This window comes from Legionella waltersii (genome assembly GCF_001468085.1).
In the GTDB taxonomy this organism is placed as follows: domain Bacteria; phylum Pseudomonadota; class Gammaproteobacteria; order Legionellales; family Legionellaceae; genus Legionella; species Legionella waltersii.
This window is the reverse complement of the sequence record NZ_LNZB01000051.1, coordinates 355,319-412,989: the sequence shown is the minus strand read 5'-3', so window position 1 is coordinate 412,989 and position 57,671 is coordinate 355,319. Positions and strand designations below refer to the sequence as shown.

Below are 57,671 nucleotides of genomic sequence, written 5' to 3'. Positions count from 1 at the left end.
TGCAATGTATCCTTTATTGGAAGAGCCGCTCCGTCGAGTATTGCGAGAAATCGAAGTACCGCTTCTTACAGTTCTAGCTGACATGGAAATGCAGGGTGTCTTAATTGATCCGGTTGCTTTAAAAACTCATGGTGACCGTTTAAAACTACAAATGTCTTCATTGGAACAAGAGGCCTTAGCCTTAGCTGGAAAACCATTTAATCTCAACTCTCCAAAACAATTGCAAGAAATTCTTTTTGAAGAGCAAAAGCTACCAATAATTGCGAAAACACCAACGGGTCAACCCTCTACTGCTGAATCTGTTTTACAAGAGTTGGCTTATGACTTTCGTTTAGCTGCGGTTATTTTAGAGTACCGAAGTTTAAGTAAACTTGTCTCTACCTATATCGATGCCCTGCCAAAGAAAATGAACCCAAAAACGAATCGTGTACATACTTCTTATAACCAAGCAGTGGCAGCAACAGGCCGATTATCATCAAGTGATCCTAACTTACAAAATATACCTACTCGAAGTGAGGAAGGCCGTTTGATTCGAACCGCTTTTATTGCTCCTCCTGGCAAACTCATTCTGGCAGCAGACTACTCGCAGATTGAACTGCGCATCATGGCACATCTCTCTCAGGATGATAATCTACTCAAAGCATTTGCGAATGGTTGGGATATTCATGCTGCAACAGCCAGTGAAATCTTTCAAACTCCATTGGATCAAGTTTCAAAAGAGCAACGAAGACGTGCTAAAGCCGTTAACTTTGGTTTGATTTATGGTATGTCTGCATTTGGTTTAGCGAAACAAATTGGAGTGGAGCGACAAGATGCTCAGCATTACATCAGTACTTACTTTCATCGCTATCCCAAAGTTTTAGACTACATGGAGCGTACAAGAGCCCATGCTCATCAACTGGGCTATGTAGAAACCTTATTTGGCCGCCGGCTGTATTTACCTGAAATTAATTCACGCAATTTAATGAGACAAAAAGCTGCGGAAAGAACAGCCATTAATGCGCCCATGCAAGGAACAGCCGCTGATATCATTAAAAAAACCATGTTGGCAATCGCCCATTGGCAATGCTCGCAAGCAAAGCCAAAGGCGATCATGATAATGCAAGTGCACGATGAATTAGTATTTGAAGTCAATCAAGATGCAGTGGAAGAAGTCAGTGCTATTGTTCATCACTTAATGGAAAACACAGTCAAACTTTCTGTACCTCTAGAAGTTGCTGTTGGAGTTGGGCCAAATTGGGATGCTGCTCATTAGTCAATGAACACTATCCAACCACGTCTAACTAACGAGCGCCAGCAGAGGCGGTACTTAAAAATGCTGAATTCTGGCTTGCCATAAACTCACCAAAATAATAGGCCCAAGTTTTACAAATTCTTTCTAATTGGATGGATTTAGTCCATGAATTGTATTCGTTCAATGGGCTCCCATTTCTAATGAATACAGATGAAAATGCTTCACGCATTGAATCAGAGTCAGTCCAGGCTACGATAGGTAAATTTGGGTAAGTGTTTAATAAAATTTCTGCTAGCTCAGGTCCATTGCAATGATTTGCGTCCTTATCAGGCCCAAGGTCACCGTCCATAATGACGACATCAGTGCCTTGATTTTCAATAAATGCCAATGCTGCCTGACTATTATTCACAATGGTCACCGAAATTGGCTCAACTAGGGATTCCAACAATCGGCGCAAACAAAATGCATTAAATGCATTGTCTTCGACAATTAAAACATGCATCGCTACTCCTTTTTCTATAGAAAAGTATACCGATCGAACCTTAAGAGAAGCTTAAGACATTTAATTTTTGTAAGTCTTTAATATCCACTTAATAAACACCCGCTATAATGACACAATAATAAACTTAATGATCAATTTATATCTTGTTGTTTGGGAATTATTTAACTGATGACTTATGTACAAGAACAATTTACATTCTCTTGCCAAATAAAGCGCGAAGTCATTGTTGCATTCAAACGATCCAGATACCCTAGCCATAAACTTCTTTCAAACTAATCCCCACATTTATAACACTCTCTTTCTGCCCTACAAACATTAGTGCATTAACCCCTAAAAAATGGTTGCACTAAATCTGTTGCCGAATTTTAAGTGTTGTTACTCATGGCTATATAACCTGAATGCACCATTAACCTTATGAACAATGAAGCTAAGTTCAGGTATTAAAAAATAAATGATTTTAATGCGAGTTAATTATGAAAAAACGTATTTTAGATAAAACAATGCTAAAAGATGCACTCAAGTCCGATAAGCCCAATGAATTTCAAAAATTGATCAGCCAAATTATCAATGGGACCACCGAATTACCCAAAGATGTTTTCCAGTGGTTACAAACACTAGAAATCTCTCAACAAGAAAAATTTTTAAGCGCTAGCAAAAGTAGTTCCAACAATAAAAACATGAGCATCATCGAGTTTATATCTGAGTCAACAGACTTTGATTCTGAACTATTTAACTACATAGATACCTTAATTGAATTCAAAAGCGAAGGCATTCATTTCAAAGTCCCCCTAGATGTGTTTTTACAAGTTCCTAAAACTCGAGATCATGTATTTAAAAAAACGGTCCATTTCTTAGAAAAAATTGCTCCTTTGTTAACAATCAAACATTTGATTGAGTTCGAGAAGATCGAGTGTAGTTTACTAGCTAAACTTCTGAATGCCCTCGATGGTGATAGCAAGTCTGAAAAACATATCCTTTTGAAAACCCTTCTTAGCAAGGTACTGAATACCGAGTCATGCCAAAGAATTCTAGAAACTTCTTTGTTACAGAAATTATGTTTTGAAAACAATGACATGGCATTGCTTTTAATTCTTGAAATTCTCCACGAAAAATTAGGAAAAGACGTGTTATTTCAAAAATTAAATACCCGTGATAACAATGCTACCCCTCTTTTGCACTCGTTATTTTTAGTTAAAGCTTTTTTCAGTAAAGATTATTTTTTCAAAATAATCGATTATGTTTTTCTGCAGGATGATAAGGTTATTATCGATTTGTTTCAAAATAGCCGCAGTAAAAACTCTTTTGTTAAAAGTTTAAGCCAAGGTTGCTCAGATAAGGTGTGGTATTTTTATGATTCCCTTCTTAAACGCACTGATTTAAGACCTCTCATAGCGACCCCTACATTACTTTCCCCAACTATTAAGTACCATGTGGTTACGAAAGAACAGCAAGTTAAAATGACGGCTTTAATCCTGAAGCACAAAGAAATTCAAGATCAATTAAAAAGATCACGCCAAGATTTAAAAAACGTTTTGGATTGCCTCTCTACAAATAAGGAGTGCCTCAAAAAAGTATTTGCATTTTTTGTTTATACAAACGATGGATTAGCTCTTCAAAAGTCCTTCCTTCAACAACCCTACTCAAAACAAATTATTGAGTACCTAACCAACAGCGATACAAATACACTATTTCATTTTCTTGAAGTGCTTTGTTCATCTAGCGAAGAGAGCTCCTCTAGGACAATAGAGGATATTCTTAATTTAGATGTTCCCAACAAGATAAATTTTTATGAGCATTTAATAAAAAGGTACCGTTCTTACGGTAATACTTACGATTATATCCGTCGTTTAAGTCAAGAAAGTTTAGAAGAGAGAACAGAACTATCCTTGCTAATAATAGGACTTCTAGAAAAAATAACGATTGGAAACTTATCGCAAAGCGCCATCAAAATACAAGAGGTGTTCGATGTCATAATACCTTATAGCAGTATTAAGACATTAGAAAAAATCCTCGGCTTTATCTTACAGAAAAAACTCGTACCAGAATTTTTAGCTAGGGTTAAAACTAGCGATGGCGAGTTATTAATGAATTTTTTTAGAAACAAACCTGATACTCAAACACAGGTAATCTCCAACAATATAAAATCCATGATGCTCGATCTTGTCATTGAGTATCTAGACGATAATTTACATATAGCTTTGTTTCGGCCACGCAATAATCTTAAACATTTCTTTGACTATTTGTTTTCCGAACCAAATAGTCTTCTTTTCAGCAAATTAAGCAATTTTCCATATCATAAAATTCAAGATGAAAAAATTCGTACCACTGTAATTACTCAGCAAATAAGAGTCTCATTACAATGTAGAGATAAGTATCGACTAAGTCATCCTCAAGGTGCAGATGAGTATACGCCACTATTAGATCAATTAATACTCAACTTGTTTAATCACTTTAAAAAGAATCTAATATTCACTAGTTTAAGCTGGAAATTTTCCCCTAATGACACTCCTAACTGGTTTAGACTTTCCTCACAGAATAATCAAGAAGCATGGGAAGCAGATCCCATATTAAAATACCTCTATGATACGTTCAACGATCAACCTAAATTTATTATCGAGTTTCTTCATAACTTTGTCCCAGACAGTTTTAACTCCCAAAACACGCCCCCAAAACTTATACGTTTTTACAATCAACTATTCTCAATTGCTAGTGAAAAAAATTTAGTCATTACGAATGCAGATAAATTCGCTAATAAAGGAATAGATCAGGCAGATTGGTATTATTCAAAGCTTTTGAGAGCGCAAAATAACTCATGGCAAAAGAAAATTAATAATACTGATGAGAAAGCAACTCCTATTGAGCTTATACAAGAACATGGTAAATCCATCAGACAACTGTGGGACTGTCATAGACCAATTGTTGAAAATTACATTGAACAAATGGTGAATAATAGTATGCAGGAGATGTTCGATTTTTCTTCCATTGATCCTAATAAAAAAGCGTTACCTTCCCTAGATCATCGAATTAAAATTCTTGAGCAATCTATTAAAAACATAGAGGAGTACCTCAGTAATTTTAGATGTTTATTTCCTAATAGCTATCTATTATCAAAAGCTTACACTGCTTTAATTGATTGGTATAAAATGTTAATGGCTCTCGATCCTGAAAACTTGATGTGTGAAAAAGGATCCGAAAAAGTGGATCTTTTGTATAGTAAATTAATTAAAATTGATTTAGAGAAAAATCCAGGGGTTCAGAGTAAGATTCTATATCTTCCAGACGAATTTTTAAAATACCTTGCTGACAAATTGCTGACCATAAAGAAAGAGCCACATACCTCTAAAAGATCACTATTATTAAACACATTTAGATTCATTTCAGCCTTTAATTTGATTGAATCCGCAAGAAAAGGCCATTACTCAATTAAGCCTTTGAAAAGCTCATACAATGAAGAGTTCATCGTTGATGAATGGGATACTCAATTTTATAATCAATTGCTTTTGGATTTGAATATCCCGGCCAATTCTGAATACAACGTAGCAGCAACTTTTCCAGACAACATTGAGAGATCAGACGTTGAAGTTATCAAATCAGGAAAACAGGAGGTGGATCCGTACCCAGGTCCATCGACTGGTGCAGAAGCAGAGCAAGACAACTCTGGTATAAATAGAAATGCTTTTTTTAGTTCTAATCCTCCACAACGTGTGAAAAAAGCAAAATTAGAGGAGCAGGCAAATTCAACGCTTAATAACGATATTGAGAGATCAGCCGATGAAGTTATCAAATCAGGAAAACAGGAGGTAGATCCATACCCAGGTCCATCGATTGGTGCAAAAGATCAGCAAGACGACTCTGATATGAATAGAAACGCTTTTTTCGATTCTAAACCTCCAGAACTTCTGAAAAAAGTAAAATTAGAGGAGCAGGCAAATTCAACGCTTAATAAAGAAATATAACTATGTTTTTTTATTGTCGGGTGCAATCGCATCAGCAAAGATAGCCGATGCTATGAATAATCAAAATACAATAGTTACTGGGACAGAGGAAAAAGGCCTGCACACCATTAAGACAAGTGTTTTCACACTTGGGCATCTTATTGAAATAGAAAGGAAGTGTCGTTTAGAGGGGTTCGATACCCGCTTGCTGACGCGCGCGGCTCAGTCCACTCCCTACTGTGACTAAGATTTGATTCACATAGCAAAGAAGGAACCGAGCCGCGCGCGTCAGCAAGCGGACCGATGCGGGCAGGATAGAGGAACCTAATGACACCACTTAAGGCAGCGCCATTAGGCGAAGCACCCGACCATTGGTATAAATGCCCCTTTTTTAAAAAATGAGTCGATTCCTCAGCCATAAGGCAGCGGATATCTTTCAATTTAGAAGAGTTAACGCTGTTTAGAAACTAATGGTGCTCCCTCAGATAGGTCAGGGCTTTCCGGCAACGTTCTTTTATTCGCTCCATCGGCCTCCATTGCAAACATCGAAGCATATTGGCCTGGTTCAGTAGGCTCGATCTTTTCTTGGGTTGAAGGTGAAAACAGATGTAACGCGATTGCATGACTACCAATAACAGTGGAATGTTCATGAAGCTGCGCATCATCAATGTCTGCTTCGCTTGAATTGGCGATATCATATCCAATTTGTGCAGAGACTACTGCAAACCCAGAACCTGTTGCGAGACCTAAACCAAGAGCTCCTAAAAAACTAAGGCCAAAGGGAGCAAAAACACCAGAAGCAACACTGGCTATACCCAACGCAAAACCAAACACAAATGAAAGCATAGCAAATAGGCCCTTTAGTTTGGGAGGTTGATTTTTCTTTACTACGGTCTCAGCGGACAAATTAGGTTCATCTTTCATTGGATTGGGTAATGACTCATTTCTTGAACTCTCTCCTTCACTTGAAGTCTCAGAATCGCATGAAGAAATACGTCTAACCACTCTCCCTTCCTCACCTGATACACTGGTTGTACTTGATGCATTTGATTCCGTTTGTGGGTTTTCGGAATGTTTTTTTAAACTAGTAAGATGTTCAATATCGACTAAGTAGGTAGCCCAATCAAAAGCACCTGGACTTAAATTGTACTTTCTTATCTGCTGATCAAGATACCCTGAATTTTGAGCTCCCTCACACATGGAAGCAAAATCAACTTCATCATCATCTAGAATATAGATCCAATCCGCTTTTTCCGGTAATGCTGATAGCTGACTCTGAACTTCAAAGCCTTTGTTATACAAATACTTATCGATAATATGCAGATTCTTTATTTCTTCCTCGTTAAACCCTTGATATTTGAATAGAGCGTTGGTGTATTCAATTCTATTCTTAGTAATTACAGAGACTTTGACATGTGGGTTTTTTAATACTCGATGAAAAAACTCAACGGCGCTGTTGCTTATGAGAATATCGCAATCTACTTTCGAATAAACGATATGGGGATTGTATGGGCCAAATTTCTCCGTAAATCGCGCGAGGAGTTGTTCCTCTGATATCATTGGGGTGTCTTTATACTCCCAATTTATCTCACCATCTTTATAACCAATTAATAGCGATTGATAAAAAGGAGTGAATACTAGCTTTTTGCCAGCTCGCCCGGTAATTGTGCCGTCAAAATCAGAAAAAACCACAACTTGATCAAACATAAGGCTTCTCCGCCCCTTAAAAATCAATTTGTGCGCATGTTATTCTAATTAACTGAAAATGTCATATAAAACTTAATCCATGGCGAGCTCACCTACAAAGGCCAAACCTAGTTTCGTAAAGTTAGTCATATGCTCAAGATTTAGAATATCCAATTTATCATTTTCAGTGTGAACATAGGGATTGTCATCGTCCAAAGTTGTCGCAGAAGGATATACCGCCTTATATCCAAAATTTGTCCAGTTTGCATGATCGCTGCAAGCATAAGCACATTCCGTGTAGCCAACAGGAACGTCAAGGTAGTGAGTGAGTAGTTTCGCCATAAAATCCGTTAAGTCTTGATCAACATAGTCTTTTAATAACCAAATCATTTGGCTTTTAGGATTCGCTCTATACCCAGCCTGATCCAATTGCAACACTGCTTTGACAGGGATTTTCTTGCCAACAAACTCTTTCACGACGTAGGAAGAACCCACTAAACCCCTCTCTTCTGCCGCATAGGCAATGACGTAAACAGGTCGATTTAACTGAAGTCCTGAGGCCAGAAGAACTCTAGCAACTTCCAATTCAACTGCAATGCCACTCGCATCATCATCTGCACCAGGTTTATTTCCATCCAGAGTATCAATGTGTGCCCCAATAACAATGGCTTCACCTGGTTTATCCTTGCCAATTAACGTCACGACTGATGGCTGTACATATCGGTTACCTGTTGCAACAAGATAACTAGTCACATCCTCTCTTTTGTAGAACTTAGCTAGATTTGTTACTTCTTCTTGAAACCAAAGTGCTGCCTGGACACCCGTTTTAGTTTTCGCTGAACGATTTATATAATTCGTTAGATGTTGACTGTTTTGCCAAATTTGAGTTGGATCCACTTGTTTGATTAATTCCTGAACCTCTTTTTCATGACGTATTTGATAATGAACCGAAGCTGTGTTGCTTTTTTTCGCTGTCAATAATTTTAAAAGTTGCTTTTGGTTAAGCCCTTTATAAGACTGATCCTCTAAATACGGCTCTGCATTAAGATAAAATCCACATCTGGATTTTAAATCATGTAACTTTCTAGTCATTTCATCAGTCATTTTTAGAGAAATCAAATTAAATTGACCTGATTGTTCAAGCAATTGAGCGTCTTCTTTAATTTGCTCTAATAAGCAATCTGGGACAATAATCCTTTCTTCTTGAGAGAGCGGGGAAGAGTAGACATATTGGATGCTACCCATTGAAAACACCATTCCAGCCAAGAACTTTTTTATTCTCATATCAAACTCCCCGTTCCTTTATTGCTCTATTTCCTTTTAAGTTGAAATCAAAGTAATATAGATTAATCCATATTTCAATCATTTAGTGCATCATACAAGGACTGTTTATGATGGAAGAAATCAGCAGATTTCGGGGCATGTCAGGGGAAGTTGTTCGAGGATTTTTAAAAATTAATTCCTTTTTAACCATCATACCCGTCGTACTATTTTGGCTATTGCTCTTGTTTCTATTAAGCTTTGTTGATAAGCGAATGCCTGGTTTTGTATCCACATTTATCATACTTGCAGCCAGCTCACTATTCGTTGCACGTTTTGCTATCCCAGCAAGTCAAGGAAATCTCCATGCAGGTCTATTTAATCCAGAATCTAATGGTGAAACGCTAGGTTTCATGGGGCGGTACTGCATATATACCTTAATATGGATGGTTCCCGCTACTTTCCTTGAAAACTATTTACTGGAATCAAACTCCTTAGCTCACCTGATTTTTTCTACAAGTTTTTCATTTTCTGCTGCTACGTTTGATGATTTGCTTTATGCATTACTAGTTCTTGTTTCTGTTTTTGCCCCAACTCTTTGTTATATTTTAGCAACGACTACCTCATCGATTACTGACCTATTTAGTTTTGAACCTATTCAGTGGTTACTCCAAGACAGGAGGCAGGATTTAGGAACCTACTACGCATCGATTATAGGCGGGCTTGTTATTTTTTATATCAAATACTTAGTACCATTACTAATCATTAACCAAATTGCATATAAAATTTCGGTTCCATTCGGCCTTAAATTTTCTCTATTTATTTACATGTTACCATTCTTCGCTTCACCCATTTTAATTGGTCGCTTAACTGGAGGGTTTATTGCTGGAGAGTCGACACTTGATGAAGACGTGACTACAGAAACGAATAAAATCATCTCACAAGTCATTCATGGAGCGAATAATCAATCAACAAATACTGATGCGAGCCCCTCACCAGGTGATTTGGCGAGTTTAGTGAAAAGTAAAAAAGGCTTTGAACAATTACTCAATACCATCGATGAACTAAGCCCAGAAGAAATTACCCAAAACATCCTAGAAGCAGAAAAAGCCGGGAACAATATTTATACCTTATTGCAATTGAGTTTCTTATACAAAAAAGCCAATCGCAAGCAAGAAGCTTTAGTGAAGGCAAGTGTTGCCATAAACAAGTGCTTAAGTGATGGAATGGGGTTTGAAGCTTTGCAATTATTCAAATATTTTTCAAAAGACAGGTCCCAATTGCAGTTACAGAGTCAACAGCTCCAGATTTTAGCCTCTCACCTGATTAAACATAAACTCTATATGGATGCTGCTTGGTGCTATATGCTGGTTTTAGCCGAAGAATTATCACTTGATGAACAATTAGGGGTTCATAAGAAATTTGTGAGCTTAGCCACTGAGGCAAATCAGAACAATGAGCCTGAAATTGCTTTAAATCTGTATCAATTGTTTCTGCAACGCTATCCGGAATCCACTTTAGTGGATTTCGTCAAAAGCGCCATGCAAGGAATAAAAGAAAAACAACAAAAAAGTTAATTACGCTAAACTTTTGTATTCTTTGTGTTCCATTTCGGGCACCCTTTTATCACGTTCAAGCCTGACTTTATTCGCGAAAAATCCACCCGCTTTCCAAGCACCGAATGCAAGCACACCAGAAGCAAGACCAAGCGCAACCCGTTTATCATTGCTTGGTTTAATCACAGCCCCTCCACCATATTTTACGGATGTCATAGCAGTGGCATTAATCGCTTCATTAACATGAAGCGTAAGGAATTTTTCTAAATTAAGAGTAATATTTTTTGATGTGGCGAAATCCAATGGAAAATCCTTTTCGCCAACAGGCCCTTTGTAATCTTTAGAGTCCGTAGTCTCATTACTTTGTGCGGGGTAGCTAAATAGTTTACCCTCTAAAAACCACAATACAGTGTCGATTGTTACTTTAGAGAACAACGAACTAAATGAAGCGAATGCAATTGAATTCGCCAGAGACTCTGCAGTTGTGTATAAATGTTCTGTCCTACTGGGTTTCGCGATCTCGATGCCATCCTTGTTTTTATAGTGTTCAAAATCAGTATTCCCCTCTTTCCATTTGCTTAGATTTGCACCCATCAATCGAAGAGAAGTACCGCCCAAAACGATAGCATAGCTATACCACATCACTTTACTAGGGTCAGCCCAGTCTTGAAGCGAAAAGGTTTTTCCGTCTGAGGTGCTAATTAGATTTTGTTTAAATGGCATGGTTTCTTGGAAACTGTATTGCATTTCCAGTACAGTTGTATTGAGACTGACATCTCCAAGAATATTAACTCCCCCAAAATAACCTGTGGATAGAGTTTCCTGCATGTAATTTGAAATTGAAACCCCAGCTCCACCTACTATACATGCAGCTGAACCAACTACATTTAATGCAGTAGCTACTGCATCAATTGCCGTTGATGTAACAAAGTTATAAGAGCCCCATAGTACGTCGGTCCATTTCATAATTCGCATCTCAACTCTGGTTGAATAAACTATTTGATACTGTGCTAACTAACACAGGACTTACGACCTCCCCCAAGGTCGAGGCAAAAAGTATTTTTAATGAGGGAGTTTAGATACACTAAATGACCGAATTAAAACCACTTTTTAACGAAGAGATTGGGTGTTTTTCGTAAGTCCTGTAACAATCAAATTTCCTGGGAATGAGAATACCACAAGTTTTTTAAAACCTAGTTTTAATGCAGAAATTGATCGAATTGATCTTTTCTTAATAATTCCTTAAGCATAATTGATTACAATGTGTACAGATTTAATCGATTAATACCAGATTAATGGCTGTGTAACTGTTTAGAAGGAAGAAAAATATGTTCAAGTGGTCTGGATTACTTACTTTTGTATTCATTAGCGCGTTCTGTTCCAGCGCCTTCGCCCAAAAAACCATAAAATTAAATCCCAATGAAAACAAAACGCTTACAAACAGCGCTTTTTGGACTTTAAATGCAACTTGCAATATTCAAAGCAATAAGCCGATACGTAGCAAAATAAAAATCATGGTATTAAAACACACTGGGTCAATTAATGGTAAAAATCTATCCAGCGGTCAATCAACCTCCCTCAAGGTAACGAATAACAGCAGTATTTCTGTGAGCGCCGAGTCTGGAACACAAATTAATTTAATCAATGTTGGTGACCAGGCGGTTGAAGCGGTTTGCAGTACCTAATTACAACGGTAAACTTTGTTGCTGACCTTATAAATCCTCCTCATAAAAAGCATGAGAGGCCCAGTTGTAGGTAACTGGGCGGCACTTGTCTTATTTGCGTGTCAATTAAAACCATTTGGGTCAAATAATAAACGAATAGGGACTAATATTAAACTCTAATCAATTACTTAGGCCCGTGATAATGAGTATTGGGAGCATAATGCGGATGCATGCTTGGATGTTGTGCCTGGCCATGCTGATGCTGATGCTGATGCTGATGCTGATGCTGATGCTGATGCTGATGCTGATGCTGATGCTGATGCTGATGCTGATGCTGATGCTGATTGTAAAAAGCGTAAGGACAATATCCTGGGGTAAATCGAGGAATGGGATTAGGAACTACCGTCTGTACACCTTGGTGTTGGTGAACATTATTAGAAGGATGACCGTGTACGTTTCTATCTTGTTTACCTTGCATAATTTACTCCCTAATGAATGAATCAAAACCAGATTTCTTTACACATATGTAATGTATGTAACAAATCATGGACCGAGTATAGTACAAACAGATTAATTAGTGCAATGGGGTCCTCCACCTTTGCGGAGGATTAGGGTTTATGATCTTGGGTTGGGCGTGTTTTGGTTTTGAGAAGTTTTTTCGTCAAGCAGAGAATTAACCCAGTTATGAAAGAAACAATATAAGTTATAGATTGGAGGGGCGCTAGAAATAAACTGTAAATCTTCACGTCTGGGTCTACGCTCTGATTTGTTTGCTATTGTGACATCGTTTATTTTAGTTTTTCCATGTGTTTTATCTTGCATAATTATCTCCTTACTTTTCACTTAGAACACAGATTAATGTACAACTAACCAATTTAGCAAATAAATACACGAAAATAGTTCGGTTTTTGTTAATCTAAACGCTTGATGCTCAAAGTTTGTGCTAAACTCAATAGTATAATTGTGTTCAAGGAAGATAATTCATAGAGACAAACAATAAGTAAGGAACTATGGTTTAAATTTGGTTGAAGAGGGGTACATATTGGATTTAAGGTTTAACACCTTAACCTAGGGTTATCTGAAATGAAAAGCACAGGCAATAAGCAAGATGCATCACTCAATAAGTTAAGTTCCAACCAAACAACTCCCGGTTTTCTTCATTTTAAGTATTCATTAATCATTATCGGAATTATCGTACTTTTCTGGGGAACGACCTTAGCATTCCCAACGATAACTCATGGTCTCATCGGCAGTAATTTTTTCTATTGTCTACTCTATTTAGTGCTAACCTTACACATTACATTAGTGACTATATCTGTTTATCTGCATCGAAGTGAAACTCATCGCGCAGTGACCTTTCATCCCGCTGTCAGGCATTTCTTTAGGTTTTGGCTTTGGCTATTTACTGGAACTAATCGTGGTGGCTGGGTAGCTGTCCACAGGCTACATCACCAGAACCCCGACACAGAGAAAGATCCACACAGCCCAGTAGTATATGGTCTGAAAAAGATCTTCACCCATGGGATTGAACTTTATTCTAATGCAAAAACACCTGAAGCCATTGCAAAATTTGGCTGTGTTACGGATGATGATGTTCTTGAAAAGAAATTGTATGCAAAACTACCAGTACGTGGACCCTTGTCCTTATTTCTTATCCAATTAGTATTGCTGGGAATTTGGGCGATTCCTTTATGGACAATCCAAATGATCCTACAAATTCTAATGCAAGCGTCTGTCATTAATGGTCTAGGGCACGCAATAGGCTATAGAAATTTCAATACCCAGGATAATTCTCATAATTTAACTCGCTGGGGCATCATTGTTGGTGGAGAAGAACTGCATAATAACCACCATCTAAATCCTGCATCGGCAAAATTTTCTTTTCGCACCGATGAATACGACATCGGTTGGTTTTATATCTGCGTGCTGAGACGATTAGGACTTGCCACCATTAAGCTAAAACCGGTGGCCTCAATTGACCTAAAATACACGAAAGGATTGTTCAAAGATCTAAAAAATAGATCGAGTCATGTTGGTCAGATGCTATTTCTTGCGTTATTTGTGTGTGTCGTTTTATAGCAAACAAGGCTCATCATTTTTATACAGTTCATCTATAGGTTAGGACATGAAGCTTGGGCGTCTTTTGTTGAGGTTAACTGCTTCTCCTCTTGCCTCTCCTTAGGAGTAAACCATAATAAGGAACATTTGTCTTTGTATTGGATATAACTGGCTTCATTCAATCTCGTTAAGTATTTTGTATTGGCATAACTTTGATAGCTTTTCTCAGCGCTTGCCGCTTTATTAAATTTTTCTTCGAAAGAGCTTAGTTTTGACGCCAACAAAGTCGCTGCTTCGGAATTATCCCACTTGCTGGATAGAACTGCAGTAATGCTATCTGGGCAAGTGAAAAGAGCTGCATCAAAGGAGTCAAACAACAAACTCCATAAACTTAATGAATCAAACTGACCTTTAATTTGTGAAATCGTCTGCACAAATTGACATACAGTTCTCGCATTAAGCTTTAACAGCCCCTCTTTTCTTGCTTCTTCTAAAAGAAACAATTGAATTGAATGAGCCCATTTCCCATGCTTAGGTCCAGCCCCCAAATCAGCGGATAAATAACCATTTTTGAGTAAAACATTATTAAATAAATCAGCGGTTAATTCACCGCATAACAAAGGAGTATGGTCTGGGTAGTGGAAATCACGACTGGTTTGTACTTCAGGAGGCAGATCATCATTAGCAGGTGCATTAAAATGATTTTTACTCCCCCAATCATCAAAAAACTGACGTAAAGTTCCGGGTTTCTCTTGGTTGAACCGAAAGTATTGCTCTGTAAATGTTTTTAATCCTCGCAAAACCAGCTCTTCATTGCAAAAGAAGGACCAAACTGCAACCACGTCGTTTTTTATGCCGTCATCCAATTGTTCATGACCACAGTTTATTAACTCCCCAACATAATCATTCGTATCCTTTTGACCAGTGGTAATTAGCTCTACTGCCATGGTGACTACTCCCAAAGGGTTGGACTAAATTAAAAGCAATGACGCCTTTTATTTGCATTGTCTGATCAATTTCAAACACACGCAATAGGAAAAAAGATTTACTCAATGAGGCAGATGCTTATCAACCAGTTAGGATTGGCTGTCATTATGCTCGGTTGGAACAGCTGGATACCGCTATGACATTGCACTAATCCAGGCTACTTTTTACATTGACTAAAAAATGACTTGCCTTTAGAATTCCATGCAAAATCACCAGGGGTGCTTTGTTGATTCAAGGCTGAGAAAAACCCTAATAACCTGCTCAGGATAATGCCTGCGGAGGGAGTGTGAGTTGTGCTTGTATTCAGACCTCATGATCTGCTCAATCATTGCTCTATCTCCTTTTGGGTATGGAGGAAAGCAATGAACCTAAGTCATCTTCGCTTGTGTTTAGTTACCCAATTTAATGATCAACGCTTAGGTCACTATCTCCGTTTTTTAGCACTTGCCATTGAAGGTGGTGTGACGTCTGTTCAATTAAGAGACAAATCAAGATCATTAGCTAACTTGCGTCGTCTTGCACTGGCTATTCAATCTTTTCTTACTCCCTTGCAAATACCATTGATCATCAATGACCATGTTCAACTGGCCAAAGAGATTAATGCTGATGGAGTACATATTGGTCAAACTGATTTATCCCCTCACGAAACTCGAACAATTTTAGGACCTAACAAAATAATTGGTTACTCCGTTGAAACTTTAAAGGATCTAAAAAAAGCCAACGAACTCTCCTGCATTGATTACGTAGCAGCAAGCGCAGTATTTGCAAGCCCATCGAAACCCGATTGTAAAACGATTTGGGGGCTTGATGGGTTAAAACGAGTCTCTAAACTCTCCAAACACCCTGTAGTTGCCATCGGTGGCATTACTCATCACAACACTGCGGAAGTCATTAGGCATGGGGCTTATGGGATAGCTGTAATTAGCGCTATTCATGGTTCTCCAGACCCACTTATGGCCGCGAAAGAATTATCTGAAAAAATCAAAGAAGGAAAAAAAGATGTACCAGACCATCACTAAGCTTGTGCAAGCAATCAAAGAACAAAGACCGTTGATTTTAAATATAACCAATTTGGTAACCATGGACTTTATTGCCAATGGTCTATTAAGCCTCGGCGCCTCGCCAATGATGGCCAATAGCACGACTGAAATGGATGATTTAGTAAAAATCTCCAATTCCGTGGTTATTAATTTGGGAACACTCCATGAGGAGTTTATAGCGCTTTGTCACAAAGCAGGCATTGCTGCCAATGGCTTCGGAAAACCGCTGATTCTTGATCCTGTAGGCGCTGGAGCAAGCCATTATCGAACAGCAACGTGTTTAGATTTACTTGAACAACATCAATTCTCAATCATTCGTGGTAACGCCAGTGAAATAATGGCCCTATGTGGCTCGTTGGACAATACAAAAGGAGTTGATGCCACTATTTCTCCCGAACTAGCTATTGAACAGGCTAAACAGTTTTCTTTGGATAAAAATATCGTTATCGCCATTAGTGGCAAGACTGATGTCATCATAGCCGGAAATCAAATGGCCATTTGCGACAGAGGATCCAGCTTGATGCCTTTGATTACTGGATCAGGGTGTTTATTAACCGCTGTCATTGCAGCTTTTCATGCAGTGCACACCAATTTGTTTGAAGCGACTGCAGCTGCAATAACTTTTTATGGCGTTTGCGGGGAAACTGCCGCGGCTAAAGCGACTGGACCAGGAACATTTAAAATTCATTTTTTAGATGCATTGTCTCAATTACCTCAGCGAGAAAACGATGATAAATAACAATCTCGCCTGTGTACTAAGTATTGCAGGAACGGATCCTTCTGGAGGGGCTGGAATAAGTGCAGACATTAAAGCCATCTCTGCTACCGGAGGTTATGCTGCTGCTGTTATCACTGCTTTAGTTGCCCAAAATACTCAAGGCGTTCAGTGCATTGAAAGAGTATCCCCAGAATTTGTTCACAAACAATTGAACTCGGTATTTCTAGATTTACCAATTAGTGCCGTTAAAATTGGCATGCTTCATGATGAAAGGATCATTGCTGTGGTCTCTAAAACGTTAGACAAAACAAGACCTCCAAACATCGTATTTGATCCCGTCATGGTAGCAAAAGATGGTTCTCTCTTACTGGAGTTGGATAGTATTTCACTGCTAAAAGAAAAGCTATTGCCGTTAACTGACCTAATTACTCCTAACTTATTTGAAGCAGAATATTTAATTGGAGGAGGGATCAGAAATTTCCAAGAAATGGAAGCTGCTGCATTAGCAATTGGTCAACAATTTAGGATCAATGTCCTTATTAAGGGGGGGCATTTAGAAACCAATGAGTCTTCGGATGTCCTTTTCAACTTCACAAAAAATACTATCGATTGGTTTTCATCCCCACGAGTGAAGTCCTCTAACACTCACGGCACCGGTTGCACGTTGTCATCAGCAATTTCCTCGTATTTGGCACAAGGCTTGGCTCTTTACGACGCAGTTGCATCTGCTAAAAATTACATCAGTCATGCCATTCAATCAGGAAAAAACTATCGACTAGGCAAAGGAAACGGTCCTGTGGACCACTTTTATTTTTTAGAGAACCGAACTCGTGAATGCTAAAATGCATTGTGGTTGCTGCTGACGAAAGGGGCACTGATATTTATTAAACTAGGCAATGAAGATTAGCGAAGTGCCTGGGCCATGGCCCAGCTCTATCTATGCATCCCTAAGCTTTCTTAACAAACTCCGATTTTAATTTCATTGCGCCTATTCCATCGATTTTACAATCGATATCATGGTCACCCTCAACCAAGCGTATATTTTTCACTCGAGTCCCTACTTTAACAACTTGAGAAGAGCCTTTGATTTTCAAATCCTTGATGACTGTAATCGTATCGCCGTCTTGCAAGGTATTGCCGTAGGCATCTTTCACAACCTTGGTTTCTTGAGAGTCTATGCTTTCAGGAGTCCACTCATGTGCACATTGAGGACAAATGAATAATTCAGCATCTTGGTAAGTATAATCAGCATGGCATTTTGGGCAAGGAGGAAATAAGATCAATATCATTCTCTATAGGTGATCGATTGGTCATTATACCTTTTTCATGCTCAATTTGCACTTGTGCCCTAATATTTTGGGGACGGCCCCATCCGCTTAAATGTTTTACGGTATGAAAATAAATGTATTCCAAATTGACGCAGGGTTTGCATATATCATCGATGTCATTTGCCATTGCTAGAAATGGGTGTCTATCAGTAATCATTTTTTAACTCCTCGTGCATCCATTAGGAGGTTTTTCTTGCTACAAATACAAATCTCGAGAGTCCTGAAAAGTACTCTCTGGTGAGCGCACTTCAGGGCTGTTAAATCGCACTCGAGCTCTTATTTTACCTTTTAAGTTCTTTGGGAGCTCCCAACTTGTTTTACCATTCAGTTCAGGTATCTCTCGTTCTATATCATGGTCTGAAACGGTATACCATGAGATTTCAAGGTGATTAAGCTGCGGTGTTTTTAAATGGACTTGTGTACCGGTTGATTGAGTATTGATTTCCAAAGAATCGATCAAATGAATCCTGGAGAGAAAGCGAATCCACATATTTTCGAGATCAACAGCACAAAAATGTGGGATTGACATATCACGCATCAAGCAGGACCTATGAGTAGGTCGATACCCTGCCTTTTGTCCAGCATAGTCATAAGTTGCAAACGCCTGAACATTATCTTGCGTCCAGTCCAAATCCCCAGGATGCGCATAGATCTCAGCAAAAGCCAGCACGTGTTCAGAATCGTGATTGTTAGCAATGATCTCTAGTTGATGATTGCCAGGAGCAAGTGATTCATTGAGATGAAAAGTGAAAAAGCTTCGATCCGCAGTATAGTGACCTTCCAATTGTCCAATGTGCCCGTCCAGTAGAATTGAAACGTCCTCTGGACTCTTCCAACCCACTGAACTGATAAGAATTTCAAACTGATACGGTCCCTTTTCGCTAGGATAGGGAAAATCAAACTGTGTGGAATAGGGTTGAATGTTCAGATCATGCCAAACGTAATTATCACTGAGAAAAAGCGATTCATAGGTCCTAATATCACTTTGCACCCAATGAGTCCAAGGCACCTGGTTTGTAGGAGAGGAGTTCGCTCCGCTATAGACATACCCACCATCATATTCCTCACCCACTTCACCAAAATTATGCCCAAGTTCATGCCTAAGAACCACAATTCCGCTTTCTAAAGAACGCGTTGTAATGGCGTATTCACCACCTAAACCTCCATAGAACTCATCATTTGCTATCAAAATAGGGTAATCTGTTTTTGGAGCAAGTGCTAAAGCGGCGTCAATTGTTTCCATATTTCCAGGCATGATCGCCCGTTTTGAACCTGGTGGGTCTCGATAAAGACCAAGAGCTGTGTCCTTGTGAATACGGTCAGAAAGCCCTGATTCATTAGAAGGAACAAACACCGCATGCACGTTAAACAGTGGAAGATAACTCGCAAAAGTCGAGCCTGTAAAAAGCTCCTGGGTTAAACGGTTAGCATCCTCAAAGAACCTTTCTTTTTCAGCTAATGTGTACCCATCCCCTACGATGGTGAGATTGATTCGATTGCTCGTTGGGCCTTGAGAAACAATGGAGCGAACCTCGTAATCATCAAAAACAAGCTTCGGAACCAATGTCTTTGGCTCCCGGCCTGGGATCTGTTTTTCTTGGTAAAATGCTTTAGAGGGATGGCCGTCCTCTCTCAAAATCTGCGGGATAAAACGTAAGATTTTTTCATCTGAATTCGTATTGGTGATGTCTTTACCCGGATGAACAATGGATTTCTTGACCCAATCAGCCTGGACATCGCACATAAAACTTGTCCATAAGCCTAGAACAACAGCAAAATAACATCCTGTCTTCATGATACTTCCCTATAACTCACCAAAAGTGCATTCTGTCAGGATTTAAAAAGGGTGTCTATAAAACATCAGAACTAGAAATCGTTGACCTCAATGAAAACGCCTTCTAAAACCATCATCACCCAGTGGGGTGTATTCCATTTTCTCCTTTTCTAAGCAATCCAATTCATCTAAATACGATGGTAAAAGATCATTGTTATTGTCTTCCATTAACTGCTCAACTCTTGCTAGATCTTCTTGAGATAAATCAGGTAAGTTAATCGTATGCTCACAACTGGGAAGACTGGGATCCGCAGTGAAAAATGCAGATTGCTCTCCAAACAACAGATTTGGACCTTCGGTCACGCTAATCTCGAATTTTCTGTTGACTACTCGGATAAGAAGGCTCCAGGAGTCCTTTTTTTCATTGGTTACATGGATAAGGAGTACATTATCCTGTTGTTTTTTTGGGAATTCATGAATCGTAATCATTGCTGATCTTGTTCTAGTAGGGATAAAGCCCAGAATCATATCATCAAATGGACTTGATAGACATTTAAGGAGCAGATGATCATCTCTATCTCAACTACTTCAGTGCGATTTTTGAGTCGCTGTTCGCAGCAGAGATGGTTTAAATTTGCTACTATTCAATAAAGGATGCTTATTTTTCAATGGTCTATCAATATACTATTAACTCAAATTAGACAATGATCATGAATAAATTTGATAAACTAAGTACTTTTATTACTGTTGTGGAAGAAAATGGATTCGCAGCCGCCGCTAAAAAAAAGGGGGTAACGACTGGGACCATCAGCAAACAAATCGCTTTGCTTGAATCAGAACTGGGCGTTCAATTATTAAATAGAACTACAAGACAACTATCTCTTACTGAAATTGGCAAAACGTATTACGAATATTGTAAAAATCCACTGCAAGAGTTAGAACTGGCCGACAGAGTCATTGCAGAAAGCAAAAAGGAGGCCACTGGCACTTTAAACATTCTAGCAAGTCGATATTTTGCCATTACTCATATTATTCCTAAATTATCTGCATTTATGCGCCTTAATCCCCGATTACAAATCAATCTTCAACTCGATGAGCGCTTTCCCGATCTTGAAAAGGAAGACATTGATGTATTATTTGGTATTTCAATTGAAGGAACAGATGATTTAGTGCGTCGACGTGTCGCTAAAACACGCTATACTCTTTGTGCTTCACCTCAATATCTAAAAAAATTCGGCACTCCCTTACTACCAGCTGATTTACAAAAGCATCATTTGATTTCGCACATGATGCGAAAACCAAATAATATTATTCACTTTATTAATGATGAGAGTATCAAGGTTGAACCTGCTCTTTTTCTGAATGATACTTTTGCCATGCGCGAATGTGCGCTGTTGGGAAATGGAATTGTAAATTTGCATGATTTTTTGGTCGCCGATGCACTGAAAGAAGGTAAGTTAGTTGAATTATTAAGTGATTTCCAATTACCTGAAATGAATGTCTATCTTTACTACAAACAAAGTCGTTATAAAGTACTCAAAATTAGAAAATTTATTGATTATTTTGTTGGAATATAATCATTGAGTGCTCAATTTAAAAACTAGATTTTATTTTTCTTTCTAAAGCGACTGACCAAAACATAAAATATCGGTGTAAATACCAAGCCAAAAAAGGTTACCCCTAACATTCCGCTAAATACAGCAACTCCAAGAGCTCGTCTCATTTCAGCACCTGCTCCGGTTGCAATAACCAGAGGGAATACCCCCAGAATAAAAGCGAAGGAAGTCATCAAAATTGGACGCAAACGAAGCTTAGCGGCTTGTATTGCAGCTTTCCAACGATTGTAACCCCTATTTTCCAACTGTCTGGCAAACTCGACGATCAAAATGGCATTTTTAGAGGCCAAACCAACTAAGACTAGAAAACCAATTTGAGTCATGATGTTGTTTTCCATCCCCCAAATTTTAACGCCAAGCAAGGAGGAGAAGAGACACATAGGGACAATTAAAATAACGGCTAAGGGCAAAGTCCAACTTTCATATTGAGCAGCCAGCACAAGAAATACAAAGATAACACCCAAGGCAAACGCAATGGTTGCTGTATTCCCTGCCATCTTCTGTTGATAAGCAATTTCGGTCCACTCATAATCAATCCCTTCTGGAAGATTATCAGCAGCCAATTTTTCCATGGTTGCAAGTGCGTCGTCAGAACTATACCCAGGAGCAACATCACCTTGTATCTCAATGGCTGGGTAGAGATTGAAACGTGGCATGCGTGAAGGGCCAACAACATTACTTACACTGGCTATAGACCCAATAGGAACCATAAGGCCATTATTACTTCGAACTTTGACCCGCAGAAGATCATCTTCCGTGTGACGAAATTCAGCGTCTGCCTGTGCAATAACCCGGAAAGTACGACCTAGGTAATTGAACTCGTTAACAAATTTCGATCCGAGAAATACTTCGAGGGCATCGATTACTCGGGCATAAGACACATTAAGACGCTCCGCTTTTTCTTTATCCAATTTTAAATAGATACGCGGTGTTGAATTTTCAAAGAAGGTAAAGACAGAGGTCGTTGCTTGAGATTGATTGGCTGCATTGGTCATGGTTTCCGCTGCTTCGGTTAATACTTTCAGTCCCCTTCCTTCTCTGTCTTGAAGCATCATTTTAAAACCACCTGCATTACCTATGCCTCGAACCGGAGGCGGAGGAATAACCACAATAATGGCTTCTTTTATGGCACTAAGCTCTTGTCTTAGCTGATTAAGAATGGTGTTATAACTTATTCCCTTATTCTTTCGTTCCTCAAAAGAAAGAAGAGGAGTAAAAATGGCACCAGCATTCGATGAATTAGTGAATGTGGCTCCTGAAAATCCAGTAAAACTAACGGTATGGGCAATACCGGGAATTGCCAAAATTTTTTTAACCGCTTTTTTAATGACTTTATCCGTTCGATCCAATGAAGCTGCAGGCGGCAATTGCACTGCCACAATAAAGTACCCCTGATCTTGTCTGGGAATGAACCCTCTTGGTACATAAGTAAAGAGCAGTATGGTCGCACTGATCAGAATACAATAAGCTATCAGCATGAGTAGTGTTTTACGAGTGAGATTAGCAACTAATTTTCCATATTGATGGGCTCCCCATTCAACGAAATGATTGAATCCATCTAAAAAAGAATAAGCCCATTTTTTCCACCAATTTATACTGTCTTTAGCTTCCGCTTTATGATGTGATCTTAATAGCAACACTGCCATAGTAGGACTAAGGGTCAATGAAACAAAAACTGAAATCGCAGTGGCAACGGCTAGAGTTACACCAAATTGTTGGTAGAAACGACCTGATATTCCACCTAAGAAAATAGTGGGCAAAAATACAGCGATGAGGACTAATCCCATTGCCACTAAAGCGGAGCCAACCTCAGTCATGGTTTTTCGAGCTGCTTCTCGAACATTCATGCCACTTTGAATATTGCGCTCCATATTTTCAATCACGACAATCGCATCATCAACCACGATTCCAATTGCCAAAACCAAGCCAAACAAAGTCAGGTAATTTAATGAAATTCCGATGACATTCATGATCGCAAATGTTCCAATTAAAGAAACAGGAATGGCAATCACGGGAATGATGGAAGCTCTCCAGCTTTGAAGAAAAATTAAGATAACAAGCACCACCAGAGCGATGGCTTCATAAATGGTATGAAAAACGGCTTTAATAGACTGTTCGACAAATAGTGTCGGGTTGTAGACGATTTGATAGTCAAATCCCGGTGGAAAATCTTTAGCGATTTTCTTCATCGTGTTAATAATTTCTTGGGCCGTAAATAATGCATTTGTTCCCGGACGCTGAAAAACTGGCAAAGCAATGGCTGGGTATTTGTCTAAATAACCTTTTGTTGAATAGTTTTGTGAACCAAGTTCAACACGCCCAATGTCTTTAAGGCGAACTATACGGCCATCGTCCCCCGATTTAACGATAATATTCTCGAAGTCTTCTTTTTTAATTAAACGTCCCGGAGTTTCAATATTGTACTCAAAACCAAATTGAGTTTTTTGAGGTTGTAGATTAAGTGTGCCGCTTGCTACCTGAACGTTTTGAGCACGGACGGCATCTAAGACATCATTGGCAGATAAATTATAGGTATCCATTAAATCAGGCTTTAACCAAATACGCATTGCGTATTCGCTTGCACCAAACACTCGAACTTCGCCAACACCCTCAATACGCCTGATTTTGTCACGAATGTTTAGAACCGCATAGTTTCCAATATACGTCTGATCGTATTGCCCAGTAGGAGAATAGAGATTAACCACTAACATGAGATCCGGTGAGTTTTTATTGGTAGTTATCCCCAATCGTCGAACTTCCTCTGGTAGCTTGGGTTCAGCAACGGCTACTCTATTTTGCACAAGCACCTGCGCCTTGTCCAAATCAGTGCCGATTTGAAAAGTAATGGTTAGGCGCATCTGCCCATCATCTGTGGATTGAGAGTCCATGTACAACATGTCTTCAACACCATTGACTTCTTGCTCTATAGGTGTTGCAACTGTGTCTGCAACCGTTTTTGCATTGGCTCCAGGGTAAGAGGCGAGTACTTGTATGGTAGGAGGAACAACTTGAGGGTACTGTTCGACAGGTAGATTGAAATACGACAACACTCCGATCAACACAATGATGATGGAAATCACTGTTGCAAAGATTGGTCTATCAATAAAAAAATGGGCTATTTTCATCTAAAAATTCCATCGTCGAAACTCTTTTTATCCATAACTAGGTCCTAAAGACGAACAGCAATTTATAAATCAATTGGTTTCAGGTTCGCTTAGCTTCGTGCTCACTGGTTTAACGTCCTGATCTGGGATACGAATACGTTGAATCCCATTGATGACGACCCGTTCATCACCTTTTAAACCACTGCGAATAATATAAAATCCACTTTTACGCAAAGGTCCAAGCTCGATATAAGCTCTTTTGACCTTATTTTGCTTATCAACGACATAGACAAATTTTCGTGTTTGATCGGTGTTTATTGCGGCATCGGGTAGAAGTATTGCTTCATATTCGCCACTCCCTACTAATTTTACTCGCCCGAACAATCCGGGGTAGATGATTGCATCTGGATTAGGCACAAGAGCGCGAATTTGAATAGTACCAGTGCCCGAGTCAATAATATTATCCATAAAATCAACGATTCCTTTGTGACTATATTCCTTTTCATCCGGCAAACTAATGATCACAGGAGTTGGTTTTTTTTCGGAGCTTGGTCTTTTGCCCGCTTTATCAAGTCGAATGTATTTGAGCAAATCATTTTGGCTGGTTTCAAAATAAAAATAGATGGGATCAACAGAGACCACTCGAGTAAGAACGGTTTCATTCATGCGTATAAGATTTCCGACACTGACAAAGTTACGGCTTACTTTTCCAGTAATTGGGGACTGTATCTCCGTAAACTCAAGGTCTAACTTTGCATCCTGGACCCTTGTTTCAGCAACTTGCAAATCTTGTAAACGCTGATCAATCAATTCAGCGGGAACAAATTTTTCCTTTTGTAATTTTAAAGCTCGCTCGTATTGAGTTTTTGCTAATGCGTATTCCGCCTCTGCTCTTGCAAGCGCATATTGAAGGGGTCGTTGATCGATGACAAACAACACATCACCTTTCTTTACCATTTGACCTGCTTTAAATTGAATTGCCTCGAGATATCCTGTGACCCTAGCCCGCACGTCCACCTCTTCAATGGCTTGAAATCGGCCAGTGTACTCATCCCACTCTACAATGTTCTTTTTTAGCGGAAGAGCCACGTCCACTTCGGCTAAAGATTGCCCCTGTGGTTTCGAGGAGTCTGAACCACAAGAGATTAAAAGAAAGCCAATTGGGATAACCATCAAAAATCGCAATATTGAACATACATTGACCATTATCACCTATCCCTATCAATTCTATTCGTCTTCCTAATGCATTTAGTTTAGCACTATCCTAAACTGGATGCAGTCAACTAGGAGCAACCTAATTAAAAAATAGTAATACAGGCCTCAAAAATGCGCCTATTTTGAACAGATATTGACCTGCTATGCTATAGGTAATGATGTAAGGACCTTGTAGTGAATAAAGAAGGGTCAATAGAGTATGAACGGCCGTTATCAAGGTCCATGAATTGATTGAAGAGTTGCACAAGGCTAATTACCTATCATTGGAACAGAAAAATCATTATCTTGAAAAAATTCCTGTCGAGTTAACTTTAGAAGAACGTTGTGACATCGCTGCAAATCGCTGTGATTTTAAAGAAGCAATTGCTATAGCGGATATATACAATCAGAAAGGAGTCTATTGGGCAGGAATGGCAATATACTGGCTTTGTAAGGCCTTTGAATTTAACCCTGATTTACAAAAAACGTTTGATCTAGATGCTTTTTTTAAACGATTTAAGCAACTTTATTATCCGGGGATTTTTGCTGAAAGATATCAGCCCTTGTTAGAGGTCTTAAAAAGAAATACAACAATTAGTGAAGTTAATTTTGGTACTTACTTTAATCCAGATTATGTCAATAAGTATTTAGCCGATTTTTTGGCTGAATCAAACACAATCAAAACACTTGACTTGAGCACAGCATGGAATCAAGACAACAGTAACGTCCTAAACGACTCAGATATGGATTATATTGCTCATGCGTTAAAGTTTAATTCATCTATAGAGGAGTTAATATTGTGTCAACAACCTATTGGCGATGAGGGTCTCTTTATTCTTCTCAATGGTCTAAAAGATAATAAAAACACAAAATTAAGAGTTTTAAACCTTGCTGCAACAGGTCTTTCAGAAATTGGAGTTGCGGCTTTAATCGAATTCATGCAAAACAACGTCACTTTAGAATGTGTAAATATTAAGTTGAGTCCTCTGTTTAACTCAACGAAAACTGAAGAGCAATATATTGAGCAAATAGAGAAAATTACTGATAGAAATCGACAGTTGCATTTGCAACATCAATTACCAAATAATAAAGTACAATTTAACAATACAGACACTTCAACACACCATGAAACAAATCAAAATTCTTCACCATTAGCTCAACAATCTTTCTTGAACACCCTTGGTGAAAGACTTCATGTGGGCAAAAATTTACGTTCAAGAACCGATATAAATTGGTTCATGCGTTTTGAAGAAATCTGTGCGGATTATGCTGATCTTAAGGCGTTGATAATTCATATAAGCGAGTACAAGAATGATGGTCTTCGTTTTGTCATCGTACTAGAGCATAAAAAAGAGTTAAATATTGACGCGTTAAGTGGTGAAGGCTTTGTATTTAACACCCATGGATCGGGTATCAGCACTAATTCTAAAAAGGTGCATTTTTCAGTAAATGGCCCCGGGTACCAAAACTATTATTTTCATAAGAACAGTTCTGTTTTAGACATAACGATTGATGGCATAAAGGTTAAAAACCAAGAAGAACTTGATAAGAAATTAGAAGAGGCTTTCGTTGAAATTAAGTTAGTTATATCTCAAATGTTCACTAATGGTATATATCGATTTGATAAAAAACAGCCTTGTGTTTCATGGTTGACAAGTAAAGAAGCGACTTTTGAATACCTGCGTAAGAGAGCAGAAAATGATGGTTCGGTTTTGCTGTATGATCAGTCTAGCTTTCCGGAGCACTCCCAAGAATTAAAGATAAATTAAAATAGAATTATGACACAAAATAGTCCTACGTATGCCGCTAGTTTATTGGCATTGAAGTCTCATCTTGAATTAATCTGCATTTAGACGAGGTCAGGACTTCCTGACCTTTATTGTAGGGGCAGAGTTGCTCATGACAGCAGCCAATGATGCTGTCTGTAGTCACGCACGCTTGACCAAAGTTCAGAGAGTCAAGAATTCAATAATTAACCAATTCTCGTAATACTGCCGTTGCGTATGAGCCTGGAGGTAGTGAAAAGGAGAGTTCAGCTGTTTTATCGTTAATCGTACACTCAAATTGATTGGTGTACAGTGTATTAGACCGCCAGGCTTCTTCCAACCCATGGTTTTCCAACCCAGTTATCCAAGGCATCCAATCTGAGTAGACTTCATGAATGAATTCCAACGCTTGGGCTTTTACCATGCTTTTCCCTTTTCCTGGTAAAGGGCTTGCAGGGGAAACATCTTTATCTTGAATACGTTGCATTAAAATATCGTCAACTTCATCGATACCAAAAATACTATTCGAGCCACTCAACTGCATGACATCACCAGAAAGAGGAGTATTCCAACAATGCTCCCGGACCCTCTTTGCTAAAATTAAATTAAAAAGCCATGACCTTGCTGCAGAGTAATACACCCCTTTTAAAAATCGATCTTTGACCTTACGTCCTTGTACGAGCATTTCCTCCGCTTTGATTAAATTCCCTCCTTCTCGGCCAAAGCGTTGTTCACCAAAATAGTTCGGGACCCCAGTTTTTGAAATTTGTTCTAGTCGCTGAATTAAATCTTCTTCATCGGAGATGTCTTTCAACCTAATGACAAACTGGTTCCCAACTAAATATCCTGGTCTCAGCTTTTTATTGTGGCGATTGTGTTCCAAAACCCTCCATCCAGGAGCCTGCAGTTGCTCAATCCCATCTATGATCTCACCTGGAGCATGAATACTTAGCCATTGCGTGGTTAACGCTTGACGATCTTTAAGTCCAGCGTAGCTAATGAGTTTTGTTGGTTTATTTATCAACCTAGCTAATGACTTAATGACCTCCTCAGTAGTTAATCCCCTTTTTTCAATTTTAAGAACGATATGTTCACCTTCCCCACTAAACTGATCAAAAGTTATTTCATGAACCTGAAAATCTTCTGGAACCAGCTTAAAACTTGCCGTTGATTGAGGTTTACCATAAACACGTGGCCAGTCTAAAGAATACATCATGAATACTCTGTAAAAAATTGACGAAGTATAGCATATTGCTTTGAATTAGATGCTGCTTAAGTCTGGTTTAAGCATTATGTTCGTTGGTCTTCATGTCTTAGCCTGGGAAAATGATGATTGTACAACTGGTTGACGGGATAACTCAGGCCCAGATCCTTTTTTTTTTGCAACTTCGTTGAAACAGTAATCCTGGAAAGAGTGCTTGTCTTGAGGAGCGATTCGGAATATGAAGAAGATTAAAAATCCCCTACTACGCTTGCCTTTGACATTCGGGAAATTTTCGTTTTCCATTTTTCTATCTTATTGACGATAAAAATTAACGTTACACTGATCTTGCCAGGTTTCAATCTATCATCAAAGGAGGTAATACACATCATGACACCAGGAAAAACCCTCATAGAACGCAAGAATGAAGCCAAACACTTAATGGACTCTTTATTTCATGCGGAAATGAAAAAATATCCTGGCGAAAGAACCAAACTAAAAAATAAACTTCGAAGAATAAAAACGAGAATTGATCACCTCTCTGCAGAGGATTGGCAGCAAGCCGAATCAATCCTATTAAAACTCGATAAAATTGTCCAAAACAGCCATTCTTGGTGGCATGGTTTCCAGGAGTTTTTTAGACAAATGAAGTGTCGGGATAACAGTTACGAAACATTAAGAAACACGTTGCTATTTAGCCTTGCGTTTATCACTCTTTTTTCAAGTTTATTTCCTCGTCAATTTTGCTTGTTACTTCTCGCTTATGCGGAATCCGAAGGTTCGAGTGAAAGTACCCTCCAACATATTGAGCAAGAATGCGAGATGATAAACAGTCGTTCACTTTCTGAAAATTCGCTATTTCTGGTCAATGTCATGCTGCTAGGAGTTGGCCTGATAGGATCGTTAGTCACGTATCCCTTCTTAGCAAAAAAAGAAAGCAGCATCCTGTTAAATAATTCATTTTTCTTAACACTACCTCATCCTAATCATGCAATGACATCGCCAAATAACTCCCCTAAAGCGAATTTATTCACAAACGAACCCTGATTGTCTATCTTATTTTTGATGTTGTATAGAACTCATGAAAATCACGACCCAGCGATATTTTATTCATTTTTAGAGGATGGGCACATTTTTAGGTACTTCAACGATTAGCACAGATAACAATAGATAATAGGACCATCCCCATCCCAACCGTTTGTCCAGTTGTCAACCGCTCCCCAAGAATTATCCACGCAATAATAACCGTTGCTATGGGCATCACAGCCGTTGATAATGAAGTTAGAACTCCATCTACTTTCTGGCATCCAAAATACCAAAACACATAAAAAAGACCTGAACTCAAGCCCAAGAGGATTAAAATGACCCAGTCCATAGGCTGAATGGATAAACCATCCCATGCTGTAAAGCTTAGGCAAAATAACAATGCAATGGCATTAATCCCATTAAGCAAGGACGACATTAAAAAAACTGGCAGAGTGTTACCATGCATTTTACTTAATAGGTAATAGGTCGCCTCAGGCAAGAGGGATACTAAAACAAGAGAATCCCCCAAAAATGAATGCGTGGCTTTGATACCGTTGAGCTTTTCATAAGCTATAACAACTAACCCAAGAGTAGCAAAACCAACGCAAATGGCTTTTTTACCTGATATTTTCTCCCCAAGAATGATCCATGACATCACCGCAATAATTGCAGGTAATGCACTGGTTATAATTCCAGCCACATTGGCATCGGTATAATTTAACCCCCATAAGATCATGACATTAAACAGGACACCGGCCGACAAAGCCTGGGCAAAAATAAAAAACCAATCTCTTCGTTTTAATCGGGAAAAATAAGAGTAAACCGGTAATTTCTTTGCCGGTGATAACCAGTGCAATGGCAATAAAATAACAGCAGCCAATGAAAAACGGAGCGCTAATATAAAAAGAATAGGAATTGACGAAAGCACGTATTTGGAAAAGACAATATTCACGCCTACCATTGTCTGTGCAAGAATAAGAAATAGCATGCCTTGTAGAAAAGAATTGGATTTACTCACTTCAACACCCATCTCGATCTTTTTAGATCAATACCATCAAATAAGCGTCTAGTTTATCTCTTGCAAACTAAAAGTTAGTTATCCATTTCGTGCATTTTCTTTGCCGATAGCGCTTTGGTTCTCCATTGAGACGGTGATGTTCCGAATACTTTACTGAATCGACGACTAAATGCAGGTAAATTTTCATATCCAAGTGCGAATGCGATGGCTTCAATGGACAGATTTCTTTGGGCCAGTAACCTCTTTGCATGGTGTAATTTTCTCATCCGCCAATATTCTGCAATGCTACAACCCATCGCTTGTTTAAACCGGCGCTGCAACTGACTGACGCTCAAATAACAATGCTTGGCCACTTTAGTCACATCCACGGAGTATGCAAAATACAAATCAATCCACTGTTTTGCCTTCATAACAAGGGAGTCTTGCTCTGGTGAAAATGAGTTTACCGCAAAATGAAACACCAGTTGATTAACGAGGGAATCTGTAAAAAAATCTCTTTCGTTGTTCTCTAGGTAATGATGGACGAATTGAATAAGTTTTTTGGTACTAGTCGTTAAATGCAGAGTAGCTGACTCAAAATGACCATCATGAGGTTGGTTTTTAGGATTCACATCAATCACTAAGAATCGATTATTTTGACTTCCAGCAAAACAGTGTACGTCATTGGGTGCAATATACACGCCAATATCGTCATTAACGAGACCAGAATAATTACCCACTTCAAGCTCCATAGAGCCTGTAACAGGCAACACGAATTGGGCAAAGTCGTGCGCATGACTACAACTTTCCGTTCGATAAGAACGAAGATCAATGCGGTTAGTCAGCAAAACACGGTCTCCAGGCTAACTGTAAAAGAATGAAATGATATCACATTGAGGCGAATGACAGAGTAAAGAATCATGTTGGGCGAAACTAACTCAACTCACTATTGACTATTTTCATCGTCCTCTCTGTTCTCAACCCAATAATCAGCAGGGCCACCGCCAGGAGTTGGTCTCGTTGATAAAGGGCTTAGTGTATAGTTTGATCCTGTCCCGCTCGATTCTTTTTTTCGATTTGCAATGATGGTTTTATTTGCGGAATCAATTAAAACTTTACCCTTAAAAATTAAAAACAAATCGTTATCATGAATCGTCTTGTTGAATTCAAATTGGCAAAGCACAAATAGTTTAGCATCATTTACATCATTAAATTGTGCGACCATTGTTCGTTCTGAACCAAGATTGGTTTGAATCATGACTTGGAAAATAAATGGGATTGGATAGGTAAAATCACCGTTAGCGTCTGCGTATTTGGCATTCGAAATAGAAATGTTCTCTTCATTTAATTCAAACCGTAATCCTTGATCATCGAATAGTCTATAAATGATTTTTTTACTTTCTTCATCATCTTTGGATGATTTTTTTGTTAAAAAAAGCATGGCTTCATTTAAATCGTTAAACGCAGCGATTGGTTTTTCTTCGCCTCTAGCATACTGTTGGGTCACGATATAATTCATAAGACAGTCCAATGAATCAGTCATTATAAGGATAGCATATTCATTGATTTGGAATGCATATGGCGACCAAGAAACAACACCCCTAGGATGAGCTAAACAAAATGCGCCTGAAAAGGCTAGAAGTTAGATAGCGGGTAACACAACCCTTATGGATGGGTTATACTTTGGCAAATTGATTTAGGGTTTTCGGAAAAATCGTCATGCGGCTTATACTTATTCTTAGTGTTCTTCTATCAGCAATAACTAATCCTGTTTATACCCAATCATTATCCACAAAAATAGATGAACTAATACGCAATGAATTCCCTTACGCTACTATTGGAGTTTTAATTCAAGACGCTGAATCCGGTCAAATCATTTACCGCAAAAATGCCGACAAATTATTGTCTCCTGCGAGTAACATGAAATTGTTTACAGCAGCAGCTACTTTTTATCATTTTCCGCCGGATTATCGTTTTCTAACTACTTTATCGCAATTAAACCATGATTATTATATTCGCTTTAGCGGCTCCCCGACCTTAACTATCGATGATTTAAAAGGGTTAATACTGACATTAAAAGAAAAGGGGGTACGCGAAATAAAAGGTGATTTTATTTTAGATGTATCGCGCTTTCAATCGCCTTATTATCCAGGTGGAACCTCCTATGATGATTTAGGTTGGTATTACAGTGCCCCTGATTCAGCAGTCATATTAAATGGTAATGCTGCGTCATACCAGTTTATCAGTGGTAAAGAATTAGGAGATCCCGTACTCATTAAAGCGGATAAGGAAGAAAATGGCTTAACAATTATCAATCAATTACGAACCGTGGATAAGGAAGAGGAAAAAAACCATTGTGGGTTGAATATTGAGATCAAGCCCAATAATACATTAAGGCTTTTTGGTTGCTTAGCACAACAAAAGGATCCGAAAACCTTGCAGCTAGCAATACCCAATCCTAGCTTACTTGCCAAATCCATAATCAAAAAGTCTCTAGCAGAACAAGGCATTACACTGCATGGCACAATTCGTACGGGCCACTTACCAGCCCAGGCTACCCAAATTATTGCGCTGCAATCAGCTGATCTCAAACAAGTGGTTAGTCATATGCTATTAGAATCAGATAATTTGTATGCAAGCAGTTTAATGAAGCAATTGGCTTATTCTTTAACTAAAGAGGCGACTTACAAACAAGGAGCATTTGCTATAAAACAAATTCTAACTCAAAACACCCACCTTGATATGAAGCAACTTGAATTAGCGGATGGTATTGGTACACGATATAATTTAGTTTCTGCACTGCAAATCGTGACTTTATTAAATGATCTCTACCAAGATCAAAAGATGCGAGATCTTTTTTTAACGACTTTACCTCAGTCTGGAGTATCCGGGACATTAAAAGATAGAATGAAAAAAACGATCTTAGAAAAGAGAGTCTATGCCAAAACTGGCACAATGCATGATGTCTCTTCCTTGTCAGGATACATCATTAAACCCGAAGAAAAATCATTTATTTTTTCAATCATTATTAATGGAATCAATCAACCCATCGATAAAGCAAAAGGACTAGAAGAGAAAATATTGTTAGCTGTTGTGAATGAGCTCTATGTAGACAAGCTGGATTGAGCAAGGTGTTGTACTATCCCACTTAGACTAAGAATAACTCCACCTACAACGTTATAGGTCTGCACGCATGCACCGGAAGGCTTTTAAATAAGCTATACTAAAATGAATCACGTAGAAATGATGTCTATGTACACTAAACAGGAATCTTCTAAAATCCCTATCCCTAAAAAAATTCATTTCATATGGATTGGGGGACCAATACCCGAAAAATATTTAAAATCAATACTTGGATTAGCCCAAGTGGCTAAACTGAGTGGGTATGAATTGAATGTTTGGGTAGATAACGAGGACAATTATCGCAAGCCATTAAATCATATGCATAAAAATTTACATGGAAGTGATTTAGCCGTTTCTAATGACAGCTTAGATAAAGTTCTAGGTATAAAAGTTCGTACTATTGAGGGGTTAAAATCAAGGATGTACGGCGACAATGCCGACTCCTATTATAAGGGATCGGATCCAGATTTTCCTTTACAAAAAGGGGAAGATCGAGCAAAAGATTTTTGGGATTGTGTGGATAGGGAACGAGTAGGCTTTAAGAATTTAGCAGCTGCTTCCGATTTTCTTCGAATAGAAATACTTCGCCAAGAAGGGGGATTCTATTTGGATGCAGACACAGAGTTTCCACAAATTAACCGCCCGACTCAACCAAATAAAATGGAGCCCCTACCAACTGATCCTCCAGGGACCAGGAGGGAAATAGAACGACAAAATAAACTCGCTATTAAACAATACCAAAAAGATTTAAAGGCCTATGAGGAAAGAGTCGCAGCCAAAAAACCTCCACCATCATTACAACAAGAAAGCTCCTGCCTTGGGATTCGAGGAAATTTTGAATTACAACCTTATTTGACTGACGGTGAGCATTTAAGGATAGTCAATGTAGTCGGTTGCAACGACGTTATGGGTACAACTGCTAATCATGAGGTGACTAGAGATGCTATTCGCATAGCAATCAATAGCTATAAAGAGATGGATAAAGATAAAACTACCGTTGTAAACACAATGCAAGTTAAACGATTTCCCGAACCCGTAAAAACAACACATGCAGATGCCACTTCCGAATCACCACCCCCTGATCGAAAAAGTCTAACTGTATCTACGTCAGGAGCAGCGATGTTTACCGCTCTTAGAAATTTTTGGAGAAAGCATAATTCCATCGAAACGCTAGATACAATGCTCAGTGATAAAAAAGTGCTAGGTATAGAGTTTCGCTCTAAGTTTGATAATACTTGGTTAGCGCACGGAAAACAAAAACTCAGTAGTTTTTACAAAGAAACCATTGAACGAATTTTTCCGTCTAACTCCAAAAGTGAACGTGAATCGAAAGGTGAAGGAACAAGTCGTCGTTTAACCGATTAAGCCATGTGGCTGAAAAGTTATCGACTGTGACCACTGTATGGCAATAATTGATCCGATTGATTTCAATTTTTCCACTTTTACGTCTAAAATTAAGGTAGAAATAACAAAGCAAGAATAACAAATGAGAAAATATCGCTTAGTTCTCTTTTTGATAACGATCATTGCTCCCATGCTTAACGCCTATGCACTTAAATTGACCATAGGCACCTTGTCCTATAACCCCCCCTTTGAAATAGAATCTGAAAAAATACATACTCAACAATTTTTTGGCTTTGATATCGACTTAATGAATGAAATTTGTAAGCGAATCGAGGCGGAATGTGAATATAAGGCTATGTTTTTTAACCAAATTCCCGAGATGTTAAATTCAGGTCAAATTGATTTGGCAATTGCATCCATCGATATAACACCCGAAAGAAGTCAAGCGTTTTTATTTAGCCTTCCCTACAAAACAAGTGAAGTACAGTTTGTTACTAATGCCAACAGCAATTATCACAGCATCGAAGACTTTAAGGGTAAGAATATAGGTGTATTTTTAAACTCCCCTGTTGAATCTTATGTTACCGAGTTATTTGCCAATGACGTGCAATTAAAGAAATACAATAATACCTTGGATTTACTGAATAGCTTGGTATCTCAGCAAGTGGATGCCGTTGTTACTAACACCGAACAAGCTCAGTTTTGGGTCACTAACTTCCATGAACACAAGTTGGTCGGAAAACCATATCCAATTGCAGTAGGCTATGGCATTATGTCCAAACTAAACAATACTGATCTAATGGATCAAATTAATGAGGCATTGATGAGCATGGAGAAGGACGGAACCTACCTGCAAATATACAATGCGTCCTTCTGAAAAACCTTGCCCTCAAAGTAGGATAATTTGGTTACAAACCTTGAATCTGATTAATTTTTAACCTACAATACACGCCCCCAATCAAATTGGAAGCTAATCAACCATGTACTCAAGCAAACAATTCGACAGCAAAACAAGTGCAAAAGCAATTGAATTCACGGTTGAAAAATTCATCCAATTCTGGAACTACGTCCAATCAAATACCACCTTGCTCGAGTTATTTAAGCGGTACCTCATCCAAAAGCCATACGACAGAGTGGTTGGACAAAAATTGATTTTTCAATTAGGCCAAGTTCAACCTAACTTAAAGGAATTGCATGAATTTCTAACAACCCTTTGCAAGGACATCGATAAAGGGGGTGTCAATTTAAAGGAATTGATTAAAAGAGAAACAAAGGAAGTTGCATCAGAACAAGCAGAAGTGACTTTTATAGAAAGACTTGATAACAACGTTTCTATTAGAGAAGAAACCACGCCCCCAGACTTTAGCTTCATGTACCAAACTAGAAGCCAATTGCTGCTTTCCCCAACTGAACGAGCGCTTGCTAGAGCAGCTCGTCCGGATAGTGAAATTAGCGGACTCACTGAAAATACTCTTGAAAGAGAAGAGACCCTAAGAATTGCAGCAGCTCATCTCGCCCTAGGCAATCAATACGCAACTGACAAAGATGACCTCCTGGCCGAACGCAGTTATCGAAAAGCGGTCGAACTCTATGGAAGCGAAGACTCGCATACTGCCTTTTCAGCAAAACGGAATTTAGTATTGACGCTGATTAAACTCAAAAGACCAGAGGACGCTTTAGTTTTTTATGGAGAAGTTAAGGCACGTTTAGCGCGCTTAACCTCTGATGAACGTACTGACGAGAGTTGGATGGCACTTGATTCAGATCTTCAAGACGACCTTCAAAGCATTAAGGACATTTATCTAGATTTAGGCCACAAATATGGAAACGTGGAGCAGAATTATCCTTTAGCTGAGAAGAGTTATCGTAAAGCGATTGAGTTGTATGAAAATGACGACTTATACGGTGCCTGTTCAACAAAATGGAATTTAGGACTTATTTTTATTAAAGCGGGAAAGCTAGAAGAAGCCTTGGTCTTGTATAGAGACATTAAAACGCATATAGAGCGTATTACTCCGGAAGAGCATGCTCAAATTAAATGGATGGATCTCGAGGCCCTGCTTAAAAAGGGATTCCTATTCATTGCAGATGCCTACATGGATTTAGGCTCCAAGAAGCGGTTTGAAGAACATGATTATCACTTGGCTGAAAAGAATTACCGCAAAGCCGTAGAATTATATGGAAACGAAGATTCGTATCATGCATTTTCAGCAAAACGCGGCTTAGGAAGGATGCTGGTTAAATTGGGAAGACTCGATGAAGCAGCAATTTTAGAAAAAGAAGTTGAAACACGTGTCCAACGTCTTTCATTGGCTGAATCCATGCAACCCGATTGGGCCAAATGGGTCACTCACTATTCAGCAAACTATTTAAACGAAATTGAAACCATAGAAGCCCAGTACATCGTATTATTTAAAGATTATCTTAAAGAAAACCCCAAGAAATCACCAAGCAATGAGGCTGCTAAAGAAATTACGCAATTGATAGCCGTACTAAAGGCAAAACCCCAACACGATTCAAAGTTAACTCTTATTGGACTCATGGCCTCAAAACAAGATGAACTCAGAAAAGCGAACAGCAATACATTCTGGGAAGAAGAAAGTGAGTTTTCGCAATTAATGTCTAACTTATTCAAAGTGCTTCATTGTGATCAGTCGTTTTTAGCTCAAGCTAAGGTAGCCTTTGAATGCTATCAACACCGACAATCAAGCCTAACATTATAAAGGGCAATCACTCATGATTTTCCATAGTGATTTAAGGCATACTCTCCCCTATTTTTGGCTTTGTCCTCAATCCTTGCTCAAGCAAGCAGGTTGGATCAATCGACCTAATGGCGCTGCGTTAAGCGGTGTCATTAGGTTCTTCTATACGGCCCGCATCGCTCCGCTTGCTTACGCTCGCGGCTCGGTTCCTTCTTTGCTGTCTGAATCAAATGCTAGTCACAGCAGGGAGTGAGTCGGTCCGCTTGCTGACGCGCGCGGCTCGGTTCCTTCTTTGCTGTTTGAATCAAATGCTAGTCATAGCAGGGAGTGGACTGAGCCGCGCGCGTCAGCAAGCGGATACTGAGCTATCCGCTTTCACGAATAACGCTGCTTGAGGCAGTGACATTCGATCAATCGACCCAACCCGCTAAAACATTCCATTCGTATTAGCTGCTTCAGCAGGTATAGGCTGAATGACATCCCAATGTTCACAAATTTTATTGTTTTCAAGCCGAAAAATATCAATGATGGCTCGCCCCTTTGTTCCTTGCTCCAAGACTGAGTTCACATGGACCACGACATAATCTCCATCGGCCATTATACGTTTTACTTCACTGTGCGATTGTGGATAAGTCTTTTTTAGATAAGCGATGTAATTTTTTAAACCATCCTTGCCATCTTGAGCCAAGGGATTGTGTTGAATGTATTTGGCTCCAAGGTAACTTTCTGCAGCAGCAAAATTCTTTTCATTCAGCGCTTTTTGATAAAATTGGGCGACTATTTGTTTATTAGTCTCCTGACTGCTTCCAGCTAGCCCAGAAACAGCATAAAGCATTAAACTCACCGAAAGTGAAGACAACAGTACTTTTTTCATTACTTTCCCTTTGTTAATGTTTAAAACACATCCCTCAAATGCGGAAGGACAGCTTTCTTTTTTCCGAAAAAATTAAACTTAACGTATATGAAAAAATGTGTTTTGAAAATTAGTTACCAAATGGTAACCATTTCTATAAATCACCTAAAGAATAAATTACAATGATTAAAATTCAATTTTAAAAGAATGCCTTGCATGCTTAAAAAATTATTCTCCTTAATCGTTATAGGAATAAGTTTGATAAGCTGTAGCCATCGCCCAATGGCAACCATCGCAACACCAAAACAATTCCCATCGATTATCAAAGAATATAAACCCGCCAAAGAACTGCCCTGTTTAGCTTGGTGGAAACAATTTCATGATTCGGAGTTAGACCGATTGATTGAAATTGGCTTGCAAAACAATATGGATATCCATGTTGCACTCGGTAACCTACAACAGGCCCAAGGAGAGTTGCGCCGAGTGAAACTGAGCTGGATACCCTACGTGCAATTATTTGGGGGATACTCTACTAATCCAGCACTCGGTGTTCCAGGAGGATTTTATGGGGTATGGCCAAATTACGCATTAAATATCATGCAACTGTTTACTCAACAGAAGCAGGCTAAGTACCAAGTTCAATACTATGAAGCAGCAATTGATGGCATGCGCCTGGTTTTAATTGGCCAAGTGACCGCCTCCTACTTCACGCTGAGCGCCCAACTTGAGCAGCTAAGGTTGTTGACTCAACTTGATAAGGATTTAAATGCTTTAATTAAAATAGGTGAACAGGACGTTAAAATCGGTTTAAACAACGACATTGAATTAGCTCAATTGAAGTCCAATGAGCAATTAATTGCCGCTCAGATAAAACCAGTAAAACACAATATTGTGGTTAGTCAGAATGCTCTTCGCTACTTAATAAATGAAAATCCAGGCCCTGTGAAGACTAAAACACAATTTTCCCAACTCGATTTTACCCAATTTAAACCTGGAAGTTTACCAATGTCTGTACTCGCCAATCGGCCTGATATGAAAATGGCGTATTACGCACTAAAATCGGCACGTGCAGGTGTTCTGGTTTCCTACAGTGATTTTTTTCCATTGATGCAGTTGGATGATTTTATTGGTGAAGCACATTTACCTAATAACACGTTTGAGCAAGCTACCGATGCTTATTTTAACTGGACAATCAAACCAAGCTCAGTAGGGAAGATTGCAGCCAGTAAAGGAGCTTACTATGCAAAAATGGCCGAGTACATTAAGACCGTTCGCTTCATTTTAAAAGAAGTTGATAATGCCTTTTCAGCCAATCAACGAATGAATGAGCAGTTTTTATCGTATTGGAAAGCGCAAAAAAACTACGAAAGCAAATACAAATTACAAGATGGCCTGGTAAAAACAGGATTGCTGTCCAACAAAGAGCTATTGGAAAGCAAGATTTATCTAGATAACTTGGCACTATCCACAAATCAAGCTAAGCTAGAACTTGCCATGTCGCTGGTGTTGTTGTATCAAGATTTGGCCGGTGGTTATGCCTATAACAGCTAACACGTTTGGTTATACGATATGATTAATTGGACAGAATATTTCAAGGAGCTCAAAAAACGACTTGTTCGTTTTAAACGAGAAATCACTCTTACAAACAGCATTATTTTTCTAGGTTTCTTAACCCTTCTATTTTATCTCTTTTCTTACCTTATCCCTTTTACCGATAATGCCTTTGTGGTCAATAATATTCGCCCTGTTGCAGCCTTAACCAGTGGGTACATAACCGACCTCTACGTGAAAAACGGCGATGTCGTACACAAAGGTCAAAAATTATTTACTGTTTTCAAAAAACCTTATGAATACTCCGTTGAGCAGTTAAGTGCTGATTTAGCTGGGGCCCAAGCAAAGCTGGCTGCATTAAAAACCACTTATGAGCGCGATTTAAAACTGAGTGAAAACCAGCAAAACATGTACATCAAAAAATCGCAAGACGATAAAAAGTTTCGTCGAGGTTATGCCATAAAATCGGTGTCTCTTATTACCTTGCAAAATTCCGAGCAGGAAACAAAAGCGGCAAAAGACGTCTGGGAAGCCGCCTTAAAGCAATTGGAAATTGATAATCACCAAATAACTGCGCAGGAAAATGAAATCAAGTCCCTGAATGCCAAGTTGAAAAACGCCCAGGTTAACCTCGAATTAACGGACGTGTATGCGCAAGGAAATGGAATCATTCAGAATTTATTCTTTAGTATTGGGACACCGGTCAATGTCAATCAACCCTTATTCTCATTGGTTGATCAGGACAATATTTATATCCAAGCGAATTTTAATGAAACCGATTTACGCTATGTGAGAAAAGGGTCGAAAGTGCTTATCTTTCCAAGAATGTATTTATCCCGAAAACGATTTCATGGCGTGGTTGATTCCGATTATTGGTCAGCCAATAGACAACTAGTGGATTCACGCACTCAGCTGCAAAACGTTACCAATGAAAATCAATGGATACTATTGCCCCAACGTCTACCTGTTATGATAAAAGTAACAGATCCAGATCCCAATTATCCACTTCGCGTTGGAACCAGTGCTTATGTTTACGTCAAGACTTACTAGGTGGATGGATCAAGTCGATCCTTATGCTGTTCAACGCATTGCACTCTATAAATCGCTCTTTATTGCAACGCTGATGGTTTATGATTATTGGCTATTTCTTCCAACCAACTTAATTGCCTTTTTTTCACCCTTTCTAATGATACGATTTTACGAGTCTCCTGCTCTTTCCAGTTTTAAAGAAAAGGAAGGGTTTCTTGTGTTTGCAGCTGTAGGTACAATCTTGATAAGTGTCTCCTTTTATCTTCTTTACCCATTCAAGGTTGTATTATTCTTTTACTCCATGGCAGCATTAGCTACGGTTTATTTTTATGTTTTAAACAACTACTACCAATTGAAAAACACGACCATGTTATTGCTCGCTTGCGGTCCAGCGATACTAAACACTGAACCCCAAGGAAACTGGTTGGTTGTTTATGACATTGTGATATCCGTTGGAATACCGATGATTCCAATCATCATTTGTTTACGTTTATTCCCAAATCAGTACCTGATGGTATGGAAGAGAGCATTGGAAAGATTTATTCAGTGCCTTGAACAGGACATTGAAGCTTCCTTAAGCGATCATCGTGACAGTATGATGCAGGAAGAAATCGCTCATCTTGGTATGCTTAGAAAATATCGCAGGCTTGTTCCCAAAAAATACATGCTGTATACCCATAAGATTGCCAACAACGTTCGCAATATTCAATTTTCTCTCGATAATCTTTACTATGAAGAAAAAAATGAAGCCTTTTGGCGTGAAATCCAGAAAAGCCTCTATTTCTTTAGAGGTGCGATGAAAACAAATTCCCACTGTCATTTACCAGAAATGTCTGTGGTCCCAAGAACCAAATTGCAACACTACGTTGTAAACTGTTTACGCCAAACCTGTGTTTATTGGAATAAGCTATGCAGCAAACTTCAACACTAAGAAAGAAGCTTGATTACGCTCGCTTTATTCACTTATTAATCATGTTCATGGTTGCGATGCTCATTTTTTTGTTTTCAACGTTCCCTGAACGGTTGTGGGTATTAATCACGGTCTTGTCTGTCAGTGCTGGTGCAGAACCAGGATTAATTCTCATAAGAGCCATCCATCGTGCAGGTGGAACTATCTTGGCCCTCATACTGTTAATTCCATTACTCTATCTTTTGCAACTGAATTATCGATTAATTCCCATCTTGTTTATCTTTTCTCTTATTGGCTTAAGTGTTTCCACGTTAAATAATAAACGTTATGACATCAGCGTATTTTTTATTACCTTATTTGTTTTCTTCTTATTGGCACAAACGAATAGTGCAACCTCCGTGAATGGCCCCTTTGAGATGGTGCTTAATCGATCCATATGCACTGTAATAGGTATTTTTATTGTCTTAGTCGGTGATTTTTTCCTATTTAATGCCTATCGATACTCGCATAGACTTTATCTATTTCATCAAATGATGGTTTATAATTTTTTAAATGAATGCGTTCAAAATATAATGCGCGCTGATGCAAAAAAACTGAATACTTTTCTTTTTGTAGAAAAATTACGAAGCCAAGCCATTGAACATTTTCTACCAATATCCACCAGCTCTGAAAATTTGAAACTGGATTATAAAACCACTTTAAAGACCAAACAAAAGGTCGATGATTTTCAACAAACCACATGGGAAATTCGGCGCCTTGTCTTTGCTCTCTGCATTTCGAAGTTTGTGTTACATTCGCCTAAAACAACAAAGCAACATTTGCTCCGTTTTAATTTGCTAATGAAAAAGGCACGGAATGATTTTATCAGATACAATAGACATTGAAGCCTTTGCTTAATGTTGTTTGAAATAATCCTAGGAACCTCGGCATCGAAAAATGCATCGACCTCTATTTTGGGCGCGATTGTATCTTTAAAAGCAAGTCTAATTTTCATAAAACGATTGATTTTAAAGACAGCATCTACGGCGGCTGTTAACGCTCATCGCAAATCGTGTAATAACCATGTTTATAAGGATTTGATCGAGCTCGAAATTCATAATCACGGCAACGTTGCCCATGATTATCGGTATAGCGTTGTTGTAAACGAAACATAAAATCACCAAAATTCATATCCTGTTGCCATTCCTGCGCATCTCGTTGCTTTTGTTCTGAATCCATTTTATTTAAAAATTTGCTGAGCTTGCTGGTATAGCCAGTCGCAAAACACAAAGACATCATTAGGATTACTAAAATTCTCTTCATCAAATTGACTCCAAAAACACCATCAGAGCAAACATTAAACCATATTTACCAATTTAATACCAATAAATGGGCAGATAGATCGCAAGAGCTCGAACGAACAAGAAGAGGGATGACTATAGAGATCGAATCATTCAAATTGATGCTGGACACATACAACCGTTTAATTTTAGGATCAGCAAAAATAATGTGGAAAAGTTAGTGGCCGCCGGAAAACAAGCGGTTAAGGACTTTTTCTCTCATGATACATTACTCTCTGACGTCCCTCATCTATTAAAAACAGGAAAAATGCGGGCTTTGCACGAACCTAATGCAACAACAAAACCATTCATTGATTCCGTAAACACTGAAGTGCAGACGGGTATCTGACCAATATTTTTTAGGATAAACCCCGGATTAGAACCTCTCTTAATCCATCAAGTATTGCCCCCAAGACTCATTTTTCTTGGGGGGCTTCTGTAAAACAGATTTGCACAAATTGAGAACAATTGGTAAAGTTATTTATAGGATGACTTGTATCTTAAATCGCTATTTGCTCATGCTTAAGGAATTATTCAGATGATTGCGGAACAGTTGGATATTAAGTTTGATATTGAGCGCATTCAAAATTACTTTAATACACAAGTTAAACATCTTGAGCCTATTTGTCAGAATGAGATGTTTGGTGGCTGGAGTATTCAGAGTACAAGCGGCGATTATCGTGATGGGTTTCAACTACAAAATGGTTATCATGTGTATGACAAGCTGAGTGAAGAGTATATTTTTGACTATGAAAGAGCCCATCGTGAAATTGGTTACACGTGGCCAAAATTGCACGTTAATCTGACTCAAGTAGGTAACGGTTACATTGCTGAGGTTATAGAAACTCTCCGAAAAATAGGACTGTCACCGCATCATGCAAGATGGACAAGAATTCCGCCTAACAGCACTACGATTTGGCATCGAGATACTCGAGAAGGCTCTTATGGGGTTCGTTTGCACATACCGGTGATCACCAATCCAGATTGCTGGTATGAAACCGAAGAAGGAAAATTTCACATGCCTGCAGATGGTTACTGTTATCTGGTTGACGTGAGTCGTTTGCACATGGCGTACAATCACGGTAAGGAGGATCGGATACATATTATCATGGATGTGATTGATGACGTAGGCGTCAGCAAGCATCACCGAACACACGAACTGAGGCGAAAAATTTTCCACATGAATAAGTGGAGTATTATTCGTGTGGTTAAGAAACTCTTTTATCCTTCCTGAAGACGTTTTTCATCCATTGTTGATAAGTATGTTCGGTGTTTGCATCAACAGACCCTCTCTGATGGATTTGCACCAAAAATGCGCCAACAAAAAAACAGAATGTTGAAAACCAGTCCTGTTGTGCTTAAAATTATACTAACCCTACACATTCGGTAATTTATATGTATCAAGATAAAGTGGATAATAGTAGTACGCTTCCTAGAAAACAAAGCTATGTTCTTGATTATCCTGATGAAAGTGATTTGCCTGATTTTCTGTATTATGTTAGGCACGAAGATGCAATGGCGGAAATTTATTTTGAGGAGGATGTTGAAAAATTAGATGATGAAACGATTCAGTTATTCAAACACAATGGAAAGCTTTTACATAAAAATAACACCCGATGTGATTTAATGCTTGTTTTACGAGACAATGGCAAGATTATTGGTTTTATTGAATTAAGGCTTAGTAAAAACCCCGAAATGCTTCCCCAGCTATTTAGTTTGTTTATGAATGAGTCTTATCGTCGTAAAGGACTAAGTAATTTAATGATGGTCTATGCGTTGGATTTCTTAGTGCATAGCGGCCAAAATAACATGACCGTTAGTCCTACGGCTGAATCGCTTACGGTTTATAATAAATTTGGCTTTTATCCGCCTGAGTTTGACGAAGATAATGACGCCTTAAAAAAATGGTTCGAAAAGACGGAGAGTGAGCGACTTGATGATTTAGTTGATGATCCCTCGGAGTTTCTTATGATGGACCTAAAAAATCAATCTTGTCGAGCTGCTTTTGAAAGCCATTGTAAAAAAGCGTCTCAATATTTTGTCAAATTTGATATTTCCAAACGTTTAAAAGATGATTTAAAAACCGATGTTTTCGAGTGGAGAAAAAAAGCAGTCACGCCGATTTCATTATCTAAAAGCGGCCTGGGCGTTTTAGGCGCTGTAGACGGTAAGAAAAAAAGAAAAGTGGATCAAATAGAACCTGATTTATCTCAGGATTCAGAACCACGACCTCCAGATAGTCCTTAAACAGCCATCACTATACTACCGATTGATAATTATTATTTCATGAGGTTGCTCATTATTACTGTTTAACTTCTCACTCAATACTAGAGTACCTATTAATTCACACAAGCTCTCAAGGTACCTAAATACGCCTATCGGCGTTGAAATTAGTTTACACGCAACGATATAGGCAGTGGCTAAGATATTTTCTATTAAATCAGGAGATAAACCATTTGCGGGGATGTACTCTAAAGTCAGGCCATAAAATAATTTTTGATACAAAGGATCAATGTAATCTGAAAAAAGTTTATCTAATTCTTTACCATCAAGTTCATAAACACCAACATTACAGTCAAAGAACTGATATTTGTCTTCATCAATCTTTTTTATGGCGAGGGCATGGCCAGCGATTACGCCTAAGTAACCAATCACAAACGCATCACCAACATTCTTCAATCCCTTTTTTATATCATCGAGTAATTCTTTCTTGTTCCAATAATCTATATAGAAACTTGCTAGTCTTTTGCTATGCATGGGCATAATTTGTGACGATTGTTCATCAAAGATCGCGTTAGTAAGGGGGATTTCATAGGTTACATCCTGAACTGGTAAGTGTAATTGTCCTTTTGCCCAGAAAGAACTGTATCCATAACAACATCCTAATCCTGACTTAGATGATTGTCTTGTTTTAATAATCGGTTTTGTCATAAAACATTCACGTTAATTCGCTCGTAATAGTATAACAATTAACCATTAAGACAATATTAAGAACAGATGTTCGGCAACACCTTTCATTGAGGCAATAGGGCGCGTCCACGCAATTAAACTGAATATTGATGCCTTAGAAAAAGCAACATAGACAAAAGAAAAGTGTTAATACCCGAGATAAAAGCAGATAAGTCGAGCTTGCCACCTATTCATCCTCTAAAGTTTCATAACTGCAAAACAACATGTGTGTTGCTTCCTCCTGCGCCATAACTCGAAACACCGACTAAATACTGCTCTTTTTTTCTTGGGAAACTCTCAAACTGGGTGGCTATATATAACGGTGAATCCTCCAACATAAACTCTGGATTTGGAGTTTGGAAGTTAATGGAGGGAACAATTGACCTATGTTTAAGCATCAGTACCGCTTTGATAAACGAAGCCATGCCGGACACAATTCCCGTATGGCCAAGATTACTAATTACTGAACCAATTGGACATTGGTCTGTCATTTTAGCGGTATTGAAGGCTTTTTTTAGTGCATAAATTTCTGTTGCATCGCCTAATTTGGTAGCTGGGCCGTGAGCCGCAATATAATCAAGATCACTCGGACCTATACCTGCGTTTTTCCAAGCCGATTGCAAACAAGCATATTGACCATGAGCTCCGGGCGCCATAAATCCCTCTTTTGAGTTTCCATCATTATTCATGGCAGATCCGATAATTACTGAAAGGATTTGATCATTGTCTGCAATGGCATCCTCAAGTCGCTTTAAAACAACCAATCCAGCACCATTTGAATATAACGTTCCAGAAGCGGAGACATCAAACGAATGACAATGACCATCAGGGGAAAATAATCCGTTCTCTTCATAAATATAACCAACTTCTTGGGGTAAATCGATTAAGACAGCACCTGCAATCGCCATCTCACATTGATAGGCATTCAAGTCCCGACAGCCCTGTATAATCGCTGTTAGAGAAGATGAACAAGCAGTATATAAATCAATAGAGCTTCCTTGAAATCCAAATTGATAAGAAATAAAAGGTGCGATGATTCTTGAATAATACCGCTCTATCGCTTTTTGGGTATCAATCGCTTGGTAGTATGCTGAACCCAAGAAATGAGCGGATGGTTGATTATTGGTTCCAATATAAACAGCCGTATTTTTGATTCGGTTATTAAATTCACCGCTCATGTTACTTAAAGCATCATACGTTAAATGCGACATCACTTTGCCTTGTATGCCTAACACCTCATAGTTTTTAGCACCACTTTCAAATGGAGGGAGATCAAATGATTCTAAGTTATCTAAAATTCCTTTATAGGGTTTGTAATGGTCAGCCGCGATTAGTTGTTCTGAAATGCCTGAATGAAGTAATTGATCCATTGAAAATTTACTGACCGCTTCTTTCCCGAATCTCAATAAATTCCAATATTCATCAAGATCATTTGCTCCAGGAAATTTTGCAGCCATTCCTACCACCGCAACTTTGTTTGAGCCGTTGTTAATCCCCATAATTTGAATCATCCTCAAATTTCCTAACTCTTTTAAATATAGGTCATTATTCAGATGGTTATCAAAATTGGGGCATTTTTTAATCTTATTCCCTATGATATATAATTAATGTTAGGGGCTGTATAGAAAAACGATATTTACAGGACTAACTAAAAACCCCAAGGTTGAGGCAACAATAAATATCAATGAAGGAGTTTGGATGCACTAAATGACTGAATTGGCATTTATTTTTAACGAAGCGATTGGGGGGCGTAAGTCCTGATTTAGGTAGAACCTAATGGCACTGTATCATTTATTTCAACGATTATATCAAAATCTATCCAGAAAAAGTTGGGGTGCGAATAAAAAACAGGTTACAGAGAGGCTCATTTCCAAGCAAACTCAATATTTTTTTGAAAACTACCAGAAACATCATGATGGATTGCATTGCTCGAAACAAACACTTCAGCAAATACGTGACGAGCGACTGAGATCATTATTAACGCATGCTAAATTAAACTCCCCTTGGTATAAAAAGACATTAGCCCACATCGATATTCAGAATTTCACAGTGCAAAATTTAAATGAGCTGCCTACCATCAATAAATCCATTTTAATGGATAACTGGGATGCAATAGTCACTGATAGGCGCCTTACATTAGCGCTTCTTGAAAAACATCTTGAGCAAAAAACTCATGAAATCGATGAATTGTATCTTTTCAATCGTTATCATGTAGTGACAACAGGTTCAACCAGTGGAAAGCGAGGGGTTTTTATTTTTGATTGGGATGAGTGGAATACTTATTATACCTGTTTCGTCCGCAATCCATTGTATAATCATGAACGAACACAACTTCTATTTAATCCAACCCAAAAACTCAAAATTGTTTATTTTTTCACAAAAAATATAACGTTCACAGCCTACGCTTTTATCAAATCGTTTCAATTCACAAACAATGAACATTATTGTTTTCCAATGACAGCCCCAATAGCTCAAATTTGTACCAACCTTAATCAAATGCAACCTGATGTCCTCATATCAATGCCTTCATTTATTTATAAATTATGTCAAGAAGCCTATTTTGGACGACTAAACATACAACCTAAAGCTATTTTTGTTGGCGCAGAAACTCACTATGCACAATTTCAAACGTTTATAAAAGAGGTCTGGCCTAATGTGAGCGTCTTCAACACCTATAGTTCAACGGAGGGCGTGCTCGGGATGAATTGCCGTGCTAATCATGATGAAATGCATTTAAACGAAGATCTTTGTATTGTTGAACCGATTGATGAACATAACAACCCAGTTGCTAAAGGGGTATTGTCTAACAAACAATATATCACCAATTTATACAATTATACCTTGCCATTGATTCGCTATGAATCCTCTGATCATTTGCTGTTTTTAGATAAAACTTGCGATTGTGGAATACAACATCAGTTGATTGTGTCCCCTGGAGGACGCTCCGAATTTGATTTTATTTATTCAGAAAATACTTATGTAAATCATTCTCTGTTTGTGAAGTTGCTATTAGCAGAAAAAAATATTCAAGAATATCAAGTCATACAAACAAGGTATGGAGCTGATATTAAAATTTTAACAAAAGGTATGGTTGATAAAGTGAAATTACAAAAAACAATTTCGGAAGAGCTAAGTAAGGTGGGTCTCCATCAACCTAGAATTAATATCCTAGAAGTGACACAATTTGAATACCTTTTATCAGGTAAATTAAGACGATTTTTAAAAATGAATGGTAATGCAATGCATCGTAGGCAACTCAGTAGTTCGACTAAACAGGATTTTTACTAAGCAGGAAACATCGATGGATATTGAGCATGTTAAAAACGAGATAAAACTATTTTTACTCAATTCATTTAGAATTAAAGAGATTGGTTTTTCTGATAATATTTTTGATACGGGAGCGATGCATTCCTTATTTTATATTCAATTATTAGTATTCATTGAAAAAAAATTTAAGATTGATCTTAATGTTGGCGACTTCAACCCAAATGAATTAACTAGTATTGATACCATAGCCTCTTTTATTTATAGTAAACTATAATATTTGCTGAATAGACACGATGAAACAAAAAAAGATTACCATTCTAGGTTCGGGTGTCATGGGTTCTGGTATTGCGCAACTTTTTGCACAATTCGAATTTTCTGTAACGTTAGTTGATATTCTTCAGTCACAACTAGATAAAGCTAAAGATCAAATAGCTAAAAATGTACACTATCTTGCTTTAACTCAAAACTTGCCATCTTCGCAGAGTGTGGAAACCCTGTTAGCGTCTATTTCTTTTACTACAAAGATCGACGATATCAAGCAAGCTGAATACCTGATTGAAAATATACCCGAAAATTGGGAGCAAAAAAAAGCACTGTATCAAGCCTTAAATAAGCAGTGTAGCTCGGACTGTATTTTCGGTGTGAACACTTCTTCCATTTCGATTACAAAAATAGCATCGCTTGTTGAGCAACCACAACGCGTAATAGGAGTGCATTTTATGAATCCCGCACCTATGATGCCTATGGTTGAAGTGATTAAAGGATATCACACGGATTTATCAACGATAGAAAAAACCCAATCCTTGCTGGAACAAGTTCAAAAAAAAATGATCCTCGTAAAAGACTCCGTTGGGTTTGTGAGTAATCGAGCCATGATGCTTTTCATTAATGAAGCCATCTTTATGATACAAGAAAACATTGTGTCAATTGAGGACATCGATGTTTTATTTAGACAGTGTTTTGGACATAAAATGGGGCCATTACATACAGCCGATTTGATTGGTTTAGATACGGTTCTGTATTCTTTAGAAACGTTGTATTCCGAGTTTAATGATCCAAAATATCGACCATGCTGGTTATTAAAAAATATGGTCGATGCAGGCCTTCTTGGTCAAAAAACTAAAAAAGGATTTTATCAATATGAATAAGGACACCCATTTTGCCTCATTATCCTGATGAATATCTGCTGCAGAAGAAATTGTTTAATGAGTTTATAGAAAAGTCGCTTCATCCTCTGTCGAAAATGTTTGATGAACAACAAAGTATTCCAAGACATTTCTTATCTACCATGGCAACGCATGGTTTTTTTGGTGCTTGCATTCCTAAACAATTTGGGGGACAAGAGTGGGATGAGCTTACCATTGGTCTCATGCATGAAGCATTTGCTAAAGAGCTCTGCTCTCTTGCGAATATTTTAACGGTTTGTGGGATGGTTAATCGAACCCTCATGTGCTTTGGTTCAACCATCCAAAAACAGACTTGGTTACCGCGGATTGCAACAGGTGAAACACTAGTCGCATTAGCATTAACTGAGGCGAATATCGGTAGTGATTTGGAACATGTTGAAACGAAGTTGTCCGATTCAGAGGATGGATACAATTTAAGTGGTTCTAAAAGATACATCACCTTAGGACAACTTGCGGACTTATTTTTAGTGCTAGCCAATTATCAAGGTAAACCGACAACCGTTTTAGTTGAAAGAAATACTCCTGGTTTGAAGGTTTCTCCAATGAATGATTTTTTAGGATTACGCTCTAATATGTTGGCAGAGATCTTTTTTGATGATTGCCCGATTCCTAAAGCACAAGTATTAGGTCGCATAGGCATGGGTTTAACTCACGTGACACAAACCGCTTTGAATGAAGGGCGCTATACCACAGCATGGGGGTGTGTTGGATTGGGACAGGCCTGCGTGGATGCCGCTCGAGATTATACGCACCTAAGAAAACAATTTAATCGTGCATTAGAGGAGCATCAATTAATTCAAAAGATGATGACGGAAATGATTGTACATGTGAAAGCCGCTCGTGAACTGTGCTTTTATGCGGGCGAACTGAGATTGCAGGGAAATCCAGCTTACCTTGCTGAAACATTAGTAGCAAAATACGCTGCTTCTAAAATGGCAGTTTTAGTGTCTAACCATGCATTGCAAATCTTTGGTGCGGTGGGTTTTGATGAGAGTTATCCAGTGGCACGATATTATCGAGATGCCAAAGTGATGGAGATTATCGAGGGAACCTCGCAAATGCATGAAATTCTTATTCCGAAACTTTGTCTCAACTAAGATTCGGAGGTTTTATACCATGCAATCAGACGATGATTTCAAAACGATTTGCACATTATTCGAAGAACAAGTGCAAAAAAACCCAGAAAAGACAGCCATTTATCGTAATGATCGTTGCATCACCTACGAAGCTTTTAACAAGCAAGTTAATCAATACACAAGGTACCTTCTACGAAAAGGACTACCCTCAAATGGGATTGTAGGCATTCAACTGACGCGCTCCTATGAAATGTTGGTTGCTGTTTTTGCGGTATTAAAAGCAGGTTTAGCGTATTTGCCATTAGATCCCTCGTCACCAATGCTGAGGAATCAACATATTCTGCAAGATGCTCGAATACAATTGTTAATTGTTGATGATGATCCACTCCTGTCAGAAAAGGAAACCTTGTATGAGATAAGAGATCTTCAAATCATAACCATCAATGAAGACGTGAGCCTAGAAGAGAGTCATAATTTAAATCTGCAGGTGGAAAAGAAAGATTTAGCTTATGTCATGTACACTTCTGGCACTACGGGAACACCTAAGGGACTCATGATCTCACATGATGCTTTAGTTAATCGTATTCTCTGGATGCAGCAAGCATTCCCATTACATAGTCAGGATGTATTGTTTCAAAAAACACACGTTTGTTTTGATGTCTCTGTTTGGGAGATTTGTTGGTGGTCTATTGCAGGTGCCAGTGTAGTCCTTTTGCCCCCGAATAGGGAGCATGATGTTAAATTATTTACTCAAATGATTGAGCGGTATCAGATCAGTGTTATTCATTTTGTGCCTTCAGTATTTCGTATTTTTTTAAGTTATATTATGGAAGAGTTTCCCATCCAGCGTTTGGGATCATTAAAGTACGTATTTCTAAGTGGAGAGGCTCTGGATGCACGAAGCGTTAATTCATTTAATCACCTATTTCAGGGTAATGAAGCTCGATTAGTTAATTTATACGGTCCAACAGAAGCAACGATAGATGTATCCTATTTTATTTGTGAAAAACAAAAAGAATACGACAACATCCCAATTGGCAAAGCCATCCATAACATTCAATTTTTTGTGTTAGATGAGCATTTAAATCCAACGGGTTCTGAGCCAGGAGAGCTATTTATTTCAGGCGTGGGATTATCTCAAGGTTATTTAAATAATCATCAACTCACACAGGCCTGTTTTATAGATAATCCTTACTTGCCTGGAGAGAAAATGTACCGCACTGGAGATTTTGTTCGTTGGAATGATGAACATGAATTGATTTTTTTAGGCCGTAAAGACGAGCAAGTAAAATTACACGGTATGCGTATTGAATTAGGAGAAATACAATATCATTTGTTAGAACATCCTAATATTCAAGACGCAGTGGTTATCTGTGAGAAAATAGATTCTCTTGATAATCGATTGATCGCATTTTTAATATCCAATAACAACCCAATTGTGATCGATAGTGCGGAACTTAAAGCTTTTTTAAAAACTAGGATTCCTACTTATATGATCCCTGAACTGTATGTATGGTTAAATGAATTCCCAATAAAGACCAATGGAAAAATCGATACAGTCAAATTGTTGAGCTTGATCACCCCTTAAATACCTGTACTGCGTTCTATGTTAGACTTGATCTGGAAACTTAAAATGATGTGGTGTGTTGCCAACTATTTTATCGTTGTTTATTAGTACCCTTGGTGGATTGTATTTATCGAACCTATTCGCTAAAACCCTTGCCTAAACATAATGGGATGGCAAAGCTGAGAATCCTTCAGTGCTGCAGAAATGGTATGAAGGCATGAATGTCCATTACTCTTCAGGCCTCTTTAACAAAGCATTTTATACCTTAGCCACAACACCCACCAGATTAACTAATTACCGTACACCAATAAAAATAGCGACTTCATCACCATTTTTATACTCTTCAAAATCAGTCATAAAACAACGTTGATAGGGACTGTCTGCGGTAAAATAATCCCAGACGCGTTTCCATGTTTCAATGACTGTTTGGGGCATTGCGCCTTTACCCTGGAATACAAGATAATTGCCAGAATTGATTTTCACGGCACTTAATTCAGCACCTTGATTGCTATTAATTGTTCCTGCAGTGACGTCATAAGGACCATTTGCATCAGTCTCGTAGCCTGAATACACACCAAAAATAGTTGTATTAGGGATGAGATTGCTGGCATAGAACCGTTGCCACAGAGTAGGTAATTTTGCGATTTCTGGGTTGAACTCATCGCTGTTTTTTGTTCTTACGGTGAGACCTTTTACTGTAAAACTATCAACATGTTTCAGTACGGGATTTATCACTGACATTCAAATGCTCTCCTTTTATTGATTGTTCATGGGGTTTTGCATGGCTTTAATAATCAGTTGCATATCATGATTTTCTAAGAGAGACAACCCGTAGTCGATTGCCATCGGGATCTAGTGCAAGAAAAGTATAGCCATAAGGTACAACAGTTGGTGACTGAGCCATGCCTATTTCCTTTCCTTGCCATTCTACAAATAACGCATCAACCTCTCTGTGATTATCAAGTGTAAAGGCTAGTTCACCATTACCATTTTCAGTGGCGGATGGCTCAACTGAATGTTTCGCCTTCAAACCTAAACCCATTCCATTGGATAATTTGAAAAAATGAAATGTAGGGGAGTCTTCTTCTGGTTTTATTCCAAGTAAATCCTGATAAAACGCGCTACTTACTAGAAGATTATCAACATAAAGTACAACGGCACTTGGTTCAAGCATAATATATCCTCTTTTAGACAGTATTTGTATGTTCTAACTCAGTGTACTGGCATAGAGTGACAATTTCTGTCAGCAGTGAAGGAACTTATTGCTCAGGAATGTTATTCATTTCACGCCATTTTTTTAACAAGGCTTGGCGATGCTTGGGATAACGTGTTTCTAACCGCACTAAATTGACAATTCTATCCGTGCGAAAATGGCGAAAGTTAGACCTAAGCTCACACCAAGCGACAACAACATGAACCTCTTCAAAAAAACCAAGTGCCAACGGCCAAATAATGCGTTGAGACTCATCTCCTTTAACATCAATGTAGGTCATTTGAAGCTTATGCTCTTTACGAATAGCAAGACGTATTAGTGCCTCTTTCTCATCATCATGTTCTACCGTGGTTTTTACAGGGCCAATGAGTAAGCCTGAAAATTCAAGTTGTCGCCGAAGATCGTCTGGGAGCACAGCAGATATCTTAGCTAAGACATTGGTTGCAGCAAGTCTTAATTTCTTATCAGTCCTACGTGCTACCCAACGTGAGCCTAAGACCAATGCTTCGATCTCTTCCTCGGAAAACATTAAAGGGGGCAGCATAAAGCCAGGACGTAATACATAGCCAAGACCAGGCTCACCTTCTATTGATGCCCCTTGGCCTTGCAAAAGGACTATATCGCGATACACGGTACGAAGACTTACATTGAGCTCTTCAGCCAATTGTTTTCCACTAACGGGATAGCGATGACGCCGCAGTATTTGAATGAGATCAAAAAGACGTTGGGTTTTAGACAAAGTATAAACCTGTAAAAATTCATGCTGTCATATTTTGGCAGTAGTAATTTAAAATTTCTATAGCAATGGTGTCAAAGGGAAGGCGAACAATCCTGCTCGCCTCAAACCGAGAATTAGTTCAACAACAACCAGCGAGTAATGAAATGGACCGTCCTCCTTTGATTAACTATTCTCAACATATTAATTATGGCTCATAGAAGCCGATTATGGGGAGGATAGGTCCATTTCATTACACTTGCTGTTTCCCCATATCCAGCTGTGGATTCATAGGTGTAATCATATGCACCGTTTGCGCCATGCTTGTTAGCTGGCTGACTGTCGCCAACAGACAGTACATCGTATAGGGGATTTGTAAATTTATACCCCTTAAGATAATGTGGCTGTTTCGTCCCCAGAGTCCCTGTAAATTTTAATAACTTTTCAATGGAATCAGAAATACCATTCGTAAACAGGTGTAGCCTGGTTGCTATTTTGTCAGGACTTACGCAAAACCCAAATAAATGATTTGCTTTTGCTCAACCTGACCGTATAATATCAAGCCATCATGAACACCAACGCGCTACAACCATGAAATCACTTGGGCAACTCCAAATTACCGGAACCTTTTTTATTCAGTCTCGCTACCCGAGTCACAAAATAATACCCAGCACATACCTTCTCTAAATGTTGGCTTGAACCCCAGCACCCTATTTTTTTAACAATTCATGCAAAACACATTTCAGTGCGGCCTGAGGCAGATGCTGTCTTTTCTTAAGCCAGCCTCAATGCCATCTCCATAGTACATCTGTGTTTTGCCATAAGTAGCAAGGTATTTAAAATGATTACGAAAGATGAAATCGAAACGATAGAAAAAAGTTTAGGCAATGTATTGAAACATGTCGGACCCAAGGCGATTCCAAACTTAATTTATTAGGCATCGAACTCAATCAGCTAGGTGAAAATCGCTTGGTCGAATTGATGAAAGAAATTCCAGAGAACGTCACCACGTTGAACTTTATCTATAATGACCTTACTAAACTCGGTGTCGAAGGTCTAAAAACGGCTCTACAAGGCATTCCAGAGAACATCACCAACCTAGGGCTTTATAATTCCCTTTGTTTAATCGAAATCAAGGCTCTATCAACCATTCTGCGGGGCATTCAAAAGAACATCACCACCCTGAACTTGCAAAAGAATTTCTTTTATCATCACGGTGCTGCAGGTCTAAAAACAGCACTGCAGAACACTCCAGAGACCGTGACCGCCCTGAGCTTGAGCGATAATCACCTTTCTCGACTCAAGGACCAAGGTTTAAAAATTGCTCTGCAGGGCATTCCAGAGAACATCACCACCCTGGATTTGAGCAGAAATTTCCTTCATGAGCTCGGCGCGGAAGGTCTAACAACTGCTCTGCAGGGCATTCCAGAGAACGTCACTAACCTGGACTTGAGCGACAACGAACTCAATAAGCTCGGCCTCCCTGCCTTAGCAAAGGTCCTAGCAACCATCCCAGCTCATATCACCTTCGTTCATCTAGGGGATAATGGTCTTTTTACCCATAAAACGACCAAAGAAATCGATGTCTTTCTGCAACTATTAGGCGAAAACAGGCATCGTTATCATTTATCTGACAATGGTGAGTCCCAATTAGCCAGAGCCCTGGCACCTATGGCTTTATTGACGCAAGAAAACTCAACCACCATCCCGAACTTACCTGCCTTACCACCAGACGTCGCTGCCCACATCCTCTCCTTTTTGGATACCACGCACAAGCCTAAAAACAAAATTGGATTTTTCCGGCAGCAATTGGAAAAAACAATTGAGGCGGTTGAAAAAAGCAAACTCTCTAAATCAGCTCAAAACACACTGGAGCCATCCAACTCTATGTCTCGAAACTAAAGACAAACACTCACACCACAAGCGAAGCAACTGCGATTTCAAGACAGTTGCTTTGCTTGCTTATTTTGAATAAAGACAATGAATAAAGATAACAAACCATCATAGCAATCCTTTGAAATTTTAAAGAAGGATTTTCCTCAAATTGGTGAGCTTGAAACTCTTATCAATAAGCGACAGCGAATGACTGGGAAAAACTTGGAATTCGCCAAAACCTAGACTGGAATTGGCTCCCCGGGACGGGCTCGAACCGCCGACCTAATGATTAATAGTTATAAAATCATGGCTTTTAACGACTTTTATCAACTTTTAAATTATCCT

52 protein-coding genes and 1 riboswitch (1 of these 53 cut by a window edge) are annotated in these 57,671 nt (G+C 38.6%); of the genes, 29 read left to right on the top strand and 23 right to left on the bottom strand.

Translation table 11 applies throughout. From position 1 onward, the window contains the following. Positions 1-1,255, top strand: partial view of a DNA polymerase I gene (polA, locus tag Lwal_RS11615; protein ID WP_058480955.1) — the 3' portion only. 1,430 nt of this gene lie to the left of the window's left edge; 1,255 of the gene's 2,685 nt are visible here — the last part of the coding sequence; the start codon falls outside the window, past its left edge; it ends in the stop codon at positions 1,253-1,255. 28 nt (positions 1,256-1,283) lie between these two features. On the opposite strand, the gene Lwal_RS11610 is transcribed toward polA, so the two are convergent. Continuing rightward, the gene (locus tag Lwal_RS11610) at positions 1,284-1,736 is read right to left on the bottom strand and encodes a response regulator (RefSeq protein ID WP_058480954.1); all 453 of its coding nucleotides are present in this window, start codon (positions 1,734-1,736) and stop codon (positions 1,284-1,286) included. Positions 1,737-2,209: 473 nt separating this feature from the next. On the opposite strand from Lwal_RS11610, the gene Lwal_RS11605 reads away from it, so the two are divergent. After that, on the top strand, positions 2,210-5,692 hold the full coding sequence (locus tag Lwal_RS11605) for a hypothetical protein (RefSeq protein ID WP_058480953.1): 3,483 nt from the start codon (positions 2,210-2,212) through the stop codon (positions 5,690-5,692). Positions 5,693-6,121: 429 nt separating this feature from the next. Here Lwal_RS11605 and Lwal_RS11600 read toward each other — a convergent pair whose 3' ends face one another. Both Lwal_RS11600 and Lwal_RS11595 read right to left on the bottom strand, forming a co-directional pair. After that, on the bottom strand, positions 6,122-7,378 hold the full coding sequence (locus Lwal_RS11600) for a sulfite exporter TauE/SafE family protein (protein ID WP_058480952.1): 1,257 nt from the start codon (positions 7,376-7,378) through the stop codon (positions 6,122-6,124). Positions 7,379-7,450: 72 nt separating this feature from the next. Further along, a complete protein-coding gene (locus tag Lwal_RS11595) occupies positions 7,451-8,641 on the bottom strand; it encodes a M20/M25/M40 family metallo-hydrolase (RefSeq protein WP_058480951.1) in 1,191 nt (396 codons plus the stop codon). 107 nt (positions 8,642-8,748) lie between these two features. On the opposite strand from Lwal_RS11595, the gene Lwal_RS11590 reads away from it, so the two are divergent. After that, entirely contained in the window at positions 8,749-10,194 is a 1,446-nt protein-coding gene (locus Lwal_RS11590; RefSeq protein ID WP_058480950.1) for a hypothetical protein, read from the top strand. Here Lwal_RS11590 and Lwal_RS11585 read toward each other — a convergent pair whose 3' ends face one another. Next, complete coding sequence (locus tag Lwal_RS11585; RefSeq protein ID WP_058480949.1) at positions 10,195-11,139, bottom strand: hypothetical protein; 945 nt, start codon at positions 11,137-11,139, stop codon at positions 10,195-10,197. Between the two features lie 362 nt (positions 11,140-11,501). Here Lwal_RS11585 and Lwal_RS11580 point away from each other — a divergent pair, with 362 nt between their 5' ends. Further along, positions 11,502-11,858 (top strand): hypothetical protein, encoded by a 357-nt coding sequence (locus Lwal_RS11580; RefSeq protein WP_058480948.1) that lies wholly within the window; start codon positions 11,502-11,504, stop codon positions 11,856-11,858. A 213-nt stretch (positions 11,859-12,071) separates the two neighbouring features. Next, positions 12,072-12,215, top strand: a complete 144-nt coding sequence (locus tag Lwal_RS17425) for a hypothetical protein (protein ID WP_157066286.1) — start codon at positions 12,072-12,074, stop codon at positions 12,213-12,215. 237 nt (positions 12,216-12,452) lie between these two features. Here Lwal_RS17425 and Lwal_RS11570 read toward each other — a convergent pair whose 3' ends face one another. Next, positions 12,453-12,659, bottom strand: a complete 207-nt coding sequence (locus Lwal_RS11570) for a hypothetical protein (protein WP_058480947.1) — start codon at positions 12,657-12,659, stop codon at positions 12,453-12,455. Positions 12,660-12,920: 261 nt separating this feature from the next. Here Lwal_RS11570 and Lwal_RS11565 point away from each other — a divergent pair, with 261 nt between their 5' ends. Continuing rightward, positions 12,921-13,916, top strand: coding sequence for an acyl-CoA desaturase (locus Lwal_RS11565; RefSeq protein WP_058480946.1), 996 nt, complete (start codon positions 12,921-12,923; stop codon positions 13,914-13,916). A gap of 32 nt (positions 13,917-13,948) precedes the next feature. Here the strand turns inward: Lwal_RS11565 and Lwal_RS11560 are convergent, their stop codons facing one another. Then, positions 13,949-14,842, bottom strand: a complete 894-nt coding sequence (locus Lwal_RS11560) for a LirA/MavJ family T4SS effector (protein ID WP_058480945.1) — start codon at positions 14,840-14,842, stop codon at positions 13,949-13,951. A 244-nt stretch (positions 14,843-15,086) separates the two neighbouring features. Continuing rightward, a riboswitch (TPP riboswitch) is annotated at positions 15,087-15,184 on the top strand. 60 nt (positions 15,185-15,244) lie between these two features. Between Lwal_RS11560 and thiE the strand changes: the two genes are divergently transcribed. The 3 genes from thiE to thiD are packed head-to-tail and all read left to right on the top strand — an operon-like array spanning position 15,245 to position 17,481. Continuing rightward, positions 15,245-15,901: a thiamine phosphate synthase gene (thiE, locus tag Lwal_RS11555; RefSeq protein ID WP_058480944.1), complete on the top strand. Its 657-nt coding sequence runs from the start codon at positions 15,245-15,247 to the stop codon at positions 15,899-15,901. Then, a complete protein-coding gene (gene thiM / locus Lwal_RS11550) occupies positions 15,882-16,661 on the top strand; it encodes a hydroxyethylthiazole kinase (RefSeq protein ID WP_058480943.1) in 780 nt (259 codons plus the stop codon). Before thiE ends, thiM begins: the two co-directional genes overlap by 20 nt. Beyond that, positions 16,651-17,481, top strand: coding sequence for a bifunctional hydroxymethylpyrimidine kinase/phosphomethylpyrimidine kinase (thiD, locus tag Lwal_RS11545; RefSeq protein WP_058480942.1), 831 nt, complete (start codon positions 16,651-16,653; stop codon positions 17,479-17,481). Before thiM ends, thiD begins: the two co-directional genes overlap by 11 nt. A gap of 106 nt (positions 17,482-17,587) precedes the next feature. On the opposite strand, the gene Lwal_RS11540 is transcribed toward thiD, so the two are convergent. The 4 genes from Lwal_RS11540 to Lwal_RS11525 all read right to left on the bottom strand — a co-directional run bounded on the left by Lwal_RS11540 (position 17,588) and on the right by Lwal_RS11525 (position 20,231). Beyond that, positions 17,588-17,929, bottom strand: coding sequence for a zinc ribbon domain-containing protein YjdM (locus Lwal_RS11540; protein WP_058480941.1), 342 nt, complete (start codon positions 17,927-17,929; stop codon positions 17,588-17,590). Next, positions 17,886-18,125 (bottom strand): hypothetical protein, encoded by a 240-nt coding sequence (locus tag Lwal_RS11535; protein WP_058480940.1) that lies wholly within the window; start codon positions 18,123-18,125, stop codon positions 17,886-17,888. Before Lwal_RS11535 ends, Lwal_RS11540 begins: the two co-directional genes overlap by 44 nt. A 39-nt stretch (positions 18,126-18,164) precedes the next feature. Then, on the bottom strand, positions 18,165-19,763 hold the full coding sequence (locus tag Lwal_RS11530) for a M64 family metallopeptidase (RefSeq protein ID WP_058480939.1): 1,599 nt from the start codon (positions 19,761-19,763) through the stop codon (positions 18,165-18,167). Between the two features lie 87 nt (positions 19,764-19,850). After that, positions 19,851-20,231: a hypothetical protein gene (locus Lwal_RS11525; protein ID WP_058480938.1), complete on the bottom strand. Its 381-nt coding sequence runs from the start codon at positions 20,229-20,231 to the stop codon at positions 19,851-19,853. 221 nt (positions 20,232-20,452) lie between these two features. Here Lwal_RS11525 and Lwal_RS11520 point away from each other — a divergent pair, with 221 nt between their 5' ends. Continuing rightward, positions 20,453-21,319 carry a LysR family transcriptional regulator gene (locus Lwal_RS11520; protein WP_058480937.1) on the top strand — a complete coding sequence of 289 codons (867 nt, stop codon included), beginning with the start codon at positions 20,453-20,455 and terminating at the stop codon, positions 21,317-21,319. Between the two features lie 23 nt (positions 21,320-21,342). On the opposite strand, the gene Lwal_RS11515 is transcribed toward Lwal_RS11520, so the two are convergent. Together Lwal_RS11515 and Lwal_RS11510 are read right to left on the bottom strand one after the other, a co-directional pair. Continuing rightward, positions 21,343-24,483, bottom strand: a complete 3,141-nt coding sequence (locus Lwal_RS11515) for an efflux RND transporter permease subunit (protein WP_058480936.1) — start codon at positions 24,481-24,483, stop codon at positions 21,343-21,345. 69 nt (positions 24,484-24,552) lie between these two features. Then, the gene (locus tag Lwal_RS11510; protein WP_058480935.1) at positions 24,553-25,668 is read right to left on the bottom strand and encodes an efflux RND transporter periplasmic adaptor subunit; all 1,116 of its coding nucleotides are present in this window, start codon (positions 25,666-25,668) and stop codon (positions 24,553-24,555) included. Positions 25,669-25,904: 236 nt separating this feature from the next. On the opposite strand from Lwal_RS11510, the gene Lwal_RS11505 reads away from it, so the two are divergent. Further along, positions 25,905-27,425: a leucine-rich repeat domain-containing protein gene (locus Lwal_RS11505; protein WP_058480934.1), complete on the top strand. Its 1,521-nt coding sequence runs from the start codon at positions 25,905-25,907 to the stop codon at positions 27,423-27,425. A 196-nt stretch (positions 27,426-27,621) separates the two neighbouring features. Here Lwal_RS11505 and truD read toward each other — a convergent pair whose 3' ends face one another. Next, positions 27,622-28,635: a tRNA pseudouridine(13) synthase TruD gene (truD, locus tag Lwal_RS11500; protein ID WP_058481012.1), complete on the bottom strand. Its 1,014-nt coding sequence runs from the start codon at positions 28,633-28,635 to the stop codon at positions 27,622-27,624. Between the two features lie 378 nt (positions 28,636-29,013). Between truD and Lwal_RS11490 the strand changes: the two genes are divergently transcribed. Continuing rightward, positions 29,014-29,670, top strand: coding sequence for a hypothetical protein (locus Lwal_RS11490; RefSeq protein ID WP_058480932.1), 657 nt, complete (start codon positions 29,014-29,016; stop codon positions 29,668-29,670). 97 nt (positions 29,671-29,767) lie between these two features. Here Lwal_RS11490 and Lwal_RS11485 read toward each other — a convergent pair whose 3' ends face one another. The 3 genes from Lwal_RS11485 to Lwal_RS11475 form a co-directional block, all read right to left on the bottom strand. Beyond that, the gene (locus Lwal_RS11485; RefSeq protein WP_058480931.1) at positions 29,768-30,679 is read right to left on the bottom strand and encodes a DMT family transporter; all 912 of its coding nucleotides are present in this window, start codon (positions 30,677-30,679) and stop codon (positions 29,768-29,770) included. A 62-nt stretch (positions 30,680-30,741) separates the two neighbouring features. Then, positions 30,742-31,494, bottom strand: coding sequence for a helix-turn-helix domain-containing protein (locus Lwal_RS11480; RefSeq protein ID WP_058480930.1), 753 nt, complete (start codon positions 31,492-31,494; stop codon positions 30,742-30,744). Positions 31,495-31,592: 98 nt separating this feature from the next. Further along, the gene (locus tag Lwal_RS11475; RefSeq protein ID WP_058480929.1) at positions 31,593-32,165 is read right to left on the bottom strand and encodes a hypothetical protein; all 573 of its coding nucleotides are present in this window, start codon (positions 32,163-32,165) and stop codon (positions 31,593-31,595) included. A gap of 200 nt (positions 32,166-32,365) precedes the next feature. Here Lwal_RS11475 and dacB point away from each other — a divergent pair, with 200 nt between their 5' ends. The 4 genes from dacB to Lwal_RS11455 all read left to right on the top strand — a co-directional run bounded on the left by dacB (position 32,366) and on the right by Lwal_RS11455 (position 37,836). Further along, positions 32,366-33,772 carry a D-alanyl-D-alanine carboxypeptidase/D-alanyl-D-alanine endopeptidase gene (gene dacB, locus Lwal_RS11470; protein ID WP_058480928.1) on the top strand — a complete coding sequence of 469 codons (1,407 nt, stop codon included), beginning with the start codon at positions 32,366-32,368 and terminating at the stop codon, positions 33,770-33,772. 102 nt (positions 33,773-33,874) lie between these two features. Beyond that, positions 33,875-35,134 (top strand): TcdA/TcdB catalytic glycosyltransferase domain-containing protein, encoded by a 1,260-nt coding sequence (locus Lwal_RS11465; protein WP_133141210.1) that lies wholly within the window; start codon positions 33,875-33,877, stop codon positions 35,132-35,134. A gap of 121 nt (positions 35,135-35,255) precedes the next feature. Continuing rightward, positions 35,256-35,990 (top strand): transporter substrate-binding domain-containing protein, encoded by a 735-nt coding sequence (locus Lwal_RS11460; protein ID WP_058480926.1) that lies wholly within the window; start codon positions 35,256-35,258, stop codon positions 35,988-35,990. 103 nt (positions 35,991-36,093) lie between these two features. Beyond that, positions 36,094-37,836 (top strand): tetratricopeptide repeat protein, encoded by a 1,743-nt coding sequence (locus tag Lwal_RS11455; RefSeq protein WP_058480925.1) that lies wholly within the window; start codon positions 36,094-36,096, stop codon positions 37,834-37,836. A gap of 406 nt (positions 37,837-38,242) precedes the next feature. On the opposite strand, the gene Lwal_RS11450 is transcribed toward Lwal_RS11455, so the two are convergent. Beyond that, positions 38,243-38,689 (bottom strand): nuclear transport factor 2 family protein, encoded by a 447-nt coding sequence (locus tag Lwal_RS11450; RefSeq protein ID WP_058480924.1) that lies wholly within the window; start codon positions 38,687-38,689, stop codon positions 38,243-38,245. A 186-nt stretch (positions 38,690-38,875) separates the two neighbouring features. Here Lwal_RS11450 and Lwal_RS11445 point away from each other — a divergent pair, with 186 nt between their 5' ends. From Lwal_RS11445 to Lwal_RS11430, 4 genes are read left to right on the top strand one after another with little or no spacing between them, the layout of a single operon-like run. Then, positions 38,876-40,219 carry a TolC family protein gene (locus Lwal_RS11445; RefSeq protein ID WP_231950992.1) on the top strand — a complete coding sequence of 448 codons (1,344 nt, stop codon included), beginning with the start codon at positions 38,876-38,878 and terminating at the stop codon, positions 40,217-40,219. 18 nt (positions 40,220-40,237) lie between these two features. Continuing rightward, complete coding sequence (locus tag Lwal_RS11440; protein ID WP_058480922.1) at positions 40,238-41,269, top strand: HlyD family secretion protein; 1,032 nt, start codon at positions 40,238-40,240, stop codon at positions 41,267-41,269. Then, positions 41,247-42,179 (top strand): hypothetical protein, encoded by a 933-nt coding sequence (locus Lwal_RS11435; protein WP_058480921.1) that lies wholly within the window; start codon positions 41,247-41,249, stop codon positions 42,177-42,179. The genes Lwal_RS11440 and Lwal_RS11435 overlap by 23 nt, the downstream gene beginning before the upstream one ends. Beyond that, complete coding sequence (locus tag Lwal_RS11430) at positions 42,158-43,042, top strand: FUSC family protein (protein WP_058480920.1); 885 nt, start codon at positions 42,158-42,160, stop codon at positions 43,040-43,042. The genes Lwal_RS11435 and Lwal_RS11430 overlap by 22 nt, the downstream gene beginning before the upstream one ends. Before the next feature lie 148 nt (positions 43,043-43,190). Here the strand turns inward: Lwal_RS11430 and Lwal_RS11425 are convergent, their stop codons facing one another. Then, positions 43,191-43,460, bottom strand: coding sequence for a hypothetical protein (locus Lwal_RS11425; RefSeq protein WP_058480919.1), 270 nt, complete (start codon positions 43,458-43,460; stop codon positions 43,191-43,193). 198 nt (positions 43,461-43,658) lie between these two features. Between Lwal_RS11425 and Lwal_RS11420 the strand changes: the two genes are divergently transcribed. The 3 genes from Lwal_RS11420 to Lwal_RS11410 all read left to right on the top strand — a co-directional run bounded on the left by Lwal_RS11420 (position 43,659) and on the right by Lwal_RS11410 (position 45,724). Beyond that, the gene (locus Lwal_RS11420) at positions 43,659-43,826 is read left to right on the top strand and encodes a hypothetical protein (RefSeq protein WP_157066285.1); all 168 of its coding nucleotides are present in this window, start codon (positions 43,659-43,661) and stop codon (positions 43,824-43,826) included. Positions 43,827-44,015: 189 nt separating this feature from the next. Further along, positions 44,016-44,711 carry an aspartyl/asparaginyl beta-hydroxylase domain-containing protein gene (locus Lwal_RS11415; RefSeq protein WP_083500089.1) on the top strand — a complete coding sequence of 232 codons (696 nt, stop codon included), beginning with the start codon at positions 44,016-44,018 and terminating at the stop codon, positions 44,709-44,711. Positions 44,712-44,872: 161 nt separating this feature from the next. Beyond that, the gene (locus tag Lwal_RS11410) at positions 44,873-45,724 is read left to right on the top strand and encodes a GNAT family N-acetyltransferase (RefSeq protein ID WP_058480917.1); all 852 of its coding nucleotides are present in this window, start codon (positions 44,873-44,875) and stop codon (positions 45,722-45,724) included. 15 nt (positions 45,725-45,739) lie between these two features. Here Lwal_RS11410 and Lwal_RS11405 read toward each other — a convergent pair whose 3' ends face one another. Together Lwal_RS11405 and Lwal_RS11400 are read right to left on the bottom strand one after the other, a co-directional pair. Beyond that, positions 45,740-46,408 (bottom strand): hypothetical protein, encoded by a 669-nt coding sequence (locus Lwal_RS11405; protein ID WP_058480916.1) that lies wholly within the window; start codon positions 46,406-46,408, stop codon positions 45,740-45,742. 224 nt (positions 46,409-46,632) lie between these two features. Then, entirely contained in the window at positions 46,633-47,937 is a 1,305-nt protein-coding gene (locus Lwal_RS11400; RefSeq protein ID WP_238584292.1) for a beta-ketoacyl synthase N-terminal-like domain-containing protein, read from the bottom strand. A gap of 265 nt (positions 47,938-48,202) precedes the next feature. Between Lwal_RS11400 and Lwal_RS11395 the strand changes: the two genes are divergently transcribed. The 5 genes from Lwal_RS11395 to Lwal_RS11375 are packed head-to-tail and all read left to right on the top strand — an operon-like array spanning position 48,203 to position 53,544. Beyond that, positions 48,203-49,714, top strand: a complete 1,512-nt coding sequence (locus Lwal_RS11395; protein ID WP_058480915.1) for a phenylacetate--CoA ligase family protein — start codon at positions 48,203-48,205, stop codon at positions 49,712-49,714. Positions 49,715-49,727: 13 nt separating this feature from the next. After that, entirely contained in the window at positions 49,728-49,967 is a 240-nt protein-coding gene (locus tag Lwal_RS11390) for a phosphopantetheine-binding protein (protein ID WP_058480914.1), read from the top strand. Between the two features lie 19 nt (positions 49,968-49,986). Then, positions 49,987-50,841, top strand: coding sequence for a 3-hydroxyacyl-CoA dehydrogenase family protein (locus tag Lwal_RS11385; protein ID WP_058480913.1), 855 nt, complete (start codon positions 49,987-49,989; stop codon positions 50,839-50,841). Between the two features lie 11 nt (positions 50,842-50,852). After that, positions 50,853-51,977, top strand: coding sequence for an acyl-CoA dehydrogenase family protein (locus Lwal_RS11380; protein ID WP_058480912.1), 1,125 nt, complete (start codon positions 50,853-50,855; stop codon positions 51,975-51,977). Positions 51,978-51,996: 19 nt separating this feature from the next. Beyond that, positions 51,997-53,544: an amino acid adenylation domain-containing protein gene (locus tag Lwal_RS11375; RefSeq protein WP_058480911.1), complete on the top strand. Its 1,548-nt coding sequence runs from the start codon at positions 51,997-51,999 to the stop codon at positions 53,542-53,544. A gap of 273 nt (positions 53,545-53,817) precedes the next feature. Here the strand turns inward: Lwal_RS11375 and Lwal_RS11370 are convergent, their stop codons facing one another. From Lwal_RS11370 to Lwal_RS11360, 3 genes are all read right to left on the bottom strand, one after another. Then, entirely contained in the window at positions 53,818-54,264 is a 447-nt protein-coding gene (locus Lwal_RS11370; protein WP_058480910.1) for a GyrI-like domain-containing protein, read from the bottom strand. A gap of 64 nt (positions 54,265-54,328) precedes the next feature. Beyond that, a complete protein-coding gene (locus Lwal_RS11365) occupies positions 54,329-54,697 on the bottom strand; it encodes a VOC family protein (protein ID WP_058480909.1) in 369 nt (122 codons plus the stop codon). An 85-nt stretch (positions 54,698-54,782) separates the two neighbouring features. Then, positions 54,783-55,475: a helix-turn-helix transcriptional regulator gene (locus tag Lwal_RS11360; RefSeq protein WP_058480908.1), complete on the bottom strand. Its 693-nt coding sequence runs from the start codon at positions 55,473-55,475 to the stop codon at positions 54,783-54,785. Positions 55,476-56,432: 957 nt separating this feature from the next. Here Lwal_RS11360 and Lwal_RS11355 point away from each other — a divergent pair. Beyond that, positions 56,433-57,353, top strand: a complete 921-nt coding sequence (locus Lwal_RS11355) for a leucine-rich repeat domain-containing protein (RefSeq protein ID WP_058480907.1) — start codon at positions 56,433-56,435, stop codon at positions 57,351-57,353. Positions 57,354-57,671 lie beyond the last annotated feature (318 nt).

Coding starts and splice junctions, on each gene's coding strand:
- Lwal_RS11610 (WP_058480954.1), bottom strand. CDS start 1,736: ATGCATGTTTTAATTGTCGAAGACAATGCATTTAATGCATTTTGTTTG.
- Lwal_RS11605 (WP_058480953.1), top strand. CDS start 2,210: ATGAAAAAACGTATTTTAGATAAAACAATGCTAAAAGATGCACTCAAG.
- Lwal_RS11600 (WP_058480952.1), bottom strand. CDS start 7,378: ATGTTTGATCAAGTTGTGGTTTTTTCTGATTTTGACGGCACAATTACC.
- Lwal_RS11595 (WP_058480951.1), bottom strand. CDS start 8,641: ATGAGAATAAAAAAGTTCTTGGCTGGAATGGTGTTTTCAATGGGTAGC.
- Lwal_RS11590 (WP_058480950.1), top strand. CDS start 8,749: ATGATGGAAGAAATCAGCAGATTTCGGGGCATGTCAGGGGAAGTTGTT.
- Lwal_RS11585 (WP_058480949.1), bottom strand. CDS start 11,139: ATGAAATGGACCGACGTACTATGGGGCTCTTATAACTTTGTTACATCA.
- Lwal_RS11580 (WP_058480948.1), top strand. CDS start 11,502: ATGTTCAAGTGGTCTGGATTACTTACTTTTGTATTCATTAGCGCGTTC.
- Lwal_RS11570 (WP_058480947.1), bottom strand. CDS start 12,659: ATGCAAGATAAAACACATGGAAAAACTAAAATAAACGATGTCACAATA.
- Lwal_RS11565 (WP_058480946.1), top strand. CDS start 12,921: ATGAAAAGCACAGGCAATAAGCAAGATGCATCACTCAATAAGTTAAGT.
- Lwal_RS11560 (WP_058480945.1), bottom strand. CDS start 14,842: ATGGCAGTAGAGCTAATTACCACTGGTCAAAAGGATACGAATGATTAT.
- thiE (WP_058480944.1), top strand. CDS start 15,245: ATGAACCTAAGTCATCTTCGCTTGTGTTTAGTTACCCAATTTAATGAT.
- thiM (WP_058480943.1), top strand. CDS start 15,882: ATGTACCAGACCATCACTAAGCTTGTGCAAGCAATCAAAGAACAAAGA.
- thiD (WP_058480942.1), top strand. CDS start 16,651: ATGATAAATAACAATCTCGCCTGTGTACTAAGTATTGCAGGAACGGAT.
- Lwal_RS11540 (WP_058480941.1), bottom strand. CDS start 17,929: ATGATATTGATCTTATTTCCTCCTTGCCCAAAATGCCATGCTGATTAT.
- Lwal_RS11535 (WP_058480940.1), bottom strand. CDS start 18,125: ATGATTACTGATAGACACCCATTTCTAGCAATGGCAAATGACATCGAT.
- Lwal_RS11530 (WP_058480939.1), bottom strand. CDS start 19,763: ATGAAGACAGGATGTTATTTTGCTGTTGTTCTAGGCTTATGGACAAGT.
- Lwal_RS11525 (WP_058480938.1), bottom strand. CDS start 20,231: ATGATTACGATTCATGAATTCCCAAAAAAACAACAGGATAATGTACTC.
- Lwal_RS11520 (WP_058480937.1), top strand. CDS start 20,453: ATGAATAAATTTGATAAACTAAGTACTTTTATTACTGTTGTGGAAGAA.
- Lwal_RS11515 (WP_058480936.1), bottom strand. CDS start 24,483: ATGAAAATAGCCCATTTTTTTATTGATAGACCAATCTTTGCAACAGTG.
- Lwal_RS11510 (WP_058480935.1), bottom strand. CDS start 25,668: ATGGTCAATGTATGTTCAATATTGCGATTTTTGATGGTTATCCCAATT.
- truD (WP_058481012.1), bottom strand. CDS start 28,635: ATGTATTCTTTAGACTGGCCACGTGTTTATGGTAAACCTCAATCAACG.
- Lwal_RS11490 (WP_058480932.1), top strand. CDS start 29,014: ATGACACCAGGAAAAACCCTCATAGAACGCAAGAATGAAGCCAAACAC.
- Lwal_RS11485 (WP_058480931.1), bottom strand. CDS start 30,679: ATGGGTGTTGAAGTGAGTAAATCCAATTCTTTTCTACAAGGCATGCTA.
- Lwal_RS11475 (WP_058480929.1), bottom strand. CDS start 32,165: ATGAATTATATCGTGACCCAACAGTATGCTAGAGGCGAAGAAAAACCA.
- dacB (WP_058480928.1), top strand. CDS start 32,366: ATGCGGCTTATACTTATTCTTAGTGTTCTTCTATCAGCAATAACTAAT.
- Lwal_RS11465 (WP_133141210.1), top strand. CDS start 33,875: ATGAATCACGTAGAAATGATGTCTATGTACACTAAACAGGAATCTTCT.
- Lwal_RS11460 (WP_058480926.1), top strand. CDS start 35,256: ATGAGAAAATATCGCTTAGTTCTCTTTTTGATAACGATCATTGCTCCC.
- Lwal_RS11455 (WP_058480925.1), top strand. CDS start 36,094: ATGTACTCAAGCAAACAATTCGACAGCAAAACAAGTGCAAAAGCAATT.
- Lwal_RS11450 (WP_058480924.1), bottom strand. CDS start 38,689: ATGAAAAAAGTACTGTTGTCTTCACTTTCGGTGAGTTTAATGCTTTAT.
- Lwal_RS11445 (WP_231950992.1), top strand. CDS start 38,876: ATGCCTTGCATGCTTAAAAAATTATTCTCCTTAATCGTTATAGGAATA.
- Lwal_RS11440 (WP_058480922.1), top strand. CDS start 40,238: ATGATTAATTGGACAGAATATTTCAAGGAGCTCAAAAAACGACTTGTT.
- Lwal_RS11435 (WP_058480921.1), top strand. CDS start 41,247: ATGTTTACGTCAAGACTTACTAGGTGGATGGATCAAGTCGATCCTTAT.
- Lwal_RS11430 (WP_058480920.1), top strand. CDS start 42,158: ATGCAGCAAACTTCAACACTAAGAAAGAAGCTTGATTACGCTCGCTTT.
- Lwal_RS11425 (WP_058480919.1), bottom strand. CDS start 43,460: ATGAAGAGAATTTTAGTAATCCTAATGATGTCTTTGTGTTTTGCGACT.
- Lwal_RS11415 (WP_083500089.1), top strand. CDS start 44,016: ATGATTGCGGAACAGTTGGATATTAAGTTTGATATTGAGCGCATTCAA.
- Lwal_RS11410 (WP_058480917.1), top strand. CDS start 44,873: ATGTATCAAGATAAAGTGGATAATAGTAGTACGCTTCCTAGAAAACAA.
- Lwal_RS11405 (WP_058480916.1), bottom strand. CDS start 46,408: ATGACAAAACCGATTATTAAAACAAGACAATCATCTAAGTCAGGATTA.
- Lwal_RS11400 (WP_238584292.1), bottom strand. CDS start 47,937: ATGATTCAAATTATGGGGATTAACAACGGCTCAAACAAAGTTGCGGTG.
- Lwal_RS11395 (WP_058480915.1), top strand. CDS start 48,203: ATGGCACTGTATCATTTATTTCAACGATTATATCAAAATCTATCCAGA.
- Lwal_RS11390 (WP_058480914.1), top strand. CDS start 49,728: ATGGATATTGAGCATGTTAAAAACGAGATAAAACTATTTTTACTCAAT.
- Lwal_RS11385 (WP_058480913.1), top strand. CDS start 49,987: ATGAAACAAAAAAAGATTACCATTCTAGGTTCGGGTGTCATGGGTTCT.
- Lwal_RS11375 (WP_058480911.1), top strand. CDS start 51,997: ATGCAATCAGACGATGATTTCAAAACGATTTGCACATTATTCGAAGAA.
- Lwal_RS11370 (WP_058480910.1), bottom strand. CDS start 54,264: ATGTCAGTGATAAATCCCGTACTGAAACATGTTGATAGTTTTACAGTA.
- Lwal_RS11365 (WP_058480909.1), bottom strand. CDS start 54,697: ATGCTTGAACCAAGTGCCGTTGTACTTTATGTTGATAATCTTCTAGTA.
- Lwal_RS11355 (WP_058480907.1), top strand. CDS start 56,433: ATGAAAGAAATTCCAGAGAACGTCACCACGTTGAACTTTATCTATAAT.